Source organism: Flavobacterium psychroterrae, assembly GCF_018380615.1.
Lineage (GTDB): Bacteria > Bacteroidota > Bacteroidia > Flavobacteriales > Flavobacteriaceae > Flavobacterium > Flavobacterium psychroterrae.
This window is the reverse complement of record NZ_JAGYVZ010000003.1, coordinates 288,356-346,026: the sequence shown is the minus strand read 5'-3', so window position 1 is coordinate 346,026 and position 57,671 is coordinate 288,356. Positions and strand designations below refer to the sequence as shown.

The window sequence follows — 57,671 nt, the reverse complement described above, 5'->3', positions numbered from 1 at the left end:
TTAGATAAAGAATTATTCCAATCTTTAATGAAGACAAGCAAACCCGACAGGTTTTTAAAACCTGGGTTTAACATTTACTGGAATTAAGAACTTTCCCATAAACTTGTTATTCTAAGGAACTATAGAAAATCAACACAATATCTCATTTCGACGTAATAAGAAATCACACACGTAACTCTACAAAGATTGGTAATTATATTTGTGGAATTACTAGTCTGATTTCTTCTTACGTCGAAATGAAAAACTTTACGTTTAGACACAAAAAAACCTCTGAAATTCAGAGGTCTAATTTGTAATATTGAGTTATCAACAACTACTTTTTTTCAATCTTTTCGAAAGCGTTTTTAACCATTTCTTTTTCTTTCGGAAACCAACCCTGTGTTATCAAAACAAGTCCGAAAACCATTAAAACAATACTAATTGCTTTTTTAATTTTTATAATATTAGTTGGTGTCATCTTTGTTTTTAACTGTTTGGCTAATAATATTTTAAGGCAATCAACTACTAAATATGTAATAATAACTGCAGTAAAAAAAGTAAACATTCTGGAGTTTTGCATTTCTAATTTTGGTCCTACAGAAATAATTACGGCTAACCAAAAACCTAATACACCAATGTTAATAACGTTGAGTAAAAAGCCTTTAATGAATAAACTGCCGTAGTTTCTTTTTATAATATCGCGATCAATTGCCTCGTCATCAATTTCTTCATTTTTTAATCTTACGAAAGAAATTATGCCGTAAGCCAGCATTATGATTCCGCCAAAAATAAAAAGAGCCGGTTTATCTTTTAAACTTTGAATTAGTCTATAACTTCCTAAATAGGCAATGCCTATAAAAAAAATATCACCTAATACTACACCAAGATCAAAAACTATGGCAGCTCTGAATCCTTTTGTAATACTGGTTTCCAGTAGTATAAAAAATACCGGACCTACCATAAAACTTAAAAAAAGTCCCCATGGCAGTCCAGCTAAAATATCATTTATCATTCAAATACAATTTCTTATTTTACTTCTTCAATTTTACCTCCAAAAACCGTTTTCTGATTGATTTGTTTCGGTTTTCCATAAATGTAAATAGAGCCTCCTGCGCTTACTTTTGCATCAACTAACGTAGAAGCATTCACATCTGCTTTTCCTCCCGCAGAAACGCTTACTTTAGTTTGAGACGTTGCTAATTTACTTCCCAGGAAATATCCACCTGCTCCTAAACTTGCATCAAGGTTATCTGCTTTACCAGTTGCAGTAATTTCTCCACCAGAAACTGAACTTACTTTCAGTTTATCAACATCTAAATCTACATTGATTTTACCGCCTTCCTGAGCACTAACTTTAAACGAAGTCGCTTTTATAGTTTCATTGCTTGTTACATTCGCACCTTCATTAACATCAATCAATTCGATATGTTTATAATACAAAGTAACTTCAAGATCATTTCCTGAAAGAAGTTTTGGAAAAGGCATTCTTATTTTTAAAATCCCATTTTTATTAACAGCTTCTAGTTCTGCTTCCCTTGCTCCTTTTATTACTACTTTATTTTCAGATGACTGAACTAGCTTAACACTTAATTTATCGTAAACTTTAACGGTGTCAAAATCACCTAATTCTTTGGTAACCTGACCAAAAGACATTTGAACAAATAAAATTGCCACTCCTATAATTAACTTTTTCATACTTTTATTTTTTAAATTTAACCTCTATTCTGCTCTTCTCAAAAAATGAAAATCCAGTTGTTTCTTCACTAAATCGGCATTTTTTACTTTAACGTAAATTTCATCTCCTAATTGTAAAATACTGTTTGAAGTCGCTCCAACTAAGGCATATTGCTTTTCATCAAAAGTATAATAATCATCTTTTATTTCTCTGATTCTTACCATTCCTTCGCATTTGTTAGAAACAATTTCAACATATATTCCCCATTCAGTAACACCGGAAATAACTCCAAGGAATTCTTCATCCTGATGATCCTGCATGTATTTAACCTGCATGTATTTAATACTATCTCGTTCAGCATTAGTGGCTAAACTTTCCATATTTGAACAATGTAAACATTTTGCTTCATACACTTCTTCGTTTACAGATGCTCCGTTATCCAGATAATATTGCAGCAAACGGTGTACCATTACGTCAGGATAACGACGAATTGGCGAAGTAAAGTGACTGTAATAATCAAAAGCTAATCCGTAATGACCAATGTTTTCTGTTGAATATTTGGCTTTACTCATACTTCTAATCGCAAGAGTATCAATTAAATTTTGCTCTTTTTTACCATTTACTTCTTCCATCAAAGCGTTCAGTGATTTCGAAATATCGCCTTTGTTACGGAAATCTATTTTATAACCAAATTTAGCAATTACGGTTTGCATCGCAATTAATTTGTCTTCGTTTGGTTCATCGTGAATCCTGTAAATAAATGTTTTTTTCTGTTTACCAATGTATTCAGCCACTTTTCTGTTGGCTAAAAGCATGAATTCTTCAATTAGATGATTCGCATCTTTTGAAACTTTAAAGTACACTCCTTCTGGTTCCCCTTCAGTATTTAAATCAAATTTCACTTCGACTTTATCGAAAGAAATAGCACCATTTGCCATTCTTTTCTTTCTTAGAATCTTAGCTAATTCATCTAATTTTAAAGTCGCCTGAGTAATTTCATCAGAAACTACATAGGATTCTCCCGTGATTGAAATATCAACAGGAATCGTACTATCTTTTGTTTCAATGATATATTGCGCTTCTTCATAAGCAAAACGCTGATCAGAATAAATTACCGTTCTTCCAAACCACTGGTTGATAACTTGTGCATTTTCTGATACTTCAAAAATTGCTGAAAACGTATATTTCTCTTCATTTGGACGTAATGAACACGCAAAATTAGATAAAACTTCCGGAAGCATTGGCACTACTCTATCAACTAAATAAACCGAAGTGGCACGTTGATACGCTTCATCATCCAGAATTGTTCCTTCTTCAAGATAATACGAAACATCGGCAATATGAATACCAATTTCGTAATTTCCGTTTTCTAACTTTTTGAAAGACAAAGCATCATCAAAATCTTTTGCATCTTTTGGATCGATCGTGAAAGTAAGTGTATCACGCATATCACGACGTTTTGCAATTTCAGATTCCTGTATCGAAGTATCTATTTTTTGTGCAAAAACCTCTACTTCTACCGGAAAATCTGATGGTAAGCCATATTCGGCTAAAATGGCATGAATTTCTGTATTGTGTTCTCCAGGTTTTCCTAAAACTCTGATCACAGATCCAAAAGGACTATCGGCTCTTTTTGGCCAATCTTCAATGGTAACCAAAACAACGTCACCATTTTCTGCTTCACCAATTTTATCCTTTGGAATAAAAATATCAGTATACATTTTAGGATTTGCCGTAGATACAAAAGCAAAATTTGCCTGAATATCAATTACTCCAACAAACTCTGTTTTATTTCTTTCAACAACTTCAATTACTTCACCTTCAGGTCTTTTACCTTTTCTTCGGTTATAAACATAAACTTTTACTTTGTCTTTGTCTAAAGCACGATTCAAATTATTAGTTGGGATAAAAACATCTTCACTAAAATCAGGACAAACAAAATACGCCGTTTTTCTGCTGGTCATATCAATTGTTCCTTCGTAATAATCCTGACTTTCGGCTTTTACTAAATATTTGCCTGGTTCAGATTCTATAATTTTCTTTGAAGCAGCCAGAATTTTTAAATCTTTTATAATCTGGTTTCTGCTTTTTGTATCATCAAGTTCAAGCTTTGCTCCTATCTGTTTGTAATTAAATGCTTTATTAGGACTTTGCGATAAAATTTTTATTATTTTACTAGAGAGATCTGTCTCATTTTTTATCGGCTTTCTAATTTTCTTACTCATATATCTTTTCTTAAAAAGTTAAAATTACAAATAAGATCTCAGATTATAGTTTTTAACAAATAAATTATTAAAAATATAACTTTCAAAAGGAGCTATTTATTGGTTTTCAAACGTCATTTTTAATTACGATATTTAAATTAGTGTGAGTGACAAATTAAGTAATGCTCATTTCGTATCTTTATAAAAAGACACTTTTATGGAAAGCTTTAAAACCATCGCTATATTCAATTATCAGCACGAAACAGTCGTTCTAAAGCATTTATTAGAGCAGGAACATATTCCGTATTATTTTGAGAACGAAATGACGCTTTCTGTTGTTCCAATGTATACTTCTGCGCTCGGCGGAATTAAACTCCGAATTCATCCCAACGATTTCGAAAGAGTTCAGCAAATTCTGGACAATCTCAATAATCCACTTACAATCGTTTGAGAAGTTTGTTTTTCATTCTAAATTTTTTTTTTTCTCTTTTAAAATTTCTAAAGTTGTCAACATATATTAAATACAACAAAAAGAAAAATTTAAATTTAATTAATTTATGGTTGTTATTATAGCTTGTTAATATGTGCTATAAATTTATTTTTAAATGTATTGAAATGAAGTTTCTCTTAGTTATATAGAGTTATTAACATACTTATATTTAGTTAAAGGATTAATTTATAAGACTTTTTAGATTTTAGTTAACAATGGTTAACAACCAAAAATGAATTGATTTTGTAGATAACTTGATAACTCGATTTATGTTGAAAATAGCATTTTTGATATTGATAACTTTTCTAAAAATTCAGCTAACTTTATTAGGTTATTTCATCTGGGTTTTGGATTAGGTTTTTTTTTGACACAACCAAAAAAAACTTCTAATTTTCTATCTCAACTTATCAACAAATAATGTTAACTTAAAGTTAACTGAATATCAACGAATTAGGTTTTGCTATTAACAATATAAAAATTTAACAAAATTTACGTTTATTTATAACTGATATTCAGATAATTATAAAGATATTAAAATTGTTAATAACGTTAACTTTTTGATATAAAGAGGGTTATATGTTCAATTTTTTTGTCACGAATTTCACGAATTATTTTTTTATTTTCTCCACTATACTTTTAAAGTTACTATGAAATAAATTAGTGAAAATTAGTGAAATTCGTGGCGAACATTTATTAATTGAGTAAATTTGCATTACACAACTTAATAGTATTTAAAAATGAAAATTTCGATAGGAAACGACCACGCAGGACCAGATTACAAAAAAGCAATCGTTGAGATGCTTAAAGCAAAAGGATATGAAGTAACCAATTACGGAACAGATTCTCAGGATTCTGTTGATTATCCTGACTTTGGTCATCCAGTTGCAAATGATGTATCTGAAGGAAAAGCTGATTTTGGAATTGTCATCTGCGGAAGCGGAAACGGAATTGCAATGACGGTTAACAAACACCCTAAAGTAAGAGCCGGTTTGTGCTGGACTAAAGAAATTGCTTATTTGACACGTTTACATAATGATGCTAATATTGTGAGCATTCCGGCGCGTTATACATCGATTCCGCAAGCCGTAGAAATAGTTGAAACGTTTTTAACAACGGCATTTGAAGGTGGAAGACACCAAAATAGAGTGAATAAAATCGCTTGTCAATAAGTCAAAAAAAATCGCGGTGCTTCGCACCAAATAAATAAACACACCGGGCGGAATTTTTAAATTCACCCGGTTTTTTATTATAAATATCTTAATTTCAGACTATTATGATATAATTTTGAAGTTATCAACATTGTTAACAACTAGATTTTATCAGTCAATATTAGATAAGCCAATACTATCTGAACTAATAAAATTATTCCAAACTTTATAATAAAAGAAGATTTACTCGTTTTATGCCTGAATAATAACATTGCTAATAATAATCCGATTGAACCGCCAAAAAAAGCGATTGTAAATAGTGTATTTTCAGGAATTCGGTGTTTATGTTTGACAGCCAAATATTTATCGTATCCGGCTAAAATAAATTCAATACTATTTACAATAAAAAAAGATACTAATAAAACTTCCATTCGCTAATAATTAAAAACAAAGATATTATTTTAGCCGGATGATTAATTAATCTGTTTATGGTTTTAAGAACAGATTATCTCATTTTCTAATCCAGAAATTATTTCATTAAAGTATGACTAATATTCAATTCATTGCCAAGATTGTTCAAACAGCAGCAATCAACATTCAAAACACTGTAAAATTATTAGAGGAAGATTGTACGATTCCGTTCATTTCCCGTTACCGAAAAGATACAACCGGGAATCTCGATGAAGTTCAAATTGAGAATATTGCAAAACTTCAGAAAGAATATGAAACGATTGTAAAACGTAAAGAAGCAGTCCTAAAATCAATAGAAGAACAAAAATCGCTTACGCCGGAATTGAAACATAAAATTGAACAAAGTTTTGATTTACAAGAAATTGAAGATTTTTACCTTCCATATAAAAAGAAGAAAAAAACAAAAGCCGATGTTGCACGTGAATTTGGTTTAGAACCATTGGCAAAAATTATTATGTCAGAAAATGATGTTGATATCGATTTTATTTCGACACAATATTTGAATGAGAATGTGATTAATGAGGAAGCTGCAATGCAAGGCGCAAGAGATATTGTAGCCGAATGGATCAACGAGAATATTTATGTTCGTAAACAACTTCGTAGATTATATCAGCGTAAAGCGACAATAGGAACCAAAGTAGTTAAAAAGAAAAGCGAAGAAGAAGGAGCACAAAAATTCAGTCAGTATTTTGATTGGGATGAAAATTTGACAAAAGCACCTTCACATAGATTATTAGCAATGCTTCGTGCAGAAAACGAAGGTTTTGTAAAGATGAAAGTAGATGTTGATATCGACGAAGCTTATGATGTAATTGACGAAATAATCATTAAAAAACAAAATAGTACAACAGCACATTTGCAATTAGCGATTGAAGACAGTTATAAACGATTGTTGAATCCTGCTATTGGAAATGAAACGTTACAAGAAGCTAAAGCTAAAGCTGACGCAAATTCTATTCAGGTTTTTGCGAACAATTTAGGTCAGTTATTATTGGCGCCGCCTTTGGGTGAAAAGCGAATTTTGGCAATCGATCCGGGATTTAGAAGCGGTTGTAAAGTTGTTTGTCTGGACGAAAAAGGCGATTTATTATACAACGAAACCATTTATCCGCACGCGCCCCAAAATGAGGAAGCAATGGCGATCAAGAAAATCCGTTCGATGGTAAATGCATATCAAATTGATGCCATTTCTATAGGAAACGGAACTGCTTCAAGAGAAACCGAATTCTTTATCAAAAAAATTGCGTTTGACAAAGCACCACAAGTTTTTATAGTTTCTGAGGCTGGAGCTTCGGTTTATTCGGCATCAAAAATTGCTAGAGAAGAATTTCCTAATTACGATGTTACAGTTCGTGGATCTATTTCTATAGGTCGAAGACTATCAGATCCTTTGGCTGAGTTGGTAAAGATTGATCCAAAAGCAATTGGAGTTGGACAATATCAGCATGATGTTGATCAAACCAAACTGAAAGAGGAACTTGATGCGACGGTAATTCGTTGCGTAAACTCGGTTGGAATAAATATCAACACGGCGAGTAAACATTTACTAAGTTATGTGAGTGGAATAGGAGAGAAACTGGCGGAAAACATTGTTCAATACCGCTCAGAAAATGGTCCTTTTGAAGATAGAAAACAGCTAAAAAAAGTGCCTCGCTTAGGCGACAAAGCGTATCAGCAAGGTGCGGCTTTTATCAGAATTTCGAATGCTAAAAATCCGCTGGATAATTCTGCAGTACATCCTGAAGCTTATCCGGTTGTGGAGAAAATGGCAAAAGATTTGAAACTTTCGGTAAACGACTTAATTGCAAACAAAGAGAAAACAGCTTTAATTAAAGCCGAAAACTATATTACACCACAAATTGGTTTACTTACCTTAAAAGATATCATAAAAGAGCTTGAAAAACCCGGATTAGATCCAAGAAAATCGGCTAAGGTTTTTGAATTTGATGCGAATGTAAAATCAATAAAAGATTTGAGAACCGGAATGATTTTACCTGGAATTGTTAATAACATCACCAATTTTGGTTGTTTTGTTGATATCGGAATCAAAGAAAGCGGATTGGTCCACATATCACAATTGAAAGCAGGATTTGTAAGCGATGTAAACGAGGTTGTTAAGCTTCATCAACATGTTGATGTAAAAGTAACTGAGGTTGATGAGGATAGAAAGAGAATTCAGTTAACGATGGTTCTATAAAATTAAATTCCAACAAAAAAGTCCAAATTCCAATTTGGAGAAGATAAAAAAAATCCCAAACTACAATTGTAATTTGGGATTTTCTGTTTTTATGAATTACTTTAAAATCACTTTTTTCGTAACACTTTTATTTTCGTTTGTAATTTTTATCAAATACAGACCGGCGGAATAATTGGCTAAATTTATCTCTGTATTTTCAGCAGTTGTTTTTTGTTCTGAGATAACTTTTCCTTGAGGGGAAATCACAGAAATCACAGATTTTTCCGGAGCAAAAACGGTAAAACGATCACTACTCGGGTTAGGATATAAAGTCACTGTTGATTTTTCGATATCAAAATCTTCATTGGCTAAAGTAGCAATTTGAGGCAGATAAAAATTTCCTGTTAATAAAAATGAATACAAGGTTTTAAGTGTATGATTGAAATAACTATTTGGTTCGTTTAAATTTTTTAAATCTGTATATGAAGCATCCAGATGCGCTTGATTTTCACCACCCATCGCCGCGCAGGCAAAAGCACCAACAAAAGTTGCATTGTGCCATTGTCCGTTTAGTGATCCGTTTTGATTATAGCCATCTTTGATATTAGCAGTTCCGCCAAGATTTACGCGAACAAAATCAGATGATTTTTTAGAATATGCTTTCGCATCAGCATTTCCAAACCAAACATAATCAACAGCAATTCTCCATGGCGTTCTTGCTGCATCATAAGTATATGTTTTTCCTTCTCTGTTATATCCGCTAGCCTGCGGAGAATAAGCTCCAGATGCCTGACACCAGTCAGAAACTAAACCTCCAACAGCATTATTTACAGTTAAATTACTGTTGATAATCGTGTATGATTTTGCCGCAACAGAATTCCAAAAATAAGTATCATTAGTAAAAGTTCCGAAAACTCTGTAATACGCCGGTGAAAAATAAGAAGGATTTGTAATCTGGCTTCCGCCGAATTGATCGCCTGGTTTTAGCACAAAAGTACTGGCTTCAACTTCATGAGTTTTAATAGCGGCTATTAAAGTTTTGGCATCATTTTTATAATTGATAGTTCCAACACTTGTCCATTGATAATCGGCCATTATTAGAGCAAAAGCAGCGTCTAATTCCGCATCGGTTGCACCATTTGCACCATTAATTCCAGAACAGCCATTGATTTTCCAATTCATAACGCCATTAGAATTCACATTGTCTTTATAGTATAACCACAGACCGTCAAAAAGTGTTTTGTCAGTTGCATAAACCGCAAGTAGCATTCCGTATCCAATACCTTCAGATACGGTTTCAGAAGGATTGTCAAATTTTATCCTGTATCTGCCATTAGAACAGGCTTCAACAAAATTGGTTTTCCAGGTATTGTAATTGTTTTGGGCATCCTGACCATTTTTACTTGAAGCCATTAGACCATTTGCAAATACAATATTTGCCGGAAAAGGTTGCTTTTGTGCATTACTTTTAAGACACAAAAAAGCAACAGTAATCAGAAGTAGGTTTTTCATAATTATTGTTATTTAATTTAGGGATCGTAAAAGTAAGATTTTTTAGATTAAATAAAAAGCCCCAAATTACAAATGTAGTTTGGGGCTTTCAATAAGGTTTTAAATTCTTATTTAATTTCTTCTTCTTCTTTTTTAACAGAAGGTGCAGGAGGTGCAGTCTGATCGTCTTTAGCAGCGTTTTTAAATTCCTTTATTCCGCTTCCTAAACCTTTCATTAATTCCGGAATTTTTTTACCTCCAAAAAGTAATATCACGATACCTACTATTACGAGGATTTCTGTAAGACCTAATCTTCCCATGGTTTGTATATTTAGTGCCGAAGCAATTGTTTTTCTAATTGAACCGCAAATGTATATAGAATATACGAAGAACAACAGGATTTGGATTAAAATATTCATATCTTATAGCGTTAAATATTTTATAAAATGATGAAATAACTGTATTCCTTTATTGTTATCAGACATTAACAAGATGATTAATTATTATATTTGCTCGTATTAAACAACCATAATGGATAAGAAAAAATTCAATTTCAGAAAAAATTTATTTATTAAAAACCGATTGGTAATTTTGAATGAAAACACTTTTGAAGAAATTTTTTCGTTCAAACTTACCCTGATGAATGTATTTGTAACATTCACATTAGGCGGAATATTTTTAATTTTAATCACTACTTTCATTATTGCTTTTACGCCTTTACGCGAGTTTATTCCGGGATATTCTTCTTCTGAATTAAAAAAGAATGCTACAGAATTAGCCATTAAATCTGATTCATTAGAAACAGCTTTAAAGAAAAATGAAGCTTATATACACGGAATTCAAAAAGTATTAAGAGGAGAATTAGATTATGCAAAATTCAATAAAGACTCGATTTTAGCTGAAACTGATGAACATTCTGATGTTAATATGACAGCTTCTGAAGCAGAACTTAAATTAAGAGAAGAAGTAGCGAAGACAGAGAAAGAGTCAGACGAAAAAAAGCGAAGTAAAAACAAAAGTGACAAAAAATAATACTATAGCAAATGTCTATAAAATCAGTAGCAGCAAAATTATTTGCGAGCAAAATATACTATAAAACTCAGGCTTGGGCTAATAAACCTGTCGAAACTCAAGAAGCAGTATTTAAAAGTTTAATAAATAGTGCCAGAAAAACTCAATTTGGGACTGATCATCATTTTGATAAAATAAATACGGTTCATGATTTTAAGAAACTTGTTCCGGTTCGTGATTATGAAGATTTAAAGCCTTATATCGACAAGGTTCGAATGGGAGAAAAAAATATTCTATGGAAAGGCAAACCGCTTTATTTTGCTAAAACTTCGGGAACAACTTCCGGAGCAAAATATATTCCGTTAACTAAACAATCAATGCCATATCATATTGAGGCTTCAAGAAATGCGATTTTACATTACATACATGAAACCGGAAATGCTGATTTTGTCGATGGAAAAATGATTTTCCTGCAAGGAAGCCCAATTCTTGTTGAAAAGTACGGAATCAAATTTGGAAGGTTATCAGGAATAGGAGCGCATTTTGTACCTAAATATCTCCAAAAAAACCGAATGCCATCATGGGAAACCAATTGTATCGAAGATTGGGATACAAAAGTAAATGCCATTGTTGAGGAAACTATCGATCAGGATATGACCATAATTTCCGGAATTCCGTCCTGGGTACAAATGTATTTTGAGCGATTACAGGAAAAAAGCGGTGGAAAGAAAATAGGAGATTTATTCAAAAACTTCAATTTGTTTATTTACGGCGGAGTCAATTATGAACCGTATCGCGCGAAATTCGAAAAAATGATCGGGCGAAAAGTAGACAGCATTGAGTTGTTTCCGGCTTCGGAAGGGTTTTTTGCCTATCAGGATTCTCAAAAAGCAAAAGGAATGTTGTTGTTATTGAATTCGGGAATTTTCTACGAGTTCATTAAAGCCGACGAATTTTTTACGGAAAATCCGAAAAGTTATACAATTGGCGAAGTCGAAACAGGCGTTAATTATGCTTTGATTGTTTCTACAAATGCCGGACTTTGGCGTTATAATATTGGCGATACCGTTCAGTTTACATCGTTGTTTCCGCATCGGGTTATTGTTTCCGGACGAATCAAACATTATATTTCGGCTTTTGGCGAACACGTTATTGCCAACGAAGTCGAAAAGGCAATGAAAGAAGCCACAGAAGGAACCAAAATTGTAATCAACGAATTTACTGTTGCGCCTCAAATAAACCCATCAAGCGGATTACCGTATCATGAATGGCTGGTTGAATTTGAAAATGAGCCTGAAAATATCGAAGCTTTCGCCGAAGCAATTGACGATTCAATGCGAAAACAAAACATTTATTACGACGATTTAATCACCGGAAATGTGCTGCGAAAAGTGGTTGTAACCAAAGTTTCTAAAAATGGCTTTCAGGATTATATGAAATCACAAGGAAAATTAGGAGGGCAGAATAAAATTCCGAGATTATCCAATGACAGAAATATTGCAGATAATCTGAAATAAAGAAAACTTTATTTTATGAAGTATAAATATCATTTAAGACCCGGATATAAAGCGCAGGAATTACTTATTGACATATTTAGCGGTGCTGAAAATGAAGATTTTTTTCCTGATTTTTTTGATTCAATTGCAGCAATAAATCCAGAAGTTGATACAATTAGTGACCTTTGGATAAATGACGAATACTTACTTGATGTTAAGTCTGATATTGGTTCTTTTTCCATTTCAAAAGACATTTGGGGTTTCGCCTTTATAATGGCAGATGAAAATCAGGAATGTATTATTAGGATAGATTTGTTATTATCAGAAAATAAAAACTTTCAAAAAATAGAAGTCGATTTTGAAAATTATAAATAGTCACATATTTAAAGTTTTATCTAAAGATATTACAGATAAATTGAAACAGGAGACAAAAGTGAATAGTCATATACCATATGAGCACGTCAGAAATCGGGAATGTGATTTTATAGTTCAGTATCGTTTTTTCTCTGAAGAAGAAGGAGGAAGAAAAACAGTAAATCCAATTCAGGGATATCGTTCAGATTTTATGTATTCAGGTGATGAAAATTTAAAACAATTATGGATGATTTGGCCTGAATTTTTAGATAATGAAAATAATATCATTTTAGATAAATCTATACGTGTTTCAACTTCAGGTAAGGCAAAAATGTGGATATTAAATGAAACATTATATGAATTACATAAAGATAGAATTAAAAGGTTTTTTTATGGAAGGACCCCATAAAGTAGCGGAATGTGAGGTAATTCAAGTTGTTAATCTTAGTTTAGTAAATGTGATTAAATAATGACATGAGCAGATTTCAGTTGAATTAACATTTTTAATTCCTAATTTCGTTTAACAAAACATATATACATCTTCTGAAACAGAAGATTTTTTTAAATAAACAAGCATGAAAGAAACCAAAAATATATCAAGATCAAGAGCGCAGGAATCATCTGCGGCAATCGAAAAAATGTACATTACAATGCGTCACTTATTCAACCGTGGTTTTTATAAACCAATGGGAGTTTCGGGCGATAGTTTACGTGAATCATTATTAGCATTACGTCCGGAAATCTACGGAAATATAGGCGAGGAAAAAGTTGAACTTAACGGACTTTTGTACGTTATAGAGCGTTTACCAATAGGAATTGAGCAATGTCGATTCATCAATTTAACATCAGACGAAGGATATTCTAAATCGCATTTTCAGGCAATTGTTCCTCCAAAAAGAAGAAGAAATTGCTATAGAATCGATGAAGAGCAAATGAATGTTGAGATCACTCGCGGGCGATCAGATATTTATGATATTTTGACACATTTGACTTTTATTTTCATAGAATCTCATAAAATTAAAAACAGAGTTTTATTAGACGATGGCGGTGAAGTTTCACGCGATTGGATGAAATTAGAACAAGCTGTTTTACAGACCAAAAAGCTTTCTCAAATAGAAAAAGAAAAAGCAATCTCGCATGTTGCTAATATTTTGGCACGTACATTTGAAGAGGTCTTAGATATCTATGATGCTTTTGGATCAGAAAATGCTCCGGATCGTTTCCTGCATGTTATTTATTGGTTAGGAAAATTAGCGATAGAAGAAGTAATAGAAAATAATAAACGCACGATCACTTTTAGTCCAGTTTTAAGAGAGCGTTTAGGACATCATATTCACGGTGAAATCTGGGCAACAAACATCAAGGAGGTTTTAAAGGCAAATGATCTATTAAAGCGTCCAATTCACGTAATAAGTGCAAATATGCACAGTGTGATGAATTCTATTTTTGCAACGCCATTGTTGAAAACGAAATTCAAGGAGAAATCTGATTTTTATATTTATGAAGAATTAAGTAAATCAGGCGCTAAAGAAACCCGAAGTCATGTTGAAGAATTGGCTTTAAAAAACGGTATGATTTCCGTACTTGACAGTTCAGGAACAAATATTGATGTTCAGATTTTTGACACAGCCAAAATTGACTGGGCAAAAACAGCATTTCCAAAAACAGTTCTTGAGGAGTCAGCTCCTGTGATAATTGTAATGGATTATGCTTTTGGTGAGCAGGCTTACGAAACAATCGACGAACTTTTAAAACCATACAAAAAAGAAACTTTACTAAATGTAAAATCAGTTTCAATAATGGGTAAAGCCGGAATTCTGGAAGGCGGAAAAGGCGATATCATGATCCCAACTGCACATATAAACGAAGGAACTGCCGATAATTATTTCTTCGAAAACGAATTAACAGGCAAAATGTTCGAAGGAAATGATATTGCAGTTTTTGAAGGTGCAATGGTTACAGTTCTGGGAACATCATTACAAAACAGAGATTTACTGAAATTCTTTCACGAATCGACCTGGGGAGTAATTGGTCTTGAAATGGAAGGTTCTTATTACCAAAAAGCAATTCAGTCAGCATCAAAAATCAGAAAAAGTGTTCCTCACGATATCAAAGTTCGTTATGCCTATTATGCATCAGATAATCCATTAGAAACCGGAAGTACATTAGCTTCAGGCGGATTGGGAACTACAGGTGTGAAGCCGACTTATTTGATTACAATTAAGATTTTAGAACAAATTTTCAACGTAAAATAAGCGAGATTATATACTTGAATTAAAAGGGATGATAAATAATTGGACTAAATTGTATTATAAATGTATGTAAAATCTACATATTTGTTTTTTCTATTTATTGCTTTTAATCTTTCTGCACAAACAGAAACAACCGATTTATGCAACCAAATTTATGGAAAATGGAAAACATATTATACACAATTACCATACAGAATAACTCCAACAAACAATCTTGATATATGGATTTTTAATGAAAATGGAATTGTTACAATAAATAATAAACCAACTTCATGTAAACTAGCGGAGGATTGTTCTAAACTAATTATTAGTAATGATCTTGGGTTTTTCTCTATAGAAATATTAGGTGATACTTTATTTCTCAATAGGATAATCTCTGTGCATGAATCTCATAACATTTACCTAAAAAAAACTAATTGATAAAAAAATTATAATTATTCTATCTCTTTTTATGACTGTTTTTTGTTACTCATAAAATGTTAACAGATGATATTTAAATAATGAGAAATTAATTTTAGACAGTTTTTTTAGAATAGTTTCTATAATTTTCTAAATCAGTTACATTTGCGATGTATAATTAAATACTATGAAAAGAATACTTATTACCGGAGCTGCAGGATTTTTAGGATCACATTTGTGTGACCGATTCATTAAAGAGGGCTATTATGTTATTGGAATGGATAATCTGATTACCGGAGATCTTAAAAATATAGAGCATTTATTCAAATTAGAACATTTCGAATTTTATCATCACGATATCACCAAGTTTGTCCACGTTCCTGGTGACTTAGATTATATTTTACATTTTGCTTCGCCGGCAAGTCCAATAGATTATTTGAAAATTCCAATTCAAACTTTGAAAGTTGGATCTTTAGGAACACATAATTTACTTGGATTAGCAAGAGTCAAAAAAGCAAGAATTTTGATTGCTTCAACTTCTGAAGTTTACGGAGATCCATTAGTTCACCCACAAACCGAAGAATATTACGGAAACGTAAATACAATTGGTCCGCGTGGCGTTTATGACGAAGCAAAACGTTTTCAGGAATCGATTACAATGGCGTATCATACATTTCACGGCGTAGAAACCAGAATTGTGCGTATTTTTAATACTTACGGACCAAGAATGAGACTGAATGACGGACGTGTAATTCCGGCTTTTATCGGTCAGGCACTTCGCGGAGAAGATTTAACCATCTTTGGAGACGGAATGCAAACCCGTTCTTTCTGTTATGTTGACGATCAGGTCGAAGGTATTTTCAGATTATTACATTCAGATTACGTATTTCCTGTAAATATTGGAAATCCGGACGAAATCACGATTAAGGATTTTGCCGAAGAAATCATTAAATTAACCGGAACCAATCAAAAAGTAGTCTATCACCCGTTGCCTATAAATGATCCGTTACAACGCCAGCCAGATACTACAAAAGCAAAAGAATTATTAGGTTGGGAAGCAAAAGTAGATCGCGCCGAAGGAATGAAAATCACATATGATTATTTCAGATCACTTTCAAAAGAAGAACTTTCAAAAGAAGAACATAAAGATTTTTCGAGTTATATAAAATAAAAAAACGGGCAAATATTCAATAGATATTTGCCCGTTTTCGTTTATAACAAGTTGCTTAAAAAGCATTGTTTTCAATCAATTCCTTCATTTGTCGATCAAGATTAAAATGATTTTTTGCATGAAGAAAAATATTCTTTTTCATCTTTTGAATTTCATCTTTTCCTAATGCTGAAATTTGGACTAAAGTAGCATTTAATTGCTCAAAATCTTCAACAGGAACAACCCATCCGAGATTATTTTCTTTCACAATATCTTCGCCTTCGCCTCCTCCAAAATAAAGAGAAGGAAATCCTAAAGCACTATATTCAAATATTTTTGAAGGTACAGAACCATAAATCCTCGTTTTTAGCGGAACAAGAGCAATGTCAAAATCCTTTAAAGTTTCATGCAGAACATTACGTTCCAGCATTCCGTGGAAAAAGATTTTTTTATTTGGATTTTGGTTGAGGTAATTTACAATCTGAGTTTTCTCTGCACCGTCGCCAAAAATATGCAATTCAATGTTTAGATTTTCTAAATTCAATTGTTGAATAAGTTCAAAAACACCTTGTGCAACGCCCAATAAACCGGCGTAAAAAAGTTTAATTGCTTTATTTGGATTGTCTTTATCTACAAGAAAATCTTCTACAAAATGATCCGGATAGTTACGATATAAAAAGCAATTTTTTTCAGGAAACATCGAATGAATGTGCGTAATGATCTCATTCGACTGACCAAAAATATGAGTTGCTTTTTTATAAATAAAACGTTCAATAAAAAGCAGCATTTTATGTGAAAAGCTATTTTTCTTTAACACCTGAAGTTCAATAGCAGCCGTTGGCCAAAGATCTGAAACATTTAGAATTATTGTTTTTCTTTTAAGCCAAAGTGTAAAAACAGAAATAAAAGAAAGCAATAAAGGTGGAGATTGCACAATTACTTTTTTAGGCGTTTTAGCAAAAAGTAAATAGAAAAACAAAGTGGTTGAGAATGAAAGCGTTGAAACAATTCGTTTAAAAATATTCGAACTATTACTTGGATAAATCCAAAGACGCTTTAGCGTGATATTCTGAATTTTTTCGGTAACCGAAAAGCGACCTTTATATTCCGGAAACAATTCGCCTTTAGGATAATTTGGCAACGGTGAAATCACCGAAACTTCATATCCGTTTTGATTTAACTTCAAAGCCAGTTGCTCAATTCTATTGGCGGCAGCACCTTTTTCCGGTGGATAATAATTTGATATAATTAAAATGTCATTCATTATTTTTTATCCAATAAAATTGAAATAATTCTTTCAGATGCTTTTCCGTCCCATAATTCCGGAATGCCGCTTTTGCGTGCGCCATTTTTCAAGAACAGACCAAAGACATTTTTTAAATTTTCTAACGATGTTCCTACAATTGTATTAGAACCAATGGTTTCAGTTTCAGGTCTTTCGGTGTTATTTCGCATTGTGAAACACGGAATTGCCATTACGGTTGTTTCTTCAGAAATTCCACCGCTATCGGTAATAACGGCAAAACTATTTTTGATTAAATACATGAAATTCAAGTAACCTTGTGGCGCAACAAAAATGATATTTTTGAATTGAATATCACGCTCTCCTAAAATCGCCTGAGTTCTTGGATGAATAGGAAACAGTATTTTTTTATCATTCACTAAATCATCAATTCCGTGAAGAAGTTCAATTAAGGAAGAAACTTCATCAACATTTCCGGGACGATGTAAAGTTAGAATAATATAATTTTTTTCGCTTAATTGATGTTCTTGCCAAAAATCCGGAACCGAAATTCTGTTGATATTTTGGTATAAAGTATCAATCATAACATTGCCCACAAAATGTACGTTTTCAGGATTTGAACCCAATTTATGTAGATTTTCTGAAGCAGAAGTTGAGGTTGTAAAAAAGTAATCGGTAATACTATCCGTCAACATTCTGTTGATTTCCTCGGGCATTGTCAAATCTCCGGAACGAATTCCGGCTTCGACATGCGCTACTTTTGTGTTGCATTTTTTTGCTACAATCGAACACGCCATTGTTGAATTTACATCACCAACAACTAAAATCAAATCACAAGGATTTTGAAGTAATTCTTTTTCAAATGCAATCATAATCGCAGCAGTTTGTTCTGCCTGAGAACCACTTTTAACTTCTAAATTGACATTTGGTTTTGGGATATTTAATTCTTCAAAAAAAGTATCGCTTAGATTTTTATCATAATGCTGACCAGTATGAACCAATCGAAATGAAAGATCAAAACCTTCATTTTGTTTGCTTTTTATTGCATTAATAATTGGTGCTATTTTTATAAAATTAGGTCTTGCACCAGCGATTATAGTGATTTTCATAAGTTGATTGGATTCTTTCTAAAAACTTTCTTTTGGCAAAAGTAAAGTTTAAATTGGAATTTGGATAGATTGCAATGTTTTCTTGAAGGTTTAAATGTGAATTTTAGAGAATGTGGTTAAGTGATCTTATCAAAATTAGAGGTCACAATTTGTGACCTCTAATTTTTAATTTTTGGATTCTTTAAGGTCGCATTTTGCGACCTTAAAGAATATTACTCATTTTCAGCGAGTTATTTTCTTAATCTTGAGGTCGCAGTTTGCGAGTTCAAGTTTCAAGGTCACAAATTGTGACCTTGAAAAAGCACAGAATTATTTTTTATATCCAATTTTCACTCTTTCACTTTCGTCCTCTTTTTTCTCAGTTAGTTCATCTAAATAAGAGAAAACCAATTCAATATTTTTATCGTGATTTTCTAACTTCTTTTGAATCTGAAGAATATCAATTTTAATTTCTGTCGTATCCAAAAGCATTTGTCGCACTTTCGTGAAAATTCGCATGATTTGAATATTGGTTTGAATTGCTTTGTCGCTTTTTAAAACGCTTGACAACATTAAAACGCCATGTTCAGTAAAAGCAAATGGAAGGTATTTTTGATATTTACCTCTCCCTTTCTCTAAGGTCGCAAATTGCGACCTTAGAGAATTATGCTCAATTTCAGTAAGTTGAAACATAAAATCTTCGGGAAATCTAGATAAATTTCTTTTGACTTGTTCATTTAATCTTTTAGTTTCAACTTCATAAAGTAAAGCCAAATCACTATCCAGCATCACTTTTTGACCGCGAATAAAATATATTTTGTTAGAAATTGTTTCTTCGGAAAGTAAAGATTGATCGTCCATATGTTTTTAAATAAAAAAACAAATGTAAGATTTTATTTATATTAAATATACGAAGTAAATTGTTTTAATTTGCCGCTTTTGCTTCTTTCTAAAACTAATTTCTTAGTAAAAGTAAAGTTTAAATTTGGTTCAAGATATAATGCGATCGCTTCTTTAATTTTTTGAATTTGAACTTTATCTAATGCTTTTTCACTCACATATTCAATTTCAAAAGTATCTAATTGCGTTTGTTTGATGATAAATTCTTTTACATTTCCATCATCTTCAACAATACTTTTGGTTACATAATAAAAGGTCAAACCGGGCGATTTTTTTCCGCTTGGCAAAATGGCAATGTCATTTGTTCGTCCAATTAATTTTTTAAGAATCGGTTTTTGAGGAGTACTTCTTTCGTCTAAAATCCCAATATCGCCAATATCATATCTGATAAAAGGATGCGCTTTATTGAATAGAGAAGTAATGACAATTCGGCCTTCTTCCCCGTAAGGGAGAACTTTATTATTTTCATCTAAAATTTCGACAAACAATGTTTCAGCATTAACCTGCCATTCTCCTTTTGGGTTTTCAAAGGCAATTAAGTCAAGTTCTGATGCTCCGTATTCATTGATGACCGGAATTCCGAATTGTTTTTCTAACAGTTTTTTATCCGATTCAAAAAGCATTTCTGAAGTAACGAAACATGCTTTTAAAGTGGGACAACTTTCTTTTAAAATAATGTTTTGCTGTTCTAAATATTTGGCAAATAAAACAATAGAACTTGTATAACCGTTAATGTAATCGAATTTTTTCGATTTGAATTTCTGCAGAAATTTCTCTAGAACTTCATCTGATAAATCAAAAACCGGAAAACGAAAACGATGCGTCAAAAAATCTTTAAAACGTTCTTTTTGATAGCCGATAAAATCCATCGGAATTCCATAAAAACGGGCTTGAAGTGAATGATTAAAATCAATTTTGTACCATCCAAAACGCATAAAAATCGAAGTCCAGGTCAAAGCGTGGCAATATTTATCTTTAGCAAAAACAAAAGGAGTTCCGCTAGATCCGGAAGTTTTGTTGAGGTAGACATCTTTTTTGGGAAATCCTTTTGAGAGTCTTTCTTCAAGTGGTTTTTGTAAATTTTGTTTGTTTAAAATTGGTAAATCTTCCCATTTCAGATCCGTTTTATTTCCGATTAATTCCTGATAAAATGAATTATTCTTTAAATGAAAATTGACAATCTCTTCTTTTTTATTTTGAAGAAAAATATTGTATTCTTCTTGAGATAAATTCACGATTTTGCTCAATTCGGCTTTAGCTTTTTTTATCGGAAAACCATTTAATTTTAGAGAAATATCGAAAAGAGGAATCATTTGGGGATATATTTTCATCAAAAATAATATTATCCCATTACTAACAGAGAAGAATCACGAACTTTTTAAGATTTAATTATTTTTTACGTACAAAAGCAATTATTTTTGCACCACAACTAAATACAACTACACATGACAATTTTACTATTGGGATCAGGCGGAAGAGAACATGCTTTTGCATGGAAAATGATTCAGAGTCCGCTTTGCGAAAAACTTTTTGTTGCACCAGGAAATGCAGGAACAGCTGCAATTGCTACAAACGTTGCAATGTCTCCAACAGATTTTGATGCCATAAAAACATTCGTAATTCAGGAAAATGTAAAAATGGTGGTCGTAGGTCCAGAAGATCCTTTGGTAAAAGGGATTTACGATTATTTTAAAAATGACGAAAGTTTACAACATATTCCAGTTATTGGACCATCAAAATTAGGAGCTCAACTTGAAGGAAGTAAAGAGTTTGCCAAAGAATTTTTGATTAAACACAATATTCCAACAGCTGCTTATGACAGTTTTACTGCCGAAACTGTAGAGAATGGATGTGCATTTTTGGAAACATTACAACCGCCATACGTTTTAAAAGCCGATGGTTTAGCGGCCGGAAAAGGAGTTTTGATTATTCAGGATCTTGAAGAAGCTAAAACCGAATTGAGAAATATGTTGGTTCATGAAAAATTTGGAGCAGCAAGTTCAAAAGTGGTTATAGAAGAATTTCTTGACGGAATTGAATTAAGCTGTTTTGTTTTAACAGACGGAAAAAGCTATAAAATTCTTCCAACGGCAAAAGATTACAAGCGAATTGGTGAAGGCGATACAGGATTAAATACAGGCGGAATGGGAGCAGTTTCTCCGGTTCCTTACGTAGATGCTGTTTTAATGGAAAAAATCGAAACGCGTATCGTTAAACCAACAATAGAAGGTTTCCAAAAAGACGGAATCGAATATAAAGGATTTGTATTTATTGGTTTGATCAATGTAAAAAACGAACCAATTGTTATTGAATACAACGTGAGAATGGGAGATCCTGAAACTGAAGTTGTAGTTCCAAGATTAAAATCTGATTTGGTTGAATTATTTCAGGCTGTGGCAGATCAAAAACTAGATACTTTTGAGTTAGAAGTTGATTCAAGAAGTGCGACTACAATTATGGTAGTTTCCGGAGGATATCCTGAAGATTTTGAAAAAGGAAAAGTAATTACAGGTTTAGAAAATATTACAGATTCTATAGTTTTTCACGCGGGAACAAAATTAGATGGCGATAATGTCGTTAGTAATGGAGGACGTGTATTGACTGTAACATCATATGGAGACGATTTTCAACAGGCCATAAAAAAATCTTACCAAAATATAGATAAACTAAATTTTGATAAGATGTATTTTAGAAAAGATATTGGCTTCGACTTACTTTAAAAAAGAGTGAGCTGTAGTATCTTGGTTTTCAGTTCCTGCTGCATCAAAAATGCGTAATTGTTTAATCCAATAAACGATTGCGCATGCACAAATGATCATAAAAATCCAGTTAATAGTATTAGCACCAAACCATGTAATACGTTCTAGGTGACGTAAAAAGTCAAGTGGAATAAATAAAATGTTAACGAATAAGTACTGTATTCCTTCAAAAAAAGCTGTCATAATTTATAAAATTATATGTTATTTATTGTTTTTAACGCATTGAAGTCAAAATTCAGATAATAGAATCTTTTTTCAACTTGTTGGGTTTTCCTTTTTAAACAAGTATTATATTTACAATCACAAAAGTATAAAATATCCTTATGATAACAAGTGTTTTTAAAAAATCTACGCCATTAAATTATTCATTGGTCGTAATTTTAATACTGGTTTTCTTTTTTATTTTTCAAATCAAAGATCCATCATGGGTGAGTTCTTATTTTTTGGCGTTCCAAAAAGTAAGTTTGCTTTGCTTTATTTTGGCATCTTTTTTCCTGATTAATTTTATCGTAAAAAAGAACGGGCTCAGCAAAGACAATGGTTACGCGATATTTTTCTATTTATTGTTTATATTGTTTTTCCCCACGATATTTACGAATGCAAATGTTGTATATGCCAACTTTTTTGTGCTTTTGGCACTCCGCAGATTAATTTCGCTGCAATCCTTAAAAGCTTCAAAAGAAAAAATATTCGATGCTTCTTTTTGGATTTTAATAGCTGCTTTATTTCAATTTTGGAGCATTCTTTTCTTGATATTGGTATTTATATCGATTGTTTTTCATGCTTCGAGCGATTATCGTAACTGGATTTTACCTTTTATAGCGCTTTTAGCAGTATCAATAATTTTTCTGCTTATAGCATTAATCTTCCATATTGATATTATAGAATTTTTCCAGAAACGTGCCGTAATTGATTTTGATATTAATTATTTTAAGAATAATTACGAAAATGGAGCACTTTCAATATACGTTGCAGTGGCTTTATTTTTTATATTTTCAATGTTAACAACGTTGTCAAACAGACCTCAAATCGTACATTCTTCATACAAAAAAGTAGTTGCCTGTTTTTTTATTGCGGCGATTGTTTATATCGTTTCGCCAGATAAAAGTAATGATTTACTGTTATTTAGCATTGCTCCTTTGACTATTATGGCTGCAAGTCATGTAGAATATATGCAGCAAAAACTCAATAACGAAATTGTTTTTTATATATTGATTTTGTGTAGTCTATTTATGTATTTCTCTCAACTATAATTTACTTCCGTAAGCAAGATCGCCTGCATCTCCCAGCCCGGGAACAATGTAGTTTTTCTCATTTAGTTTTTCGTCAAGAGAGGCAACCCATAAATGACAATTTTCAGGAAGGCTTTTTTCAAGAAAAGCAATTCCTTCCGGTGCAGCAATAACCACTACAATGTGAATCTCTTTTGGAGTAGCATTTTGAACTAATTTTTCATGAACAGCTACAATAGACTGACCTGTTGCCAACATTGGGTCAAGCAATAAAACAGTTTTGTTATTTATATCTGAAACAGCTTGATATTCAACCCGAATTTCAAAATCATCATCATTATTTGGATGATATCTGCAAGCCGAAACAAAGCTGTTTTCGGCATGATCGAAGTAATTTAAAAAACCATTATGAAGCGGTAAACCCGCTCTTAAAATTGAACATAAAACCAAATCACTTTCGATTTCGGTTGTTTTTTTAATGCCAAGCGGAGTTTGAATTTCGACGTTTTTATACGATAAATCCTTGCTCAGTTCATACGCCATAATTTCTCCAATACGCTCTATATTTCTTCGAAAACGCATACTGTCATTCTGAACATTTACGTTTCTGATTTGACCTAAAAAATGATTTAATACGCTATTATTTTCAGAAATATAATGGATTTTCATAATAAAAATTTAGAATTATCAATGGGTTACAGTACGATAACGAAAATTTCATCGTTTTATTCGCACGATAAAAGTATAAAAAGTATCTTTGTAACTCTAACAAATAAAGACATGTTTTCAAAATTAGCATATTCTGTTTTCGAACAAAGCATCAAAGATTATCATCAATTTGATAATGTTGATCAGCCTATAAACAACCCTTTTCCTAAAGATAAATTCGAGCATTTACTATATTTAAAAAATTGGATTGACACTGTTCAATGGCATTTTGAAGATATTATTCGCGATCCGCAAATTGATCCTGTAGCTGCCTTGACTTTAAAAAGACGAATAGATGCATCAAATCAGGAACGTACTGACATGGTGGAATATATAGATAGTTATTTTTTGCAAAAATACAGCGATGTAAAAGCAAAAGACGGCGCAAAAATCAATTCTGAAAGTCCGGCTTGGGCTTTTGACAGATTATCTATTCTGGCTTTAAAAATTTATCATATGAATGAAGAAGCTACTCGTGCAGAAGCTTCTCAAGATCATAGAGATAAATGTCAGGAAAAATTAAATATTCTTTTAGAACAAAGAAGTGATTTATCAACAGCAATTGATGATTTACTTGCAGACATTGAAAGCGGCGATAAATTCATGAAAGTGTACAAACAAATGAAAATGTACAATGACGATGAATTAAATCCTGTTTTATATCAAAATAAGAAATAATTTCTGGAGCTATTTCCAGCTTTCCATTTCAATTCCTCACAAAAAAATAGAGTTTCTATTGTTCAAAAAAGAGCTTCCGTTGGTCGCTTTTTTTAAACAAGAAACTTTATTTTTTTGCTCCGGGATTTCCATTTCAATCTGGGCTAAAAAACAAAACTAGAAAAGAATAGAATTTCATAAAACAATATTTTTAGTCAGTTGAAATAATATAATTGGTTCACAATTTAATTTTTAAAAGTCAAAAATTGTCAAATAAAATTAAACATATAGCCGTCATGAGACTTTCTGCAATGGGAGATGTCGCTATGACGGTTCCTGTTTTACGCGCTTTTGTAAAACAATATCCAGAGGTAAAAATCACCGTAATTTCACGTCCGTTTTTTAAGCCTTTTTTTGACGAAATTCCCAATCTTGACTTTTTTACTTTTGATGAAAAAGAGCGTCACAAAGGTTTTTCAGGACTTGTGAGATTATTTCAAGATGTCAAAAAACTCAAAATAGATGCTTTTGCCGATCTTCATAATGTTTTAAGATCCAAAATTGTGAGCTTACTTTTCGCTTTAAGCGGAAAAAAACGAGCTACAGTTGATAAAGGAAGAGAAGGAAAAAAAGAGTTGACCCGAGCCGAAAATAAGATTTTCAAGCAATTACCAACAATGTTCGAAAGACACGCAAAAGTATTCAATGAACTTGGATTTCCTTTAGATTTATCGAATCCGACTTTCCCTGAAAAGGCAAAATTAAGCTGGGATATTTTAGAAATTATTGGCGACGATAATCAAAAATTGATTGGGATTGCGCCTTTTGCCCAATATAATTCTAAGGTTTATCCACAGGATTTAATGCAGGAAGTAATTACAAAATTGGCAGAAAATAAATCATATAAAATTTTACTTTTTGGAGGAGGAAAGAAAGAAATCGAAATTCTGGATTCACTTGCAAAACCATTTGAAAATGTAATAAATATGGCTGGAAAAATTAAATTTCAGCAAGAATTACAACTAATTAGTAATCTCGATGTAATGCTTTCTATGGACTCCGGAAATGCACATATCGCTGCAATGTTAGGGGTAAAAGTGATTACGCTTTGGGGCGCAACACATCCTTTTGCAGGATTTTTGCCTTTCAATCAAACTATGGAAAACGCTTTAGTTTCAGACAGAAATCAATATCCAAAATTACCAACATCCGTTTATGGAAATAAAATTGTTGACGGTTATGAAGATGCGATGAGAAGTATCTCGCCAGAAAAAGTAGTTTTCAGTATTCAGTCACAGCTATTGTAGAAAATTCTAATAAAAAAATTCCAAATCCCAATTGTAAAGTTGGAATTTGGAATTTTTTATTTTCACAAACATTATAACTCATTCTTTATAAATTAAGAAAAAGATATCCCATTGCTTTCTTTTTGTTTCTATCAATTACGACTTCAACAAAATGATTTTCTTTTTCAGTAGCTAGTAAAACGTGTTCAAAATCCTTGGTTGAGTTTCTGTAAACTTTGTGTATTAATTCAGATTCTTTAATTTTATTCGATAAGATTTTGGCAGCTTTTAATTCACTTACATAAGGCCAAATATTAAAAAAACTATCGTTAGAAATTGATATTTCTGACATATCCTCAAGCGTTGATAAACTATATTTTTCTTTTGAAAGTAGTTTAGGGGCTTTTTTATTTCTTCTTTTTTTAATTATAAAATAGATAGAAATAAAGGATGTTATTACAAAAAGTAATATAAAAGAGAGACGAAGGTAGTGATGCATTGCCATAATATTTAATGTTTAAACTTGTTGACAATTAGAGATACAACCTTTATTTTAAAGGTGTAAAATTTTAATTATACTAATATAACAAATTTCAGGCTTATTTTTTAAAAAATATGTAAAATTTTATATACATTTTTACGTATTGTTTACAAGACAATTTACTAAGTGTATTATTTTTAGGATAGATAAGAAATTCGGATTACGAATTTGTCAACTTTTAAACTCTGGCAAAGGACTTTAGTCCACCAAAAAAAATTCCAAATCCCAATTGTAAAGTTGGAATTTGGAATTTTTTTATTGGAATTTATCCCCCATTCATTGGAATTTTAAAACCTAAACATCATCATAATCTACATAAATAGACTCAGATGTTGGATGTGCCTGACAAGTTAAAATCAATCCTGAAGCAATTTCTTTATCTGTCAAAATGGAGTTTTTAGTCATTTCGGCCGTTCCAGAAGTTACACGAGCAAGACAGCTGCTGCAAATTCCGCCCTGGCAAGAATATGGAGCGTCGATTCCTTGTTTTAAAGAGGCATCTAATATGGTTTGTTTTTGAGACATTTCGAATGTAACTTCGTCATCATCTACTAAAACAGTAATTTTTGTATGTCCTTCTAATGAAGCTTTGATTTCGTGTTCCTGAGATGAAGACGTAAAAAGCTCAAACTTAATCGCTGAATCTTTTACGTTTTTCTCTTTCAAAATTCCGGAAACAATATTGATCATTTCTTCCGGTCCGCACAAGAAAAACTTATCAAATTGTAGTTCTTTATGTTTGTTATTTAATACAAAATTCACTGCCGATTTCTCAATTCTTCCAAACAATGCATTTTCGGCTTTAGCCTGACTAAAAACATAATGCACGAAAAAACGACCTACATATTGCAATTGTAAATCATGTAATTCCTGGTAAAAAATAGTTTCATCAGGAGTTCTGTTTCCGTAAACCAATACAAATGAACTTTTTGGCTCACTTTTCAAAACCGATTTTATGATCGAAAGAACTGGAGTAATTCCGCTTCCGGCAACAAAAGCTGCATAATTTTTTTGTCTTTCAGCATCTGGCTCAAAAGTAAATACTCCTTCCGGATGACCTACTTCAAGAACGTCGCCTGCTTTAAGTCTGGTATTTGCAAATTGAGAGAATAAACCATTTTTTACGGCTTTTACTGCAATTCGCAATTCGCCGCTTTCCGGTGCAGAACAAATAGAATAAGCACGACGAATTTCTTGATTATCAAGAGTTAATTTTAAATTTATGTATTGTCCGGCTATAAATTTATAGTCTGGTTTAAGTTCTTCGGGAACATTAAAAAGTATAGAAACGGCATCGGTTGTTTCGCGTTTTACCTCTTTAATTATAAGTTTTAAGAATGAAGGCATGATTGTATATTTTATGCAAAAGTAGCAAACGGCAATTAAATGTCAGGCACGAAATTATTATTTTTAACTTTTTTTGTAACGTTTACTTACATTTGAGCTCTTACTACAAAACTGAAAACCAAATAACCATGATTAAAAAGTTTATTTATCTGGAATGGAAAACCTTTACCAGATCTGCATCATTTGGTGCAAATGTGGCAATGAAAATTTTAATAGGCTTTTTGATGGTCTATTTTTCGTTAATTTTTATCGGCATGGGCGTTGGAGCATTTTATGTACTTAGAAAAATGAATCTCGAACCATTATCAACGATCAATAAATTCCTGATTTATTATTTTCTGCTCGATCTTGTGATTCGCTTGTTGATGCAGGCAATTCCGGTATTGAATATCAAACCGTTATTGATTTTACCTTTCAAAAAGCCCACAATTGTTCATTTTTCATTAGGTAAAACTGCTTTGTCTTTTTTTAATTGGGTTCACGCACTTTTCTTTATTCCTTTTTCAATTGTGTTAGTTCTGGAAGGTTATGATACTGCAGAAATTACTTTTTGGCTTTTAGCAGCTTTCTCTTTAATATACATCAACAATTTCCTGAATATTATATTAAGTAATATTGATAAATTATTTGTTGTTTTCATTGCTTTAATTCTTGCTTTGGCTGCAGCACAATATTATAAAGTATTTGATATTACGACTTTTACAGCGCCTGTTTTTCAAGGATTTTATGAAACAAAAGGATTGTTTTTAATTCCAATTCTGGTGTTAGCGGGATTATATGTTTTTACTTTTAGGTATTTCAAAAACAATTTGTTTTTAGATGCCGGACTTTCTAAAAAGGAAGATATTGCTACAACCGAAAACCTTTCCTGGCTCAACCAATTCGGCACATTAGGAACGTTTCTTAAAAACGACATCAAGTTAATCAAAAGAAACAAAAGGTCAAAAACGACTATTGTAATGAGTATTTTCTTTTTGTTTTATGGATTTATCTTTTTCGGAAACACACATCAACCGGAAGTGATGCATATTTTTGCCGGAATATTTGTTTCAGGAGGATTTTTATTTGTCTTTGGTCAGTTTGTACCAAGTTGGGATAGTTCGTATTATCAATTAATGATGACACAAAATATTCCGTATCGCGGTTATATTACTTCAAAATGGTGGCTAATTGTTATTGCTACTTTTATTTCGACAATTATCGCTTCGTTTTATCTTTTTTACGGATGGGAAATTTATCTCACTATCGTTGTTGGTGCAATTTACAACATTGGAGTCAATTCGCACTTAGTACTTTTAGGCGGAGCATTTACAAAAACACCAATCGATTTAAGTTCTGCTGGAGGCGCTTTTGGAGATAAAAAAGCGTTTAATGTAAGTGCGATGTTATTGACATTACCAAAATTATTATTACCATTAGGACTCTACGCAATTGGACTTTATTTAGGAAACAAAACTATTGGTTTAGCATTAGTTGCAGGAGCTGGAATTTTAGGTTTTATTTTTAAAGACAAGGTTTTTTCCTTAATCGAAAAAAGATATAAAATCGAAAAATACAATACTATAAGCGCTTATAAACAAAAGAACTAAATTAGAGAATTTGCCAATTTGATAATGAGATATTTTTTTATCATATTGAAAACAAGCAAATTAACAATTAACCAAATCAACAATTAAACCAATAAAAAAATGATACAAGTAAATAAACTTTCAAAAATATATAACGAAACTACCGTTTTAAATATTAATAATCTTGAAATTCCAAGAGGTCAGAGTTTTGGATTAGTGGGAAATAACGGAGCGGGAAAAACTACTTTTTTCAGTTTGTTATTAGATTTGATTCAGCCATCGACCGGAAATATTACAAGCAATAATATTCAGGTAAATACAAGTGAAAAATGGAAATCTTTTACGGGATCTTTTCTGGATGAAAGTTTCCTGATTGGGTATTTAACTCCTGAGGAATACTTTTATTTTATTGGAGATTTGCGCCATCAGAACAAAGCCGATATCGATTCACTTTTAGCCCAACATGAAGAATTTTTTAATGGAGAAATCCTGAACAATAAAAAATATTTAAGAGATTTATCAAAAGGAAATCAAAAGAAAGTGGGGATTATTGCAACACTTATTGGTAATCCTGAAGTTGTCATACTAGATGAACCTTTTGCAAATTTAGATCCGACAACCGTGAGCAGATTAAAAAAAATCATAAAAGATTTAGCCGATAATCCTAATGTTACAGTTCTGGTTTCCAGTCACGATTTGCAGCATACGGTAGAGGTTTGCGATAGAATTGTAGCACTTAATAAAGGCGAAATTGTAAAAGATATTCAAACTTCGGAAGAAACCTTACAAGAACTGGAATTGTTTTTTGCTGTTTAAACCACTATAATTTCAAAAAGAAGCGTATTTTTACCCGTCATTATACTAAAAATCTAATTTAGAAGTTAATTGATTTAAACTCTTTCTATTGAAAAACAATACACTTAAATATAGTCTTTTTCTTGTCTTTTTGTTTCTTTTGATAGCATGTTCTACCAAGAAAAACACTTTTTTAGCTAGAAATTCACATGCTCTAAGTACAAAATATAACATTTTGTACAATGGAGGCATTGGTCTTGATAAAGGATTAAAATCTATTCAGGCAAATAATCAGGATAATTTCTGGGAAACGCTCCCGATAGAAAAAATGCAAATCGATGAAAATTTTTCAGAGGTTGACAAAGCAAAAAATCCGGATTTTGAAAAAGCAGAAACTAAAGCTACAAAAGCCATTCAAAAACACTCCATGAATATTGGCGGAAGAGAACGAAATTCTCAAATTGATGAAGCTTATTTAATGCTGGGAAAAGCCAGATATTATGATCAGCGCTTTATTCCGGCTCTCGAAGCATTTAATTATATTTTATATAAATATCCAAACAGCAGTAATATTTATACAGCAAAAATCTGGCGCGAAAAAACAAATATGCGTTTAGGAAATGATGCTATTGCTTTAAAAAACATCAAGCTTTTATTAAAAAAGACAGATTTAAACAAACAAACTTTTTCTGATGCAAATGCTTTATTAGCAGAAGCGTTTTTAAATTTAGAAGAAAAAGACAGCGCCGTTTCAAGACTTAGAATTGCAGAACAATTTAGCAGAATAAACGAGGACAAAGCAAGATATCGTTTTATTTTAGGGCAGATGTATCAGGAAGCCGGAAAAAAAGATAGTGCCAGTTATTTTTATGACGGAGTAATTGATATGAATCGAAAAGCAGATAGAAAATACATGATGCATGCTTATGCCAAAAAAGCACAAATGTTTGACTATGAAAATGGTGATAAAAAATTGTTTCTTAAAATGTACAACAAGTTAGTTGCAGATCGTGAAAACCGACCTTATTATGATGTTCTGTTTTATGAAATGGGTGTTTTTTACGATAACTACAAGGTACAAGACAGTGCGCTGATGTTTTATAATGAATCATTGGGCAGAAAATCTAAAGATCCATATTTAGTTGCTTCGGCTTATAGAAATATTGGGAATATGTATTTTAAAGATACAGATTATTCGATGGCGGCAAAATATTATGACAGTACATTAGTAAAATTAGACCCTAAAACGAGAGAGTTTGCTTTTATCCAAAAAAACAGAAAAAACTTACACAACGTAATTAAATACGAAGGAATTGCAAAACGTAACGACAGTATAATTAAAGTGTACGGTTTACCTGCGCCCGATAGAAAATTATACTTTGAAAGTTATATTGCAGAGCTTAAAAAGAAAGACGAAGCAAAACGAATTTTAGAGGAAAAAGAAAAGGAAAGATTAGCGATTATAGACCGTAATACAAATGCTAATAACGGACCAACTGCTATAAACCCTAATTCGCTTGGAAAAAGTGATCCGGGCATAGGAGCATTTAATCCTCCATCAGGAAATGAAACGGCGAGCACAAGTACTTTTTATTTTTATAATCCAACAACAGTTGCTTACGGAAAATTGCAATTCAAGAAAATGTGGGGTAATAGAACTGTGGGCGGAAACTGGAGATTAGCCTCAATAAAATCTGCTAATAATGCAGCAATGAATGATACAATAAACAACGATCAGGATTTAGCAAATGCATTAAAAGACTCAGTTGTTGTTGAAAAATATACCACTGATTTTTACGAAAAACAACTTCCAAAAACGCAGTTGGCAATTGATAGCATTGGAGTAGAACGTAATTTTGCATATTATCAATTAGGTCTTATTTACAAAGAGAAATTTAAGGAATATAATTTGGCTAGTGCCAAATTAGAACAATTGTTACGAAATAATCCGGAGGAGAAATTGATTTTGCCTACGATGTATAATTTGTACAAAATATATCAAATTACAAATCCAGCCAAAGCTGAATCTGTTAAGTTTGATATCACTACAAAATATCCAAATTCCAGATATGCACAAATTTTAAATAATACAAATGCAGATGATTTAACTTCGCCTGATAAAGAATATAAAAAATGGTATAAATTATTTCAGGAAGAACAGTTTGATACTGTGTTAGATAATATTGATAATTTGATCAATCAATACGCCGGTGATGAAATTGTTTCTAAATATGAACTGCTAAAAGCAAATACATTAGGAAAAGTATATGGTCTGGCGGCTTATAAAAAAGGTTTAGAAACAGTTGCAGATGATTATCCAAATAGTGACGAAGGAAAAAATGCCCGCGAAATTTTAGAGAAACAAATCCCTGGTTTAGAAAAACTTGACTTTACATCAGTTGATACTAAAAGTTGGAAAATTTTATATTTGATTCCTAATAATGATACTAAAACAATTAAAAAAATTGAAGAAGCAATCAGAGTATTTTTCTTAGTTGAAAATTTTGAAAGGCTAACAACTTCTTTTGACAAGTATAATAAAACAGAAAGTTTTATAGTTATTCATGGTATAAAATCAGAAGCATACGCAAGAGATGTTGCAGGAATTTTAAGAGAAGATAAAAAATATATAATCACACATCCGGCAATTATTATGTCGAATGAAAATTATAAAGTAATACAAATTAAAAAAAATCTTGAAGCTTATTTAGCTCCTAAAAACCCATAATAATCATGTTTGATAAAGTCAAAAAAAACGGAACAGAACTTTTAGGAAAAACAAACAGAATCGTTGAAGGAACATCTATTATAGGTGATATTGTTTCTAAAGCTGATTTTAGATTAGATGGAGAATTGATAGGAAACTTCACTTCGCAGGGAAAATTAGTTATAGGAGCATCGGGCGTTGTAAAAGGCGAAATTGTTTGCAACAATGCAGATATTGAAGGTTTGTTTCAGGGAAAAATAAAAGTGTTAGAAATCCTTAATATAAAAGCATCGGCAAAAATTCATGGTGAAGTTGCTGTGGGAAAACTTTCTATTGAACCAGGAGCTGATTTTACCGCTACATGTACGATGCTGACAAATAATAAAGAAGTAACTTTAAAAGATGGAAAAGGAGCCGAACAAAAACAGAAGGAATAAATGGTTGCCGCTTATTAATATTCCCGTTCAAATGGGGATTATTATTTTTGTGTTTTCATATTTTGGCACATGGTTAGATGAAAATCATCCAAGTCCAAAAGTATATTATAATACTATTTTTGTAATGTTAGGCGTTGGCCTTGCCTTATATAATGTTATCCGTCAGGTTAACGACATCAATAAAACAAAGTAATTTATGTTTTAAAGCACTTTAAATAAATGTTGCATCTTTGCAGAAAAATATTTCAATGCTTTTAAAAAATTACAAATCCATCTTACATTTATTCTTATTTGCTTTGGCAGCTTTTATTTTGCACAAAGCAGCATTTTTAGTTTTCGGGGTAAATACTCAAAACTTTTATTATAGTATAGAATTTTTGTATTTGATTTTTTTCGGAATTTCCGCTTTACTATACCTTATATTACTAATAGTAAAAAAGAAGAATTTTGAGATTATCGGGATGGCTTTTTTATTTGGAACTTTTACTCAAATGTTAATAGGATATTTAATTTTGAGACCGATTTTAGAAAATCATAACGCAGAGGTCATGGTTGAAAAAATCAATTTTTTTGTAACATTTATTTTATTTTTGTTATTTGAGACGCTTTTAACTGTCCGATTACTAAATGAAAAGCATTAAAATAACGATTCTGTAAAACAAGGTTCAAAAATAATTTTTCATATCCTTTTGAATATTAATAAAAAATGTACCTTTGCACCAAATTTTAGAAACGTAAAAAAATAAGATTTTTAACAGATATGGTGATTTCCAACAAACCGCTCAAATTTATTCTTGCAGCTTTAGTAGCTTGTTCTCCAGTTATGAGTTTTGCAAATTCAGAGAATGACTCAACGCACGTACAGATCGAGACCGCTCATGAAGAGAAAGTAATTTCGCATAACGCACCTTTGGAGGGAGAGCATGAAGCTCTTGATCCAAAAGCAAAAGTGGATGCCTTTATTGATCATCACTTACAAGATTCCCATGATTTTGTTTTCTTTTCAGATGAAAAGGAAAATAAACATTATGGTTTCCCATTACCCGTTATCCTTATTGATGGAGGTTTGAAAATTTTCTCATCTTCAAAATTACACCACGGTGAAGAAGTTGCAGCAGTTGATGGAAACTTCTACAAATTAGTTCACGGTAAAATTTACAAAACAGATGCTGCCGGAACCATTACTTTTAATGAGCACGGACATCCTGAAAATGTTAAGCCATTAGATTTTTCTATTACAAAAAATGTTGTATCAATGCTTTTTGTTTCAGTTCTATTATTTTTAATGTTTACCGGATTAGCAAAATCATATAAAAAAGGACCAATCCCAACAGGATTTGGAAGAGTTTTAGAGCCGCTTATTATTTTTATCAGAGATGAAATCGCTATTCCTAACATTGGTGAAAAAAAATACAGAAAATATATGGGTTACTTATTAACCGTATTTTTCTTTATTTGGTTGTTAAACTTATTAGGTATGACTCCACTAGGAATTAATGTTACAGGAAATATTGCAATCACAGTTTGTCTGGCTGCATTTACTTTTATCATCACTCAGTTTAGTGCGAACAAAGAATATTGGGGACACATTTTCTGGATGCCGGGAGTTCCTGTACCAATGAAAATTATTTTAGCTCCAATTGAAATCTTAGGAACATTAACAAAACCATTTGCATTATTAATTCGTTTGTATGCAAATATTACTGCAGGTCACGTAGTAATTATGAGTTTGATCGCAATGATCTTTGTAGGTAAAAATTTAGCTGCAGATTTGCCAATCTCTATGGGATTAACATTATTTATTTCGGTTATCGAAGTTTTAGTTGCATTTTTACAGGCGTTCATTTTCACAATGTTATCATCATTGTTTATAGGTATGGCGGTTCAGGAACATGATCATCACCACGCTGATGAAAATGTAATTATCTAATTTAGAAGTTTAATTTTATATATATAAATAGTTATGGGAACAATTCCAACTTTAGTAGGTGCTGGATTAGTAGTAATCGGAGCAGGTTTAGGTTTAGGTAAAATCGGTGGATCTGCTATGGACGCTATTGCTCGTCAGCCAGAAGCTGCAGGTAAAATTCAAACTGCGATGATTATTATCGCGGCTTTATTAGAAGGTTTAGCATTTGCTGCTTTAATCTTAGGAAAATAATAAAGAAAGAAATAACAACATCTTTAACGGTTGGTTAAAGGTGTTGTTACTTTTAAAAAAAGAAATTAAATATTTTAATATAGTTATAAAATGGATAAGTTAATTAACGATTTTTCATTCGGTTTATTCTTTTGGCAAGCTTTAATCTTGTTGGTTTTAATTTTACTTTTAGTAAAATTTGCATGGAAACCAATTATGGAATCTATCACAGCAAGAGAAGAAGGTATTAAAAATGCATTACTTTCTGCTGAAAATGCAAAGAGAGAAATGGAAAATTTACAAGCTGACAATCAAAGAATTTTGAATGAAGCTCGTGCAGAACGTGACGCGATGCTAAAAGAAGCTCGTGAAATGAGAGAGAAAATGATTGCTGATTCTAAAAACGAAGCACAAGAGCAAGGTCAAAAAATGATCGAGCAGGCGAAAGCAGCTATCGAAAGTGAAAAAAATGCTGCTATGGCAGAATTGAAATTACAAGTTTCAACTTTATCATTAAGCATTGCTGAAAAATTGTTGAAAGAAGAATTATCTAACAAAGAATCTCAAACTAAATTAGTTGAGAAAATGTTAGGTGACGTAAAGTTAAACTAATATTATGGCAAGTACAAGAGCAGCAATTCGTTATGCAAAAGCAATTCTGGACTTAGCAAACTCTAAAGGAGTTGCTGAAACTGTGAATGACGATATGAAGTCGATTGCTACAGTAATTGACACCAATTCAGAATTGAGTACCTTTATTCAAAACCCAACTACAAAAGTTGAAGTTAAGGAAAGTGCTCTTTTAGAAGTTTTTGCAAATGTAAATGGAGTAACTAAAGGTTTATTTCATTTATTATTTGAAAACAAAAGATTCGAAATTCTGGAAGCAATTGCTCTGGAATACAAGAAATTATTTGATGAAAGTAATGGAGTTGAAGTAGCAAAAGTTACAACAGCAATTCCTATGGATGCAGATCTTGAAGCTAAAGTTTTAGCTAAAGTAGCTACATTATCAGATAAGAAAATAACAATAGAAAATATAGTAGATCCATCAATCATTGGAGGATTTATTTTAAGAATAGGTGATCAACAATACAATGCATCTGTTGCAAACAGATTGCAGGTATTAAAAAGAGAGTTAAGTAATTAGTTTTATCACACATAAAAGTGTCTAAATTATAAATTAAGATGGCGGAAATCAAACCTGCTGAAATTTCAGCAATATTAAGAAAGCAAGTAGAAGGTTTTGAATCTGGTGCTACGCTAGAAGAAGTAGGAACAGTACTTCAGGTTGGAGATGGTATTGCTCGTATTTACGGGTTATCGAATGTACAATATGGTGAGTTAGTTGAATTTGACAACGGACTTGAAGCTATTGTATTGAATCTTGAAGAAGACAATGTTGGTGTGGTACTTTTAGGACCATCAACAGGAATCAAAGAAGGTTCAACAGCAAAAAGAACACAACGTATTGCATCTCTTAAAGTAGGTGAGCAAATGGTAGGACGTGTTGTTAACACTCTTGGTTTTCCAATTGATGGAAAAGGACCAATTGGTGGAGACTTATACGAAATGCCTTTAGAAAGAAAAGCACCTGGTGTTATCTTCCGTCAGCCGGTAACTGAGCCATTACAAACAGGAGTGAAAGCAGTTGATGCTATGATCCCGGTTGGTCGTGGACAACGTGAGCTTGTAATTGGTGACCGTCAAACAGGTAAATCAACTGTTTGTATCGATACAATCTTAAATCAAAAAGAATTTTACGATGCAGGAAAACCTGTATTCTGTATATATGTTGCAATTGGGCAAAAAGCTTCAACTGTAGCAGGAATCGCTAAAATGTTAGAAGAAAAAGGTGCAATGGCTTATACAGTTATTGTAGCAGCAAATGCTTCTGATCCGGCTCCAATGCAAGTTTACGCTCCTTTCGCAGGTGCTGCAATTGGAGAATATTTTAGAGATTCAGGTCGTCCTGCACTTATTGTGTATGATGATTTATCTAAACAAGCTGTTGCTTACCGTGAGGTTTCTCTTTTATTAAGAAGACCACCGGGACGTGAAGCTTACCCTGGAGACGTTTTCTACTTACACTCTCGTTTATTAGAGCGTGCTTGTAAAGTAATTGCAGATGATGGAATTGCTAAAAACATGAACGATTTACCAGATTCTATCAAGTCTATCGTAAAAGGTGGTGGTTCATTAACTGCATTGCCAATTATTGAAACTCAGGCTGGTGACGTTTCTGCATATATCCCAACAAACGTAATTTCGATTACAGATGGTCAGATTTTCCTTGATGGAGATTTGTTCAACTCTGGAGTTCGTCCTGCTATTAACGTAGGTATCTCTGTATCTCGTGTTGGAGGTAATGCTCAGATTAAATCAATGAAAAAAGTTTCAGGAACTTTAAAATTAGATCAGGCTCAATTCCGTGAATTAGAAGCTTTCGCTAAATTTGGTTCTGACTTGGATTCAGTTACATTAAACGTAATTGAAAAAGGTAGAAGAAACGTTGAGATCCTGAAACAAGGTTTGAACGATCCTTATCCAGTAGAAAATCAAGTAGCTATTATTTACGCTGGTTCTAAAAACTTATTAAGAAACGTTCCTGTAAATAAAGTAAAAGAGTTTGAAGCTGATTTCTTAGCTTACCTAAACAGTAAACATAAAGATACGCTTAATGCTTTGAAAGCTGGTAAATTAGATGACAACATTACTGATGTTATTGAAAAAGCAGCAAAAGAAATTTCAGCAAAATATAACTAAAATTAGTCAAAGGTTTTAAAGCCAAAAGTCTAAAGTCAAATCTTAAAGATTGATATTTTAGACTTTTGACTTTATGACTTTATGACTTTAGACTAATATAAAGATGGCAAATTTAAAGGAAATCCGTAATAGAATTACTTCCGTTTCATCGACGATGCAAATTACATCGGCAATGAAAATGGTTTCTGCTGCAAAGCTTAAGAAAGCACAAGATGCAATCACTGCAATGCGCCCTTATGCCGAGAAATTAACGGAGCTGTTGCAAAACCTTTCTGCTACACTTGATGGTGAAGTAGGAGGAGATTACACAACACAACGTGAAGTAAAAAAAGTATTGCTTGTTGCTATAACTTCAAATAGAGGTTTATGTGGAGCATTTAATACGAATGTAATTAAAGAGATTAAAAACCGTACTGTATTTTACGCAGGAAAACAAGTTGACGTTTTTGCTATTGGTAAAAAAGGAAATGATGTTTTAACTAAAACGCATAAAGTACACGGTCATCATAATGCGATTTTTGATCATTTAACTTTTGAAAATGTTGCAGGAATTGCTGATAATTTAACTGAAAAGTTCTTATCAGGAGAATATGACAGAATCGAATTAATCTACAATCAGTTTAAAAATGCTGCGACACAAATTGTTCAAACAGAGCAGTTTTTACCGTTAGCTCCAATTAAATCTGACATACCGGTTTCAACCGGAGATTATATTTTCGAGCCTTCAAAAGAAGAAATTGTATTGACTTTGATTCCTAAGTCATTAAAAACACAATTGTACAAAGGTATTCGCGATTCATTTGCTTCAGAACATGGAGCACGTATGACAGCTATGCACAAAGCAACTGACAACGCAACTGAATTAAGAAACCAATTGAAATTGACTTATAATAAAGCACGTCAGGCATCTATTACTAGTGAAATCCTTGAGATCGTTGGTGGAGCAGAAGCTTTGAACGGATAATTTATTCAAGACATATAAAAAAGAGCCGACAAGTAATTGTCGGTTTTTTTTATAATTCATTTCCATTTTGAAGTCTGGAAGATTTTTTAAATATTGGAAATGGCTGTAGTTACATTTAAAAAGAATATAAAACAAAAAAAGAGCCAACAAATTATTTGTCGGCTCTTTTGCTTTTATATAGTAGTTTTAGTTTTTTTTAATTTTTAACTTATAAAATGGTGATTCCCAATTTATCCAAAACTGAGAATCAGTTCCATTTTATAAAATTATTTTGCAGATTTATCACCCTGCAGCGCTTTGTCTTTTATGGGAACAAACTAGCTTTATTAGTCCCAATGCTCTGTTTTTTTGAGGGTTACATTTCAGCAGAATTAATCCCTATGTGCTTTGTCTTTTATGGGAACAAACTAGCTTTATTAGTCCCAGGGCTCTGTTTTTTTGAGGGTTACATTTCAGCAGAATCAATCCCTATGTGCTTTGTCTTTTGTGGGAACAAACTAGCTTTATTAGTCCCAATGCTATACTTTTTTTGAAGGGTTGTATTTTAGCTTTGCTCATTCCCTTGATACAAAGTTAAGACACAAGTACATTTTTATATTTATACAATTTTTAGAGTTTATTATAGATTTCACATCTGCATTAATTATTACATATTAAATTATATAAAAGGCAATGAAAAAAATGAGTAATTTTGAGATCTATTTTAATAAAATGAAACTAAAAATAAAAGAACTTACAACTATACCGGCAATGCTGACGCAGATAGAAACCATGCGATTTCTTTATCCTAATTTATCGGTTGAAAAATATGAAGCATATCTGTCTGAAATGGTTCCGCATAACTATATTCAAATCGGAGTTTTTGATGAAGATATTTGTTTAGGAATTACAGGTTGTTGGTCTGCTACTAAATTATGGACAGGGAAATATCTCGAAATAGATAATTTTGTAGTAAACCCAAACTATCGCTCAAAAGGAATAGGAAAGTTACTAACGGATTATATCGAACAAAAAGCAATAGATTTAGACTGCAGCAGCATAGTTTTAGATGCATTTACAGGAAATTTTGCCGCACATAGATTCTATTATAATCAAGGTTACGGACCAAAAGGCTTTCATTTTGTTAAAATTTTAGATGAAAACAAATTAACACACTAAAATTAAAGCCAAGTTTTTTTATTGAACCAGCAAAATCAATAATAAACCAAAGAATTGGTTATTTTTGTTCCATAAACTTTATTACACATATATTTTGGGATTATATAAAAATCTGTTCAAACAAACTGCTATTTACGGATTAGCAACGGTTTTGCCGAGAATGCTAAGTTTTTTATTGGTAAGATTATATACGGGTATATTACCAACTGCAGAATATGGCGAGGTTTCGATAGTTTTATCATGGATGGTTTTCTTTAATGTGGTACTTTCATACGGAATGGAAACGGCATTTTTTAGATTTTACAGTGCCGAGGAAGACAAGAAAAACGTAATTGCAACTTCGACAATATCGATATTTTGGTCGTCAATTGTTTTCTTATTTGTCGCTTTGATTTTTAGAAACACACTCGCAAATCTTGCAGATGTTGATGTACAATATATAACATATACGGTTTGGATTTTAGTTCTTGATGCTTTGGTTTTAATACCATTTTCTAAATTAAGAGCCAATCAAAGACCGATGGTTTATGCAGCAATTAAAATTGGAAATGTGGTAATTAATTTATTACTGAACATATTCTTCTTAATTTATTTGCCAAAGCTTGCGGCTTCAAATCCTAATTCAGTTTGGGATAATTTATATGTAGAGAATTTTCAAATTGCCTATATTTTCATCGCAAATTTATTGGCAAGCTTAGCCACTTTTATAGTGCTTTCGCCAAATTATCTTTCACTTGGGAAAAAATTCGATCCTGTACTTTGGAAAAAAATGATGAAATATGGTTTGCCAATTTTGGTAGCCGGACTTGCATTCGCGGTTAACGAACATTTCGATAAAATTCTATTAGGATACCTATTACCTGAAAATCTTGCAAAGTCAGAAGTTGGAGCCTATTCTGCTTGTTATAAGTTAGGATTGTTTATGGTTTTATTCGCAACAGCTTTTAGATTAGGCATAGAACCTTTCTTTTTCAGCCACGCTAAAAGCGCAAACGCACCACAAACTTATGCCGTAATCACAAAATATTTCGTTATTCTGGGGTCTTTAATATTATTAGGAGTAATTGTTTTTGCCGATGTTTTAAAATATCTTCTGCTGGACAATAAAGCCTATTGGGAAGCGATGAAAGTAGTTCCGTTAATTATTTTGGCGAATTTCTTTTTAGGAATTTACAACAACTTATCAGTTTGGTATAAATTGACTGATAAAACAAAAATTGGCGCTTATATTTCAATTGTTGGAGCTATTGTAACATTGGTTTTAAATTATTTTTTAATTCCAAAATACAGTTACTACGGTTCAGCGATTGCCACTATTTCGGCTTACGGAAGTATGATGTTAATATCATATGTTTTAGGAAATAAATATTATCCAATACCTTATGATATGAACAAAATTGGAGCTTATTTAGGAATCTCAATTGCATTTTCGGCTATTTCTTTTTACGGATTTAGAGAAAATTATTTCGTAGGAGTTCCGTTATTATTAGCCTTCATGTATTTTGTTTATCACAACGAAAAAGAAACAATCAAAGGAATTATGAATAGAAAGTAGTGATACTTTTTAATCTTTTTAAATAAAAAATGAAAATACAAATAATCAACAAATCACAGCACGCTTTACCAAACTACGAAACAATTGCTTCGGCAGGAATGGATTTACGTGCCAATTTAACTGAATCTATTACGTTAAAACCATTAGAAAGAACCATTGTAAAAACGGGACTTTTTATAGAATTACCAATTGGTTACGAAGCTCAAGTTCGACCAAGAAGCGGCTTAGCAGCAAAAAGAGGAGTAACGGTTTTAAATTCTCCGGGAACAGTTGATGCCGATTATAGAGGAGAAATAGGCGTAATTTTAGTAAATTTATCAAATGAAGAATTTGTAATCGAAAACGGAGAACGAATTGCACAATTAATTATTGCCAAACACGAAAGAGCAGAATGGATGGAAGTTGCAGAACTTTCTGAAACCTCAAGAGGCGAAGGCGGATTTGGAAGTACAGGAGTGAAGTAAGTTTTTAGTCGCAGTTGCAGTAAACAGTTTTCAGTCGCAGTTTTCAGTTTCTGAACTTTGTGACCTGGGCGGTTGAATAGTTTTCAGTGGCAGTCACAGTAAATCATCAGTTCGCAGTCGCAGTAAGCAGTTTTCAGTTTCTGAACTTGCGAACTTAAAAAATGAAATGCATAAACTTAGTGAACTTTGCGAAAAACCTTTGTGAACTTTGCGGTAAAATAGTTTTCAGTTGCAGTAAACAGTTTTCAGTTTCTGAGCTTTGCGGTAAAAATTAGAACCAAACTAAGAGGATTTTTTTTAATCTTCAAATAAAATAAAAAAACAAAATGAAAATAATCGTTCCAATGGCAGGTCGAGGATCAAGACTTAGACCACATACATTAACAGTTCCTAAACCATTAATTCCAGTTGCAGGAAAATCTATCGTACATCGTTTAGTCGAAGACATTGCTAAAATATTAAAACAACCTATTGAAGAAGTTGCTTTTATTTTAGGAGACGAAGCGTTTTTTGGAGAAGATCTTGTTACAAGTCTGGAAGAATTGGCAGGAAGTTTAGGGGCAAAAGCTTCAATCTACCGTCAGGATTTACCTTTAGGAACAGGTCACGCAATTATGTGTGCAAAAGATTCTTTATCAGGTCCGGCAGTAATTGCTTACGCAGATACCTTAATCAGAGCAGATTTTGAATTAGATCCTGCTGCAGATGCTGTAATTTGGGTAAAACAAGTAGAACAGCCAGAAGCTTTTGGAGTTGTAAAATTAAATTCAAATAATGAAATTATAGAATTGGTTGAAAAACCAAAAGAATTTGTAAGCGATTTAGCCGTTATCGGAATCTACTATTTCAAGGAAGTTGAAGATTTGAAAAAAGAACTTCAAGGCGTTTTGGATAACAATATTCAAAATGGAGGAGAATATCAAATCAATGACGGAATCAAAGCGATGATGGTGAACGGTAAAGTTTTTAAAACCGGGAGCGTTGACGAATGGATGGATTGCGGAAACAAAGATGTAACCGTTGAAACAAATTCGAGAATGTTAGGATTTTTGCACAATGACGGAGAACATTTAGTAGATTATGATGTTACGTTAGACAACTCAACTATCATTCCGCCATGTTATATTGGTGAAAATGTAGTATTGAAAAACGCAACAGTTGGACCAAATGTCTCTTTAGGAAAAGGTTGCCATGTAATTGACAGTTCGATTAAAAATAGTTTAGTGCAAACCTATTCTCAAATAAAAAATGCTAACTTAGACAATGCAATGATAGGAAATCACGTTGTTTATGATGGTAAATTCACCAGTATCAGCATTGGGGATTATTCTGTTTTAGAATAATATAAGTTTAAAGAGTTAAGGCTTGGATAACAAGTACAAAACAAACACGAATTCCACGAATTGACACTAATTTAGTTTGTGAAATTAATTTCAAAAACTAAATTAACCCATTAAAATTTGTGTAAATTAGTGAAATTCGTGTTGAAATTTATAGTATTTTGTATTCCGGATCCAGGTTTAAAGAGATCCGTTTTTGTTTGATAATTAAATTTAATAGATGATACAAAAAGGAGTTATAGTACTTTTATTTTTCGTTTTGCTTAGCAATCCAATTTCGGTAATGGCTCAAACAGAACCGGAAGATATCGCTATGGCAACAGATGAATATCAGGACTCTTTTTATGAATCATTAAAACAAAAAGGAATTGAGAATTATGATAAAGCCATTGTATCATTAGAAAAATGCATAAAGCTAAAACCAAATGATGCGGTCGCTTATTTTGAATTAGGAAAAAATTATCTTTCTTTAAAACAATATCAAAGCGCACAGGATTCTTTTGAAAAAGCAACTCAGTTAGATCCAAAAAACAAATGGTATTGGTTAGGAATTTATGATGTAAGTTTTCAAACCAAAAATTATCCTTTAGCAATTGAAACAATTCAGAAAATTATTGTTTTTGACGAAGAATATAAAGATGATTTGATTTCGTTGTACATGATTACCAATCAATTTGACAAAGCGCTTTTGGCGATCAATGAAATGAATGATAAGTTCGGAAAATCAGAAGATCGTGATCGTTACAAACTGCAGATTTTATCTCAGGGAAAATATCAGAATGCAGAAATTACAAATCTGATAGATCAGATAAAACAGCATCCAAAAGAAGAATCGAATTATGTAAATCTGATTTTTTTATATTCTAAATCTGATGAAACAGATAAAGCTTTAGATGTTGCGAAACAATTGGCAAAGGAAATTCCAACTTCAGAATGGGGACAAGTAAGTATGTTCAAAGTATACTTAGATTCAAATCAAGCTGATAAAGCAATTAAATCGATGAATGTAATTTTGTCGAGTTCAAAAATTGATTCAAAAATAAAACACAGAACCTTAAATGAGTTCTTGATTTATGTGAATAAAAATCCGCAATACGCTCCGGATTTAGAAAAAGCAATCGCCTATTTTGATAATGATAAAGATGTAGATGTTGCAAAAGAAATTGGTAAATTTTATCACAGTAAAGGTCAGTTTGAGAATGCGATTAAATATTATGAGAAAGATTTAAAAGCAAATTCAGATACAGATCGCGAAACAAATTTGTTGTTGCTTGAAGCTTATACACAAGCAAAACAATTTGAGCCAATGACAAAAAGAGCCATGAATATGATTGAAGTTTATCCAAGTCAGCCACAATTTTATTATTATGCAGGATTAGGAAACAATCAATTAAAACAATTTAAAAATGCAAAAACCTTTTTAGAAATGGGACTTGATTATGTAGTTGATGATAAAACGCTCGAAGCAAATTTTAATATACAATTAGGAGAATCTTATAATGGTTTAGGAGACGCAAAGAAAAAAGAGGAATACTTTTTGAAGGCAAATGAATTATTAAAGAAAAAAAAATAAAAGACTAAATGCAGATGAGAAGATATATAGCACTAATAGTAGTAACGGTTTTTGTGGTTTCGTGTAAATCAAAAGCTGTTGCAGTACAAAATAATGCAGGAAATACTGAAGTTGCTGCAAAAGAAGATAAAAAAGCAATAGAAAAACATTACGATAATAAATTAGATTTTTCGACTTTATACATAAAAGCCGCAGCAAAATATGTTGACGAAAAACAAAGTCAGAATGTTACTGCCGAAATTAAAATCGAGAAAGATAAACAAATTTTAGTAAGTGTTCGTTTCTTAGGAATTACAATGGCAAAAGCATTGATAACGCCAACAACAGTAAGTTATTACGAAAAAATAAACAGTACATATTACGAAGGTGATTTTACAAGTTTAAGTAAATGGCTTGGAACAGAATTAGATTACAGCAAAGTTCAGAACTTATTAGTTGGAGAAGCGCTGGATGATTTAAGAAAAGGAAAATATACACAAACAATTGTAGAAAATCTTTTTCGTTTAGAAGATGCAAAAGATGCAAAGCTGAAAAAATCCTTTTACTTAGATGCGGATAAATATTTGTTACAAAAAGAAGAGATTTCACAACCATCTGAAAACAGAATGTTAGAAATTTCATATGCTGACACCAAAGTTTTTAATCAGGGAATATTGCCAACAAGTATTGAAATAAATGCAACTCAGCCAAAGGGGAAAACCAATATTAATTTGAATTACAACACTATTTCATTTAATGAAGAACTTTCTTTCCCTTATAGTGTGCCAAGTGGTTATAAAAAAGTTATAATTAACTAAATTTGCAAAAAGAAAATATAAACATGCCAAAATTTCTCCTAAGCCTAATTTTTATATGTGCCAGTACATTTATGTGGGCGCAAGATTCGCAACAAGAAAAACTTGAACAGCGAAAAGCTCAGATTCAGCAGGAAATTAGAGACAACGAAAAAATGTTGCAGTCTGTGAAGAAGAAAGAAAAATCAGCAGTAAACGTATTTTTAATTCAGGCGAATAAAATCAAACTGAAAGAGAAACTGATTAATACTACGGCAAAACAAGAAAAACTTTTAAGCAATGATATGTATATTAACCAAGTGAAGGTTAATAAACTAAAAAAAGAATTGGCAGTACTTAAAGCAGATTATGCAAAAATGATTTTAAAATCATACAAAAGTAGATCAGAGCAAAGCAGAGCCATGTTTATTTTATCTTCAGAAAGCTTTTTACAAGCCTACAAAAGAGCACAATATTTAAAACAATATACCAATTTTAGAAAAAATCAAGGTTTAGAAATTCAATCTAAAACAGCAGAATTAGTAGATTATAATGCAAGATTAGATGGGCAGAGAAGCGTTAAGAAAAAAATTATTGCCGAAAATCAAAAAGAAAAACAAAGCTTAGAAGTTGAAAAGCAAGAACAGCAAAAGATTGTTAATTCTCTTAAAAAAGATAAAAATAAAATTATTGCAGATACAAAATCTAAACAGCAGGAATCGAGAAGAATCGATTCTAAAATTAAGGATCTTATCCGTGAACAAATTAGATTAGCGAATCAAAGAGCTGAAGAAGAAAGACGTAAAAGAATCGCCGAAGGTAAAGCCAGCGAAGCAGATAAAGCAGAGGCGGCAGCACCTAAAAGTTATTCATCAGATAGAATTACATTAACCCCGGAAGGTAAAATTTTAGCAGCCGATTTTAAAGCAAACAGAGGAAAACTGCCTTGGCCCGTAGAAAAAGGATTTATATCGCTTGGCTACGGAGATCAGCCACATCCACTATATCCAACGCTGACTGTTCATAATTCCGGAGTAGAGATTACTACAGAACAAGGAGCAAGTGCGCGTGCCGTATTTGAAGGAGTAGTATCAAAAGTTATCGCGTTGTCACCAGTAAACAGAGCTGTTTTTATTCAACACGGAGATTACTTTACAGTATATCAAAACCTAAGTCAGGTATCTGTTGACCAGGGTGATAAAGTAAAAGTGAAACAAGTTATTGGAAAAGTAAGAACAAGCGGAGACACAGGAAAAACAATTATTAAGTTTTTGATTCTTCAAAACACAAGTAATAACAATCCGGAAGGATGGTTACAAAACAGATAAATTTGCAAAACCGGTAATAAAAAGGGAGCTAATTAGCTCCCTTTTTTGTGATTAATCATATTGAAATTGTATGGTTTGAATTTTAAAATAGTATTTTTGCACAATGGAAACAAATAGACAGAAAAAAATAGGCGGTGTCATCCAAAAAGATTTGGTTGATATTTTGCAAGGTGAAGTGAGAAAAAACGGAATTAATAATTTGGTAATTTCCGTATCCAAAGTTAGTGTTACTTCAGATTTATCTGTGGCAACAGTTTATTTGAGCATTTTTCCTCAGGAGAAAGCCAAAGAAACTTTAGAAGGCATAAAATCAAACAGTACTTTAATCAAACACGATTTATCACAACGTGTACGTTTACAATTGCGTCGCGTACCAAATTTGGTGTTTTTTATCGATGACTCATTAGATTATATCGAAAAAATTGATAACGCTTTATCAAACAGAGAAAACCCAATTGAAAACCGTGATCTTTTAGATAAAAGAAGAAAATCATAAATTGAATTTCCCACTTTACATAGCCAAACGTTATATTTTTAGCAGAAGTAAAAACAATGCTATCAATATTATTAATCGCATTGCCAGCATGGGAATTATTGTTGGCACAATGGCTTTGTTTGTGGTTTTATCCGTTTTTAGCGGATTGAAGGTTTTTAGTCTTTCGTTCACAAACGAAATTGATCCCGATTTAAAAATCACAAGTACCTATGGAAAATCATTTTTAATTTCGCCGGAACAACAAAATGAAATTAAAAAAATTGAAGGCGTAGCTTCATACACCAAAATTATCGAAGAGCGTGTTTTGTTTTTATTTAAAGACAAACAGCAAGTTACTTACTTAAAAGGAGTTGACACAAATTATCCTGTAGTTAACAATATCAAGAAAAAACTTTTTAACGGAGATTGGTTAAAACCAGATACCTATCAGGTTGTAATTGGTTACGGAATTGCTCAGGATTTTTCGATGGGAATTCTTGATTTTGAAAATCCATTACAAATATTTGCACCTAAACCAGGAAAAGGAGCAATTGAAAATCCCGACGAAGCTTTTAATAAAACAGAAGTTTTACCAGTAGGAATTTATTCGATCAGTGAAGATTTAGATTCAAAATACGTGTTTGCAGATTTGGGTTTAGCACAGGAATTATTAATGTACAAACCCAATCAAATTTCAGGAATCGAATTTAAACTGAATGAAAATGCCAATGAAAATGCAGTTAGTTCCCAGCTAAAAACAATTTTCAAAAACAAAATTACATTAAAAAACAGAGCACAACTTAACGAGTCTTTATATAAAATGCTCAATACCGAAAATATAGTGGTTTACCTGATTTTTACTTTAGTAATAATTGTGGCACTTTTTAATTTAGTTGGAGCATTAATTATGATGATTTTAGAAAAGAAAGGAAACTTAAAAACCCTTTTTAATCTTGGAACAGAAATCAATAGTTTGCGAAAAATATTCCTGTTGCAAGGAACATTGTTAAGTGTTTTTGGAGGCATAATTGGGCTTATATTAGGTATTGTTTTAGTCGTAATTCAGCAGCATTTTAACTTGATTATGCTTACGCCAACATTAGCTTATCCGGTAGTTTTCAATCTTGAAAACGTACTTATAGTTATGGGAACCATTGTAACACTTGGTTTTGTAGCTTCTCTAATTGCCAGCAGCAGAGTAAGCAAAAAGTTATTAGATTAATATTTCTCCCTAAAAAATATTACTTATATTTATGCTCTTAAAAAACTAAAGAGTATGATTGTTTCTGCCTAATCCTATTTTATTTTCTTTGAATAATTAGGATACTTACGTTTATTTCTCTTCAGTTCAGATGATTTTATCTGAGCCAATTTCATCATTTATCCTAACACATCATGACAGAAACAATACAGAAAAGTTTATTTTCTAAAATTTATACCACTTTAAAACAAGCAATCAAAGGAGATGAATCTTTTGATTATACCGCAGGAAGCATCAAAAAAGCAGTTATTCTATTAGCCATTCCAATGGTTTTAGAAATGATGATGGAATCCGTTTTTGCTTTAGTTGATTTATATTTCGTCGGACATTTAGAACATAGCAGCTTTGCCATTCAAACAGTTGGTTTGACAGAATCTGTACTTACTATAATATATTCTGTAGCAATTGGGATGAGTATGGCAGCAACCGCAGTTGTTGCACGACGAATAGGTGAAAAAGATCCTGTTGTTGCAGCAAAAGCAGGAATGCAAGCTATTATAGTAGCGTTTTTAATAATCAGCGTAATCAGTATACTGGGAGTTATTTATGCTAAAGAAATTCTGATTTTGATGGGTGCATCTTTAGAAGCTGCGGAACATGGTTACATCTTTACGCAAATTATGATAGGCTCAAGCCTGGTTATCATGCTTTTATTTTTGATTAACGGAATATTTCGTGGAGCCGGAAATGCAGCAATTGCAATGAAAAGTCTTTGGTTAGCCAATATTTGTAATATCATCCTATGTCCAATATTCATTAATGGCTTCGGGCCAATTCCTGCTTTCGGATTAACAGGTGCAGCCATTGCCACAACTTTAGGAAGAAGCACTGGAGTGTTATACCAATTGTACCATTTGTTTTTTGGAAATGGAGTCTTGAAAATTAAAATTTCTTATTTCATTCCAGATTTCAAACAGATAAAAGCATTGGTTAAAATAGCTGCTCCGGGAGTTTTACAATTCGTAATTGCATCTTGTAGTTGGATTTTTCTGGCACAACTAGTTGCTACAACGGGAGGAGATCATGGATCAGCAGGATATCAGACTGCACTTAGAATTATGATGTTTTTTATTCTTCCGGCCTGGGGATTAAGTAATGCAGCAGCAACTTTAGTTGGACAAAATTTAGGCGCAAAACAAATCGATCGCGCCGAAAAATCAGTTTACACAACGGCCAGATACAATGTGATTTTTATGGCGACAATAATGTTGATTACATTATGTTTAGGAAAATATATTGTATCCTTTTTTACCAATGATGAATTAGTAAAAACAATTGCGGTTGAAGCGTTACAAATTATGAGCGTAGGATTTATCTTTTACGGAATAGGAATGGTTTTAATAAACACATTCAACGGAGCAGGAGATACCTGGACGCCAACAGGAATTAATTTCTTTGGTTTTTGGTTGTTCCAAATTCCGTTAGCATATGTTTTGGCGAAACATTTTAATATGGGGCCAAAAGGTGTTTTTATAGCAATTCCAGTAGCAGAAACAGCTATAACACTGGCAAGTATTTTCTTCTATAAGAGAGGTAAGTGGAAACGTATTCAAGTATAATCCATTATAAAAAAGACCTTCAGAAACTGAAGGTCTTTTTGCATTTAAATCTTTGTCAAAATTTAAAATTTTGACAAAGATTATCTATAATTTTTTAAACAAATTCATACCCAGCATAAACCTGTTCTATCTCTTTCATAATAGCAAACAAATTTTCAGGCTCATCAGTCGTAACCAGTTTTTGTTTGTATTCTTTAAACGAATGAATTCCTTTAAAATAATTGGTATAATGACGACGCATTTCAACAATTCCAAGGCGTTCACCTTTCCATTCCATCGACCACATAAGATGGTTTCTGGCGGCTTCTACACGATCAGTAACTGTTGGAGCAGGTAAGTGCTCACCGGTTTTAAAATAATGCTTGATTTCATTAAAAATCCACGGATAACCAATTGCGGCACGACCAATCATGATCCCGTCGATACCATATTCGTTTTTATATTTTAATGCTTTTTCAGGGCTGTCGATATCACCATTTCCAAAAATAGGCATGGTAATTCTTGGGTTATTTTTTACACGGGCAATATGCGACCAATCGGCGTGGCCTTTATACATTTGTGCGCGGGTTCTGGCGTGAATCGTCAAAGCCTGAACACCAATATCCTGAAGCCTTTCAGCAACTTCATCAATATTAATAGAGCTTTCATCCCAGCCTAAACGTGTTTTTACTGTTACAGGTAAATCTGTACTTCTGATCACTGCTTTTGTCAAACGCACCATCAAATCTACATCTTTTAGAACTCCTGCTCCTGCACCTTTACAAACTACTTTTTTTACCGGACAACCAAAGTTAATATCCACTAAATCAGGTTTTACTGTAGAAACAATTTTAGACGAAAGCGCCATTGCTTCTTCATCTCCACCAAAAATCTGAATTCCAACCGGACGTTCGTAATCAAAAATATCCAGCTTCATTCTACTTTTTATAGCATCACGAATCAATCCTTCTGATGAAATAAATTCAGAATACATCATGTCAGCGCCATGCGTTTTGCATAACCTGCGAAACGGCGGATCACTAACATCTTCCATCGGTGCGAGTAATAAAGGAAATTCGGGTAATTCTATGTTGCCAATCTTGACCATCTTCAATATTTTGTGCAAAATTACAACTTTTCCTCGAATTGACGTGATATGAGGTTCAAAGGTTCAGAGTAACAAAGGTTCAAAGGTTTTTATCAGGCTATTTAAAAACCTTTGTCCCTCTGAACCTTTGCAACTTTGTCCCTTTTTTCTAAACTCTGTAGTCGAAAAAGCGAATTGGTTTTCGACTCATCGGGTTAAAAACTAAAGGATTCAAAGTTTCTTTTGAGGCGAATTCAATCTTTGGCGTAACTCTTAGTTTAGCTCTGAAGTGATCTTTTATTTCCTGTAAAAATTCAGAAGATTGATTTTTTACGGCGATTTTTATCACGATTTCATCCGTTCCTAAATCGTTTGTGGAGATTTCGATAATATGATTTTCTATATTGTCAAAACCACTCAAAACGTCATTCATCGCGGGCGGATAAAGTGTTGTGCCTTTGTATTTAATCATTTGTTTTTTACGCCCAACAACCGGACCAACACGCAACGTATTTCTTCCGCAAGCGCAAGGACTGTTGTGTAGCTGAACGATATCTCCGGTTTTAAAACGTAATAAAGGCATCGCTTCAATCCCTAAAGTGGTAAAAGTAAGTTCGCCAATTTCTCCGTCTTTTACAGGAATATTATTTTCGTTAAGTACTTCAACAATAATCAATTCAGGATGGTGATGACCGCCAACGCCATGTTCACATTCGGTAAAAGCAGTGCTCATTTCTGTAGAAGCATAAGTCGAAAACAACTTAATATTCCACTTTTCAGTGATTTTATTGGACAAAATATTCATCGAAAAATCCTGATTTCTTAAAGATTCTCCAATGCAAATTGCGCCTTTTATGCTTGAATTATTATATTCGATTCCGTGCGCTTCGGCATATTCAATTAACTTCAATAAAAACGAAGGAACAGTAATTAAATACGAAGGTTTGTATTTTAAAATAGAATCCCATTGCAATTCCGGAATTCCGGCACCAACACGAATTACACCAACTTTTAGTTTTCGCAATCCAAGAAAATAAGCCAAACCAGCCATGAATTTTCTGTCGATTGTTGTCATTAATTGTACAACATCGCCCTCTGTAATTCCGGCGCAGGCAAATGAAATAGCTTCATTATAAGCCAATCGGTCAAGGTCAGAATCGGTTAAACCAAAAGTGACAGGATCGCCAAGAGTTCCCGAAGTCGAAGCATAATCAATGATTTTATTTTGGGAAACACATAAAAAATCATCGTTGTATTCTTGTAAATCTTCTTTTGTAGTTACCGGTAAATGCTGTAAATCTTCAAGAGTTTTAATCTTCGAAATATCAATATTTTGTTCCGCAAAAAGTCGTTTGTAAAAAGGAGAATTCTGGCTTATGTATTGTAAAAGTTCCGCTAATTTCTGCTCTTGAAAATTTTTAATTTGTTCTAAAGAATCTTTTTCTATTAATGGAATCATTGTAATTTTCTTTTGATTTTTTTTAAATACTTTTCAATAGCTGTTTTATCAGGAACAGTCGTAATTTCTTTGGTTAATGCTTTCTCAAAATTAGTCTGAGAAAGGCGGTATTCTTTTTTTTGATAAAAGTACAACCCTGCTTTGTAATACACAACCCAATAATCAGGGTTTAAGGATTGATATTGTTGGATAAATTCAGGATTAATTGTTTCTTTATTTTTGAGATACAAATCTATTTTATCATCTTCGGTTCTAAACTTCTGATAGTTTTTATATTGGCTAGTTTCCAAAAAAGGATCTTTAGCAATATTTAAATTTTCCCTTTGAAAAGAAGTAATTATTTTGTCCTTTCTTTCTTTAAAAACAGAGTCTAAATTATAACAAACAAACTCTCCTAATTGGTAAGGATTTGCCGAAACCCAAACCAGTTTTTCTTTCGGTTTAAAAATAACACCGTGATGCGCCATCAATTGATTCAATGCTTTTTCGTTGCCATAACCCAGAGAAATGCTTTTTAAACCGTCTTTATTTCTTAAAATATCCGAGGCAATTTCAGGATTGATTTTAGGATTCCCGGCAAAAAGTTCCTGCATTCTTTCAAAGCGATATTCAGAATGACTATTGGCAATTTGCGATTGATTTCGTTTTTCGTTTTTTAAATCTTCTCCCTGAAAATGGTTGGAACAAAATAATTGATTACTATTTGGAATTTCGTAAACGTCCATTTTTTTAGGTGAAACCTCTATAAGAATTGCCTTATTGTCATTTGCGCTTCCTACCATAATAGATTCTGAAACAAACACTTCACTTTTTTTTGCAATGGCAATTGCTTCCTCAATATTTTTAGCATGTTGTAAAATTTCACGCGTCAAAATCGAAATAGGTGTTTTTGCAATCAGCGGAATTTTAGACTTCGACGCATTAATCGTAACGGTCAAACCTTCGATATTCATTCCCGAAACGGCACCAATCATTCCGGGCCAGGTAACCATCATAAATTGATGACCATCTTTCGGATTTATAAACGCCACGATTTTATTTTCCGCGAAAGCGTCACTAACATAAAAGTCAAAATTACGCCCCAAAATTAAATTTCCATCTTCAGATTTTTCTCCCCAAGCCGCAAAAGAGGAGCAGCCTACCAAAGCCAAATCCTGCAAAGCATGACCAATATCGTGTGCGGCATGCAAATACAAACTGCGCTGATATTGCGGTGCAATGTTGTCAAAATCATGAGTTGTATATTGCGAAACGCCAAAAATCTCCGTTTGATATTCGTCAGGAACATTCGTATATAATTTTCGATTGTACCATTTTAGAAAATTCCGAAGCAGTTTCTGTTGAAATTTTGACGGGACAATATCCTTTATTTTAGAGAAAAATATATGTTCTTGTTTTTTTAAAAGAGAATCAGATAAAGCACCCGTATTAAGACCAATTTCCAGAGGATCACCTTCAACATAAAGTTCCCAAATGCCTTGTCTGTTTTTTGAAAAAGAATTTTTTCCTGAAGTAAAAACACTATCAGATTGTTTTATCACAACGGGTTTTGCTGCATTATAATGAGAAACGTCAGGCTGATGGCGCATTGATTTTGATGTTCCGCAAGATGCCAACATCAATAAAAAACCAACGAAAAAAAATAAATTAATCTGGCTTTTCATACCTCGTTCATTCAGATGCCTCATTAATTTTAGTCACTAGATATTCTTTTCCAAGAATTTCTGAGCAAGTTACAACCGCTCCAATTGTTACGCCTAAAACTCCGTGCATATTAATACTTTGGCCCGTAAGATATAAATTATCCAGCTTGGTTTTTGACGGAATCAAAGTTTTCATCGGATTATTCGAATCTTTAACATATCCGTACATATTTCCGTTATCTCCGCCAATATAATCGCGATAGGAGAGTGGAGTCGAAGTATGAAACGATTGAATACAATCTTTTATACCCGGAAATTTTATCTCGATTTCCTCTAAAAATTTAGCTGCTTTTCTAGATTTGAATTCCTCATAGCTTTCTCCGCGATCATTTTCTTCAACGGTTGTATTAAAAGTATCCATCCACGGAGCGACATCATCATATTTCATGTACGTGATAAAAGTCATGCCTTCTGCCCAAATTTCCTGCTTTTTCGAGGCATTCATAGAAGCCATAAAAGCTTTTGGCCATGAATTTTCGTTATAGTCATGAGCGGTCCAGACTTCAGAACTTTTCTTGAAATGATAATGATTGTGATTGATATATTTAAAAGTTTCCGGTTTAAAAACGATATACAAACTAAAAGCCGAAATTACACCTTCAAGACTTTGAACCCGACTGTAAAATGATTTTCTAAAATTTTCTTCGCCAGCGAGTTTCAGCGTAGTTTTTGGTTCAATATTCGAAATAAAAAAAGAACCTGAAACCTGAGTTCCGTCTTTCATATGTACTGAAGTTACTTTTTTATCTTCGACATTAAATTTGGTAACTTCTTTGTATTTGTAAAATTCGCCGCCGTATTTTTTAAGCTGTTTTAAAAGCTGCTTCGTGATCTGACTTCCGCCATTAATACAACGCCAGGAACTTTGAATGTATGAATTTACAGAAAGCGCATGAACGTAAAAAGGCGATTTGTCAGCAATGCCGGCGTATAAAAAATTAGAACCGGATAAAACGGCTTTTAATTTTTCATTTTGTGTACATTCTTCAATCGTTTCTTTGGCATTAAGACTCAAAATTTCATTATCATATTTGCCGTCCCATTCTAAATTATAAAGTGGAAAACATTCACAAATTGCTTTAATTTTTTTGCAATAGTCTTCGATATTTGCTTTTTCGTCAGGGAAAAAACGGACTAATTGATTGGCAAAATTATCATAACCCTGCGCATGAGGATATTCGTTTTCATCATCTTCAAAAGAGATAACGTCGAAACCATTTTCATCTAATTTTTTAAGATTAAGATCATCCATAATTCCCAAATACTTAAAATATTTGTATAAGTTTTGACCTTCACCTAAACCTCCGATGTAATGAATTCCGGTATCAAAAATGGTTTTATCGCGTACAAAAGTTTGTAGATTTCCGCCGTATTGATTGTTTTTTTCAAGCACACAAACGCTATAACCTTCTTTCGCCAGAATAATTGCCGAGACTAATCCGCCTAAACCGCTGCCTACAATTACTACATCGTATTGCTCTTTCATCCTAAATTTTCTTTAATACGATTATAGAATTTTCTTCTGAAACAGATTCAAAACCAAAGTCAATTACTGTGTTTTTTAAACCTGTACTATTGATTAAAATAACACAAGAAGTGGTAGCAATTACTTTCTCAAGGTCATCCTTATAATTTTCATCAGAAATTAAAATTGCTTCATATTCATTTTCTAAAACCAATTCGATATTATCAAGATAAGAGATTTTTCTCTTTTTAAGGAAATAATTCGTTTTAGAAACTTCCAGTTTTTCCTGATCAGAATTGTATGAAAGCACTTTTCGTTGCGGTTCCTGCAAAGTCAGTAAAACGTCCAATTGTCCGTAATCATTTGATAAATGCAATATTTTGGCTTTCGCCGAAAGGTGTTTATTCAACTGATAATACGTTTCTAAATTGTTTTTTAAATCGCTTTTTACACTATTAATAATTTCAATTTCTTTGTAATCAAAACTATGAATAATCATTTTTTTGAAATAATCCGGACCTTCTAATTCCTGACGAACTTTATGAAATTCGGCTTTAAAAAACGTACTTAATTGTTTCGTTCTTTCGACATAATTTTTCCCATAAGAAAGATTATCAGGAGCAATTCTTTCTAAAATAGAAAGGGTAACAAAACTATGATGAATCACAAAATCACCTTTTGGGATCGCTTCCGATGCACCGTGAATTAAAACCGGGACAATATCCAGATTAAATTCTTCGGCAAGATAAAAAGCACCTTTATGAAAACGCTTGATCTGATTACTTTCAGAACGTGTTCCTTCCGGAAAAATCATTAACGAATATCCTTCGTTTACTTTTTGTCGCAAATGTTCAACTCCAACTTCAATTCCTTCAGAAACTGGATAAAACCCTGCTTTTCTAACCGTTCCGCCAAAAATAGGAGAGTTGTAAACCCAGTCATTTACCAGAAATATAATTTTTGGACTCAACATTCCCATTGCCAGAATGTCAATAAACGAAGAATGATTGGCAATAATTATCGCTGGTTTTTCGAAGGTTTCATTAAAGTTGTTAATG

The 57,671-nt window shown here is 32.4% G+C and carries 55 protein-coding genes (1 of these 55 cut by a window edge); 36 read left to right on the top strand and 19 right to left on the bottom strand.

Annotated features, from left to right (window positions below):
- Positions 1 to 313 precede the first annotated feature (313 nt).
- From KHA90_RS05450 to rnr, 3 genes are read right to left on the bottom strand one after another with little or no spacing between them, the layout of a single operon-like run.
- The gene (locus KHA90_RS05450; RefSeq protein ID WP_213296178.1) at positions 314 to 991 is read right to left on the bottom strand and encodes a LysE family translocator; all 678 of its coding nucleotides are present in this window, start codon (positions 989 to 991) and stop codon (positions 314 to 316) included.
- A 14-nt stretch (positions 992 to 1,005) separates the two neighbouring features.
- On the bottom strand, positions 1,006 to 1,674 hold the full coding sequence (locus KHA90_RS05445; protein ID WP_213296177.1) for a head GIN domain-containing protein: 669 nt from the start codon (positions 1,672 to 1,674) through the stop codon (positions 1,006 to 1,008).
- 24 nt (positions 1,675 to 1,698) lie between these two features.
- The gene (rnr, locus tag KHA90_RS05440) at positions 1,699 to 3,879 is read right to left on the bottom strand and encodes a ribonuclease R (protein ID WP_213296176.1); all 2,181 of its coding nucleotides are present in this window, start codon (positions 3,877 to 3,879) and stop codon (positions 1,699 to 1,701) included.
- Positions 3,880 to 4,075: 196 nt separating this feature from the next.
- On the opposite strand from rnr, the gene KHA90_RS05435 reads away from it, so the two are divergent.
- Positions 4,076 to 4,309 carry a DUF2007 domain-containing protein gene (locus KHA90_RS05435; protein ID WP_213296175.1) on the top strand — a complete coding sequence of 78 codons (234 nt, stop codon included), beginning with the start codon at positions 4,076 to 4,078 and terminating at the stop codon, positions 4,307 to 4,309.
- Between the two features lie 776 nt (positions 4,310 to 5,085).
- On the top strand, positions 5,086 to 5,517 hold the full coding sequence (gene rpiB, locus KHA90_RS05430; RefSeq protein WP_213296174.1) for a ribose 5-phosphate isomerase B: 432 nt from the start codon (positions 5,086 to 5,088) through the stop codon (positions 5,515 to 5,517).
- Between the two features lie 140 nt (positions 5,518 to 5,657).
- Here the strand turns inward: rpiB and KHA90_RS05425 are convergent, their stop codons facing one another.
- Entirely contained in the window at positions 5,658 to 5,927 is a 270-nt protein-coding gene (locus KHA90_RS05425; RefSeq protein ID WP_213296172.1) for a DUF1294 domain-containing protein, read from the bottom strand.
- Between the two features lie 113 nt (positions 5,928 to 6,040).
- Between KHA90_RS05425 and KHA90_RS05420 the strand changes: the two genes are divergently transcribed.
- Entirely contained in the window at positions 6,041 to 8,164 is a 2,124-nt protein-coding gene (locus KHA90_RS05420; RefSeq protein ID WP_213296169.1) for a Tex family protein, read from the top strand.
- Positions 8,165 to 8,260: 96 nt separating this feature from the next.
- Here the strand turns inward: KHA90_RS05420 and KHA90_RS05415 are convergent, their stop codons facing one another.
- Together KHA90_RS05415 and KHA90_RS05410 are read right to left on the bottom strand one after the other, a co-directional pair.
- Positions 8,261 to 9,655, bottom strand: a complete 1,395-nt coding sequence (locus KHA90_RS05415) for a glycosyl hydrolase family 8 (RefSeq protein WP_213296168.1) — start codon at positions 9,653 to 9,655, stop codon at positions 8,261 to 8,263.
- A gap of 107 nt (positions 9,656 to 9,762) precedes the next feature.
- Entirely contained in the window at positions 9,763 to 9,954 is a 192-nt protein-coding gene (locus tag KHA90_RS05410; protein WP_213296236.1) for a Sec-independent protein translocase subunit TatA/TatB, read from the bottom strand.
- Positions 9,955 to 10,165: 211 nt separating this feature from the next.
- On the opposite strand from KHA90_RS05410, the gene KHA90_RS05405 reads away from it, so the two are divergent.
- The 7 genes from KHA90_RS05405 (at position 10,166) to KHA90_RS05375 (ending at position 16,317) form a co-directional block, all read left to right on the top strand.
- Positions 10,166 to 10,666: a peptidase gene (locus KHA90_RS05405; RefSeq protein ID WP_213296167.1), complete on the top strand. Its 501-nt coding sequence runs from the start codon at positions 10,166 to 10,168 to the stop codon at positions 10,664 to 10,666.
- A gap of 11 nt (positions 10,667 to 10,677) precedes the next feature.
- Positions 10,678 to 12,162 (top strand): GH3 auxin-responsive promoter family protein, encoded by a 1,485-nt coding sequence (locus KHA90_RS05400; protein WP_213296166.1) that lies wholly within the window; start codon positions 10,678 to 10,680, stop codon positions 12,160 to 12,162.
- 15 nt (positions 12,163 to 12,177) lie between these two features.
- Positions 12,178 to 12,516 (top strand): hypothetical protein, encoded by a 339-nt coding sequence (locus KHA90_RS05395; RefSeq protein ID WP_213296165.1) that lies wholly within the window; start codon positions 12,178 to 12,180, stop codon positions 12,514 to 12,516.
- On the top strand, positions 12,500 to 12,904 hold the full coding sequence (locus KHA90_RS05390; protein WP_213296164.1) for a hypothetical protein: 405 nt from the start codon (positions 12,500 to 12,502) through the stop codon (positions 12,902 to 12,904). The genes KHA90_RS05395 and KHA90_RS05390 overlap by 17 nt, the downstream gene beginning before the upstream one ends.
- 166 nt (positions 12,905 to 13,070) lie before the next feature.
- Positions 13,071 to 14,750, top strand: a complete 1,680-nt coding sequence (locus KHA90_RS05385) for a DUF6909 family protein (RefSeq protein ID WP_213296163.1) — start codon at positions 13,071 to 13,073, stop codon at positions 14,748 to 14,750.
- A gap of 60 nt (positions 14,751 to 14,810) precedes the next feature.
- A complete protein-coding gene (locus KHA90_RS05380; RefSeq protein ID WP_213296160.1) occupies positions 14,811 to 15,167 on the top strand; it encodes a hypothetical protein in 357 nt (118 codons plus the stop codon).
- 166 nt (positions 15,168 to 15,333) lie between these two features.
- Complete coding sequence (locus KHA90_RS05375) at positions 15,334 to 16,317, top strand: UDP-glucuronic acid decarboxylase family protein (RefSeq protein ID WP_213296158.1); 984 nt, start codon at positions 15,334 to 15,336, stop codon at positions 16,315 to 16,317.
- Positions 16,318 to 16,372: 55 nt separating this feature from the next.
- Here KHA90_RS05375 and KHA90_RS05370 read toward each other — a convergent pair whose 3' ends face one another.
- From KHA90_RS05370 to KHA90_RS05355, 4 genes are all read right to left on the bottom strand, one after another.
- Positions 16,373 to 17,560 carry a glycosyltransferase family 4 protein gene (locus tag KHA90_RS05370; protein WP_213296156.1) on the bottom strand — a complete coding sequence of 396 codons (1,188 nt, stop codon included), beginning with the start codon at positions 17,558 to 17,560 and terminating at the stop codon, positions 16,373 to 16,375.
- Positions 17,560 to 18,648 carry a non-hydrolyzing UDP-N-acetylglucosamine 2-epimerase gene (gene wecB / locus KHA90_RS05365; protein ID WP_213296155.1) on the bottom strand — a complete coding sequence of 363 codons (1,089 nt, stop codon included), beginning with the start codon at positions 18,646 to 18,648 and terminating at the stop codon, positions 17,560 to 17,562. The genes KHA90_RS05370 and wecB overlap by 1 nt, the downstream gene beginning before the upstream one ends.
- 309 nt (positions 18,649 to 18,957) lie before the next feature.
- A complete protein-coding gene (locus KHA90_RS05360) occupies positions 18,958 to 19,488 on the bottom strand; it encodes an ORF6N domain-containing protein (protein ID WP_213296154.1) in 531 nt (176 codons plus the stop codon).
- Between the two features lie 41 nt (positions 19,489 to 19,529).
- The gene (locus KHA90_RS05355; protein ID WP_213296235.1) at positions 19,530 to 20,840 is read right to left on the bottom strand and encodes a phenylacetate--CoA ligase family protein; all 1,311 of its coding nucleotides are present in this window, start codon (positions 20,838 to 20,840) and stop codon (positions 19,530 to 19,532) included.
- A gap of 132 nt (positions 20,841 to 20,972) precedes the next feature.
- On the opposite strand from KHA90_RS05355, the gene purD reads away from it, so the two are divergent.
- On the top strand, positions 20,973 to 22,247 hold the full coding sequence (gene purD, locus KHA90_RS05350; RefSeq protein WP_213296153.1) for a phosphoribosylamine--glycine ligase: 1,275 nt from the start codon (positions 20,973 to 20,975) through the stop codon (positions 22,245 to 22,247).
- Here the strand turns inward: purD and KHA90_RS05345 are convergent.
- Complete coding sequence (locus KHA90_RS05345; protein ID WP_213296152.1) at positions 22,239 to 22,469, bottom strand: DUF6341 family protein; 231 nt, start codon at positions 22,467 to 22,469, stop codon at positions 22,239 to 22,241. The genes purD and KHA90_RS05345 overlap by 9 nt on opposite strands.
- Before the next feature lie 140 nt (positions 22,470 to 22,609).
- Between KHA90_RS05345 and KHA90_RS05340 the strand changes: the two genes are divergently transcribed.
- Positions 22,610 to 23,539 carry a DUF6427 family protein gene (locus KHA90_RS05340; protein ID WP_213296151.1) on the top strand — a complete coding sequence of 310 codons (930 nt, stop codon included), beginning with the start codon at positions 22,610 to 22,612 and terminating at the stop codon, positions 23,537 to 23,539.
- Here the strand turns inward: KHA90_RS05340 and upp are convergent.
- Complete coding sequence (gene upp, locus KHA90_RS05335; protein WP_213296150.1) at positions 23,534 to 24,187, bottom strand: uracil phosphoribosyltransferase; 654 nt, start codon at positions 24,185 to 24,187, stop codon at positions 23,534 to 23,536. The two genes, KHA90_RS05340 and upp, sit on opposite strands and share 6 nt — an antisense overlap.
- 111 nt (positions 24,188 to 24,298) lie before the next feature.
- Between upp and KHA90_RS05330 the strand changes: the two genes are divergently transcribed.
- On the top strand, positions 24,299 to 24,904 hold the full coding sequence (locus KHA90_RS05330; RefSeq protein WP_213296147.1) for a DUF4254 domain-containing protein: 606 nt from the start codon (positions 24,299 to 24,301) through the stop codon (positions 24,902 to 24,904).
- A gap of 275 nt (positions 24,905 to 25,179) precedes the next feature.
- Positions 25,180 to 26,190 (top strand): glycosyltransferase family 9 protein, encoded by a 1,011-nt coding sequence (locus KHA90_RS05325; RefSeq protein WP_213296234.1) that lies wholly within the window; start codon positions 25,180 to 25,182, stop codon positions 26,188 to 26,190.
- 85 nt (positions 26,191 to 26,275) lie between these two features.
- On the opposite strand, the gene KHA90_RS05320 is transcribed toward KHA90_RS05325, so the two are convergent.
- Positions 26,276 to 26,674 carry a hypothetical protein gene (locus tag KHA90_RS05320; protein ID WP_213296145.1) on the bottom strand — a complete coding sequence of 133 codons (399 nt, stop codon included), beginning with the start codon at positions 26,672 to 26,674 and terminating at the stop codon, positions 26,276 to 26,278.
- Between the two features lie 330 nt (positions 26,675 to 27,004).
- Positions 27,005 to 28,057, bottom strand: coding sequence for a ferredoxin--NADP reductase (locus KHA90_RS05315; protein WP_213296143.1), 1,053 nt, complete (start codon positions 28,055 to 28,057; stop codon positions 27,005 to 27,007).
- 128 nt (positions 28,058 to 28,185) lie between these two features.
- Between KHA90_RS05315 and KHA90_RS05310 the strand changes: the two genes are divergently transcribed.
- The 22 genes from KHA90_RS05310 (at position 28,186) to KHA90_RS05205 (ending at position 50,920) form a co-directional block, all read left to right on the top strand.
- Positions 28,186 to 29,646: a DUF5687 family protein gene (locus KHA90_RS05310; RefSeq protein WP_213296141.1), complete on the top strand. Its 1,461-nt coding sequence runs from the start codon at positions 28,186 to 28,188 to the stop codon at positions 29,644 to 29,646.
- 99 nt (positions 29,647 to 29,745) lie between these two features.
- Positions 29,746 to 30,441, top strand: a complete 696-nt coding sequence (locus KHA90_RS05305) for an ABC transporter ATP-binding protein (protein WP_213296139.1) — start codon at positions 29,746 to 29,748, stop codon at positions 30,439 to 30,441.
- An 88-nt stretch (positions 30,442 to 30,529) separates the two neighbouring features.
- On the top strand, positions 30,530 to 33,148 hold the full coding sequence (porW, locus tag KHA90_RS05300) for a type IX secretion system periplasmic lipoprotein PorW/SprE (RefSeq protein ID WP_213296135.1): 2,619 nt from the start codon (positions 30,530 to 30,532) through the stop codon (positions 33,146 to 33,148).
- Between the two features lie 5 nt (positions 33,149 to 33,153).
- On the top strand, positions 33,154 to 33,564 hold the full coding sequence (locus KHA90_RS05295; protein WP_213296133.1) for a bactofilin family protein: 411 nt from the start codon (positions 33,154 to 33,156) through the stop codon (positions 33,562 to 33,564).
- The gene (locus tag KHA90_RS05290) at positions 33,530 to 33,757 is read left to right on the top strand and encodes an AtpZ/AtpI family protein (RefSeq protein WP_213296132.1); all 228 of its coding nucleotides are present in this window, start codon (positions 33,530 to 33,532) and stop codon (positions 33,755 to 33,757) included. Before KHA90_RS05295 ends, KHA90_RS05290 begins: the two co-directional genes overlap by 35 nt.
- A gap of 37 nt (positions 33,758 to 33,794) precedes the next feature.
- Positions 33,795 to 34,205: a hypothetical protein gene (locus KHA90_RS05285; RefSeq protein ID WP_244860252.1), complete on the top strand. Its 411-nt coding sequence runs from the start codon at positions 33,795 to 33,797 to the stop codon at positions 34,203 to 34,205.
- 119 nt (positions 34,206 to 34,324) lie between these two features.
- Positions 34,325 to 35,494 (top strand): F0F1 ATP synthase subunit A, encoded by a 1,170-nt coding sequence (gene atpB, locus KHA90_RS05280; protein WP_213296129.1) that lies wholly within the window; start codon positions 34,325 to 34,327, stop codon positions 35,492 to 35,494.
- Between the two features lie 33 nt (positions 35,495 to 35,527).
- On the top strand, positions 35,528 to 35,725 hold the full coding sequence (gene atpE, locus KHA90_RS05275; protein WP_008465835.1) for an ATP synthase F0 subunit C: 198 nt from the start codon (positions 35,528 to 35,530) through the stop codon (positions 35,723 to 35,725).
- A gap of 90 nt (positions 35,726 to 35,815) precedes the next feature.
- A complete protein-coding gene (locus KHA90_RS05270) occupies positions 35,816 to 36,316 on the top strand; it encodes a F0F1 ATP synthase subunit B (RefSeq protein WP_213296126.1) in 501 nt (166 codons plus the stop codon).
- Positions 36,317 to 36,320: 4 nt separating this feature from the next.
- Positions 36,321 to 36,854: an ATP synthase F1 subunit delta gene (gene atpH / locus KHA90_RS05265; RefSeq protein WP_213296124.1), complete on the top strand. Its 534-nt coding sequence runs from the start codon at positions 36,321 to 36,323 to the stop codon at positions 36,852 to 36,854.
- Positions 36,855 to 36,892: 38 nt separating this feature from the next.
- A complete protein-coding gene (gene atpA / locus KHA90_RS05260) occupies positions 36,893 to 38,470 on the top strand; it encodes a F0F1 ATP synthase subunit alpha (protein WP_213296122.1) in 1,578 nt (525 codons plus the stop codon).
- A 103-nt stretch (positions 38,471 to 38,573) separates the two neighbouring features.
- On the top strand, positions 38,574 to 39,434 hold the full coding sequence (gene atpG / locus KHA90_RS05255) for an ATP synthase F1 subunit gamma (RefSeq protein ID WP_213296120.1): 861 nt from the start codon (positions 38,574 to 38,576) through the stop codon (positions 39,432 to 39,434).
- A gap of 711 nt (positions 39,435 to 40,145) precedes the next feature.
- Complete coding sequence (locus tag KHA90_RS05250) at positions 40,146 to 40,592, top strand: GNAT family N-acetyltransferase (RefSeq protein ID WP_213296118.1); 447 nt, start codon at positions 40,146 to 40,148, stop codon at positions 40,590 to 40,592.
- Positions 40,593 to 40,686: 94 nt separating this feature from the next.
- Positions 40,687 to 42,147 (top strand): lipopolysaccharide biosynthesis protein, encoded by a 1,461-nt coding sequence (locus KHA90_RS05245; RefSeq protein ID WP_213296116.1) that lies wholly within the window; start codon positions 40,687 to 40,689, stop codon positions 42,145 to 42,147.
- A 29-nt stretch (positions 42,148 to 42,176) separates the two neighbouring features.
- Positions 42,177 to 42,611, top strand: a complete 435-nt coding sequence (gene dut / locus KHA90_RS05240; protein WP_213296114.1) for a dUTP diphosphatase — start codon at positions 42,177 to 42,179, stop codon at positions 42,609 to 42,611.
- A 326-nt stretch (positions 42,612 to 42,937) separates the two neighbouring features.
- Entirely contained in the window at positions 42,938 to 43,954 is a 1,017-nt protein-coding gene (locus KHA90_RS05235) for a sugar phosphate nucleotidyltransferase (RefSeq protein ID WP_213296112.1), read from the top strand.
- A gap of 217 nt (positions 43,955 to 44,171) precedes the next feature.
- Entirely contained in the window at positions 44,172 to 45,524 is a 1,353-nt protein-coding gene (locus KHA90_RS05230; RefSeq protein ID WP_213296110.1) for a tetratricopeptide repeat protein, read from the top strand.
- A gap of 14 nt (positions 45,525 to 45,538) precedes the next feature.
- On the top strand, positions 45,539 to 46,321 hold the full coding sequence (locus KHA90_RS05225) for a DUF4292 domain-containing protein (RefSeq protein ID WP_213296109.1): 783 nt from the start codon (positions 45,539 to 45,541) through the stop codon (positions 46,319 to 46,321).
- Positions 46,322 to 46,344: 23 nt separating this feature from the next.
- Positions 46,345 to 47,625: a murein hydrolase activator EnvC family protein gene (locus tag KHA90_RS05220; RefSeq protein ID WP_213296108.1), complete on the top strand. Its 1,281-nt coding sequence runs from the start codon at positions 46,345 to 46,347 to the stop codon at positions 47,623 to 47,625.
- Positions 47,626 to 47,728: 103 nt separating this feature from the next.
- Positions 47,729 to 48,121, top strand: a complete 393-nt coding sequence (gene rbfA, locus KHA90_RS05215; RefSeq protein ID WP_213296106.1) for a 30S ribosome-binding factor RbfA — start codon at positions 47,729 to 47,731, stop codon at positions 48,119 to 48,121.
- Position 48,122: 1 nt separating this feature from the next.
- A complete protein-coding gene (locus KHA90_RS05210; RefSeq protein WP_213296104.1) occupies positions 48,123 to 49,322 on the top strand; it encodes an ABC transporter permease in 1,200 nt (399 codons plus the stop codon).
- Positions 49,323 to 49,495: 173 nt separating this feature from the next.
- Positions 49,496 to 50,920, top strand: a complete 1,425-nt coding sequence (locus KHA90_RS05205; protein WP_213296102.1) for an MATE family efflux transporter — start codon at positions 49,496 to 49,498, stop codon at positions 50,918 to 50,920.
- A gap of 94 nt (positions 50,921 to 51,014) precedes the next feature.
- Here KHA90_RS05205 and dusB read toward each other — a convergent pair whose 3' ends face one another.
- From dusB to KHA90_RS05180, 5 genes are all read right to left on the bottom strand, one after another.
- Positions 51,015 to 52,007 carry a tRNA dihydrouridine synthase DusB gene (dusB, locus tag KHA90_RS05200; protein WP_154783501.1) on the bottom strand — a complete coding sequence of 331 codons (993 nt, stop codon included), beginning with the start codon at positions 52,005 to 52,007 and terminating at the stop codon, positions 51,015 to 51,017.
- A gap of 148 nt (positions 52,008 to 52,155) precedes the next feature.
- A complete protein-coding gene (locus KHA90_RS05195) occupies positions 52,156 to 53,445 on the bottom strand; it encodes a phenylacetate--CoA ligase family protein (RefSeq protein WP_213296100.1) in 1,290 nt (429 codons plus the stop codon).
- Positions 53,442 to 55,109 (bottom strand): C45 family autoproteolytic acyltransferase/hydolase, encoded by a 1,668-nt coding sequence (locus KHA90_RS05190; protein ID WP_213296097.1) that lies wholly within the window; start codon positions 55,107 to 55,109, stop codon positions 53,442 to 53,444. The genes KHA90_RS05195 and KHA90_RS05190 overlap by 4 nt, the downstream gene beginning before the upstream one ends.
- A 7-nt stretch (positions 55,110 to 55,116) precedes the next feature.
- Complete coding sequence (locus tag KHA90_RS05185; RefSeq protein ID WP_213296095.1) at positions 55,117 to 56,634, bottom strand: phytoene desaturase family protein; 1,518 nt, start codon at positions 56,632 to 56,634, stop codon at positions 55,117 to 55,119.
- A 1-nt stretch (position 56,635) separates the two neighbouring features.
- Positions 56,636 to 57,671: the final stretch of a 1-acyl-sn-glycerol-3-phosphate acyltransferase gene (locus KHA90_RS05180; protein ID WP_213296094.1), read on the bottom strand. Its footprint extends 2,645 nt past the window's final position; only the last 1,036 of its 3,681 coding nucleotides appear in the window; its start codon lies beyond the right edge, outside the window — the gene reads right to left on this strand; the stop codon is at positions 56,636 to 56,638.

Bases quoted from the DNA above. Each gene is read 5' to 3' on its own strand.
- rpiB (WP_213296174.1), top strand. From the start codon at position 5,086: ATGAAAATTTCGATAGGAAACGACCACGCAGGACCAGATTACAAAAAA.
- KHA90_RS05310 (WP_213296141.1), top strand. From the start codon at position 28,186: ATGATTAAAAAGTTTATTTATCTGGAATGGAAAACCTTTACCAGATCT.
- dusB (WP_154783501.1), bottom strand. From the start codon at position 52,007: ATGGTCAAGATTGGCAACATAGAATTACCCGAATTTCCTTTATTACTC.
- KHA90_RS05435 (WP_213296175.1), top strand. From the start codon at position 4,076: ATGGAAAGCTTTAAAACCATCGCTATATTCAATTATCAGCACGAAACA.
- KHA90_RS05425 (WP_213296172.1), bottom strand. From the start codon at position 5,927: ATGGAAGTTTTATTAGTATCTTTTTTTATTGTAAATAGTATTGAATTT.
- KHA90_RS05400 (WP_213296166.1), top strand. From the start codon at position 10,678: ATGTCTATAAAATCAGTAGCAGCAAAATTATTTGCGAGCAAAATATAC.
- KHA90_RS05315 (WP_213296143.1), bottom strand. From the start codon at position 28,057: ATGCCTTCATTCTTAAAACTTATAATTAAAGAGGTAAAACGCGAAACA.
- KHA90_RS05220 (WP_213296108.1), top strand. From the start codon at position 46,345: ATGCCAAAATTTCTCCTAAGCCTAATTTTTATATGTGCCAGTACATTT.
- KHA90_RS05185 (WP_213296095.1), bottom strand. From the start codon at position 56,634: ATGAAAGAGCAATACGATGTAGTAATTGTAGGCAGCGGTTTAGGCGGA.
- KHA90_RS05395 (WP_213296165.1), top strand. From the start codon at position 12,178: ATGAAGTATAAATATCATTTAAGACCCGGATATAAAGCGCAGGAATTA.
- atpE (WP_008465835.1), top strand. From the start codon at position 35,528: ATGGGAACAATTCCAACTTTAGTAGGTGCTGGATTAGTAGTAATCGGA.
- KHA90_RS05355 (WP_213296235.1), bottom strand. From the start codon at position 20,840: ATGATTCCTCTTTTCGATATTTCTCTAAAATTAAATGGTTTTCCGATA.
- purD (WP_213296153.1), top strand. From the start codon at position 20,973: ATGACAATTTTACTATTGGGATCAGGCGGAAGAGAACATGCTTTTGCA.
- KHA90_RS05305 (WP_213296139.1), top strand. From the start codon at position 29,746: ATGATACAAGTAAATAAACTTTCAAAAATATATAACGAAACTACCGTT.
- KHA90_RS05290 (WP_213296132.1), top strand. From the start codon at position 33,530: ATGGAAAAGGAGCCGAACAAAAACAGAAGGAATAAATGGTTGCCGCTT.
- KHA90_RS05330 (WP_213296147.1), top strand. From the start codon at position 24,299: ATGTTTTCAAAATTAGCATATTCTGTTTTCGAACAAAGCATCAAAGAT.
- atpH (WP_213296124.1), top strand. From the start codon at position 36,321: ATGGCAAGTACAAGAGCAGCAATTCGTTATGCAAAAGCAATTCTGGAC.
- KHA90_RS05250 (WP_213296118.1), top strand. From the start codon at position 40,146: ATGAAACTAAAAATAAAAGAACTTACAACTATACCGGCAATGCTGACG.
- KHA90_RS05190 (WP_213296097.1), bottom strand. From the start codon at position 55,109: ATGAAAAGCCAGATTAATTTATTTTTTTTCGTTGGTTTTTTATTGATG.
- KHA90_RS05325 (WP_213296234.1), top strand. From the start codon at position 25,180: ATGAGACTTTCTGCAATGGGAGATGTCGCTATGACGGTTCCTGTTTTA.
- upp (WP_213296150.1), bottom strand. From the start codon at position 24,187: ATGAAAATCCATTATATTTCTGAAAATAATAGCGTATTAAATCATTTT.
- KHA90_RS05345 (WP_213296152.1), bottom strand. From the start codon at position 22,469: ATGACAGCTTTTTTTGAAGGAATACAGTACTTATTCGTTAACATTTTA.
- KHA90_RS05380 (WP_213296160.1), top strand. From the start codon at position 14,811: ATGTATGTAAAATCTACATATTTGTTTTTTCTATTTATTGCTTTTAAT.
- dut (WP_213296114.1), top strand. From the start codon at position 42,177: ATGAAAATACAAATAATCAACAAATCACAGCACGCTTTACCAAACTAC.
- KHA90_RS05450 (WP_213296178.1), bottom strand. From the start codon at position 991: ATGATAAATGATATTTTAGCTGGACTGCCATGGGGACTTTTTTTAAGT.
- KHA90_RS05405 (WP_213296167.1), top strand. From the start codon at position 10,166: ATGGATAAGAAAAAATTCAATTTCAGAAAAAATTTATTTATTAAAAAC.
- KHA90_RS05420 (WP_213296169.1), top strand. From the start codon at position 6,041: ATGACTAATATTCAATTCATTGCCAAGATTGTTCAAACAGCAGCAATC.
- KHA90_RS05375 (WP_213296158.1), top strand. From the start codon at position 15,334: ATGAAAAGAATACTTATTACCGGAGCTGCAGGATTTTTAGGATCACAT.
- atpA (WP_213296122.1), top strand. From the start codon at position 36,893: ATGGCGGAAATCAAACCTGCTGAAATTTCAGCAATATTAAGAAAGCAA.
- KHA90_RS05360 (WP_213296154.1), bottom strand. From the start codon at position 19,488: ATGGACGATCAATCTTTACTTTCCGAAGAAACAATTTCTAACAAAATA.
- KHA90_RS05370 (WP_213296156.1), bottom strand. From the start codon at position 17,560: ATGAATGACATTTTAATTATATCAAATTATTATCCACCGGAAAAAGGT.
- KHA90_RS05225 (WP_213296109.1), top strand. From the start codon at position 45,539: ATGAGAAGATATATAGCACTAATAGTAGTAACGGTTTTTGTGGTTTCG.
- KHA90_RS05235 (WP_213296112.1), top strand. From the start codon at position 42,938: ATGAAAATAATCGTTCCAATGGCAGGTCGAGGATCAAGACTTAGACCA.
- KHA90_RS05410 (WP_213296236.1), bottom strand. From the start codon at position 9,954: ATGGGAAGATTAGGTCTTACAGAAATCCTCGTAATAGTAGGTATCGTG.
- rnr (WP_213296176.1), bottom strand. From the start codon at position 3,879: ATGAGTAAGAAAATTAGAAAGCCGATAAAAAATGAGACAGATCTCTCT.
- KHA90_RS05295 (WP_213296133.1), top strand. From the start codon at position 33,154: ATGTTTGATAAAGTCAAAAAAAACGGAACAGAACTTTTAGGAAAAACA.
- KHA90_RS05205 (WP_213296102.1), top strand. From the start codon at position 49,496: ATGACAGAAACAATACAGAAAAGTTTATTTTCTAAAATTTATACCACT.
- KHA90_RS05415 (WP_213296168.1), bottom strand. From the start codon at position 9,655: ATGAAAAACCTACTTCTGATTACTGTTGCTTTTTTGTGTCTTAAAAGT.
- KHA90_RS05340 (WP_213296151.1), top strand. From the start codon at position 22,610: ATGATAACAAGTGTTTTTAAAAAATCTACGCCATTAAATTATTCATTG.
- KHA90_RS05385 (WP_213296163.1), top strand. From the start codon at position 13,071: ATGAAAGAAACCAAAAATATATCAAGATCAAGAGCGCAGGAATCATCT.
- KHA90_RS05320 (WP_213296145.1), bottom strand. From the start codon at position 26,674: ATGGCAATGCATCACTACCTTCGTCTCTCTTTTATATTACTTTTTGTA.
- atpB (WP_213296129.1), top strand. From the start codon at position 34,325: ATGGTGATTTCCAACAAACCGCTCAAATTTATTCTTGCAGCTTTAGTA.
- KHA90_RS05230 (WP_213296110.1), top strand. From the start codon at position 44,172: ATGATACAAAAAGGAGTTATAGTACTTTTATTTTTCGTTTTGCTTAGC.
- atpG (WP_213296120.1), top strand. From the start codon at position 38,574: ATGGCAAATTTAAAGGAAATCCGTAATAGAATTACTTCCGTTTCATCG.
- wecB (WP_213296155.1), bottom strand. From the start codon at position 18,648: ATGAAAATCACTATAATCGCTGGTGCAAGACCTAATTTTATAAAAATA.
- KHA90_RS05270 (WP_213296126.1), top strand. From the start codon at position 35,816: ATGGATAAGTTAATTAACGATTTTTCATTCGGTTTATTCTTTTGGCAA.
- rbfA (WP_213296106.1), top strand. From the start codon at position 47,729: ATGGAAACAAATAGACAGAAAAAAATAGGCGGTGTCATCCAAAAAGAT.
- KHA90_RS05445 (WP_213296177.1), bottom strand. From the start codon at position 1,674: ATGAAAAAGTTAATTATAGGAGTGGCAATTTTATTTGTTCAAATGTCT.
- KHA90_RS05195 (WP_213296100.1), bottom strand. From the start codon at position 53,445: ATGATTCCATTAATAGAAAAAGATTCTTTAGAACAAATTAAAAATTTT.